General features: G+C 63.7%; 50 protein-coding genes, 1 tRNA gene and 3 pseudogenes (1 of these 54 only partly in view). 44 read left to right on the forward strand and 10 right to left on the reverse strand.

Translation table 11 applies throughout. From position 1 onward, the window contains the following. Positions 1-55 precede the first annotated feature (55 nt). Genes kduI through ACFSQT_RS25140 form a run of 3 tightly spaced genes read left to right on the forward strand, consistent with a single transcriptional unit; the run spans position 56 to position 2035 of the window. On the forward strand, positions 56-907 hold the full coding sequence (kduI, locus tag ACFSQT_RS25130) for a 5-dehydro-4-deoxy-D-glucuronate isomerase (RefSeq protein ID WP_379023213.1): 852 nt from the start codon (positions 56-58) through the stop codon (positions 905-907). Then, complete coding sequence (kduD, locus tag ACFSQT_RS25135) at positions 904-1668, forward strand: 2-dehydro-3-deoxy-D-gluconate 5-dehydrogenase KduD (RefSeq protein WP_379023215.1); 765 nt, start codon at positions 904-906, stop codon at positions 1666-1668. The genes kduI and kduD overlap by 4 nt, the downstream gene beginning before the upstream one ends. Before the next feature lie 10 nt (positions 1669-1678). Then, entirely contained in the window at positions 1679-2035 is a 357-nt protein-coding gene (locus ACFSQT_RS25140; RefSeq protein WP_379023217.1) for a cupin domain-containing protein, read from the forward strand. A 231-nt stretch (positions 2036-2266) separates the two neighbouring features. Here ACFSQT_RS25140 and ACFSQT_RS25145 read toward each other — a convergent pair whose 3' ends face one another. Continuing rightward, positions 2267-3688 carry a coniferyl aldehyde dehydrogenase gene (locus tag ACFSQT_RS25145; RefSeq protein WP_379023219.1) on the reverse strand — a complete coding sequence of 474 codons (1422 nt, stop codon included), beginning with the start codon at positions 3686-3688 and terminating at the stop codon, positions 2267-2269. A 263-nt stretch (positions 3689-3951) separates the two neighbouring features. Between ACFSQT_RS25145 and recQ the strand changes: the two genes are divergently transcribed. From recQ to ACFSQT_RS25160, 3 genes are all read left to right on the forward strand, one after another. Further along, positions 3952-5793, forward strand: a complete 1842-nt coding sequence (gene recQ, locus ACFSQT_RS25150) for a DNA helicase RecQ (protein ID WP_379023221.1) — start codon at positions 3952-3954, stop codon at positions 5791-5793. 431 nt (positions 5794-6224) lie between these two features. After that, positions 6225-7970 carry an adenylate/guanylate cyclase domain-containing protein gene (locus ACFSQT_RS25155; RefSeq protein WP_379023223.1) on the forward strand — a complete coding sequence of 582 codons (1746 nt, stop codon included), beginning with the start codon at positions 6225-6227 and terminating at the stop codon, positions 7968-7970. A 120-nt stretch (positions 7971-8090) separates the two neighbouring features. Then, a protein-coding gene (locus tag ACFSQT_RS25160) for an IS630 family transposase (RefSeq protein ID WP_379018015.1) occupies positions 8091-9034 on the forward strand; the annotation gives its coding sequence in 2 pieces (ribosomal slippage) (positions 8091-8427 and positions 8427-9034; 945 coding nt in all). A gap of 140 nt (positions 9035-9174) precedes the next feature. Here ACFSQT_RS25160 and ACFSQT_RS25165 read toward each other — a convergent pair. After that, positions 9175-9264: transfer RNA gene (locus tag ACFSQT_RS25165), tRNA-Ser, on the reverse strand. A gap of 404 nt (positions 9265-9668) precedes the next feature. Between ACFSQT_RS25165 and ACFSQT_RS25170 the strand changes: the two genes are divergently transcribed. The 4 genes from ACFSQT_RS25170 to ACFSQT_RS25185 all read left to right on the forward strand — a co-directional run bounded on the left by ACFSQT_RS25170 (position 9669) and on the right by ACFSQT_RS25185 (position 11967). Next, positions 9669-10337, forward strand: coding sequence for a 50S ribosomal protein L21 (locus ACFSQT_RS25170; RefSeq protein WP_379023225.1), 669 nt, complete (start codon positions 9669-9671; stop codon positions 10335-10337). Between the two features lie 98 nt (positions 10338-10435). Next, the gene (gene rpmA, locus ACFSQT_RS25175) at positions 10436-10705 is read left to right on the forward strand and encodes a 50S ribosomal protein L27 (RefSeq protein ID WP_013529063.1); all 270 of its coding nucleotides are present in this window, start codon (positions 10436-10438) and stop codon (positions 10703-10705) included. A 119-nt stretch (positions 10706-10824) separates the two neighbouring features. Beyond that, positions 10825-11412 carry a GNAT family N-acetyltransferase gene (locus ACFSQT_RS25180; RefSeq protein ID WP_379023228.1) on the forward strand — a complete coding sequence of 196 codons (588 nt, stop codon included), beginning with the start codon at positions 10825-10827 and terminating at the stop codon, positions 11410-11412. 3 nt (positions 11413-11415) lie between these two features. Next, positions 11416-11967, forward strand: a complete 552-nt coding sequence (locus tag ACFSQT_RS25185; protein WP_379023230.1) for a GNAT family N-acetyltransferase — start codon at positions 11416-11418, stop codon at positions 11965-11967. A gap of 7 nt (positions 11968-11974) precedes the next feature. Here the strand turns inward: ACFSQT_RS25185 and ACFSQT_RS25190 are convergent, their stop codons facing one another. Next, a complete protein-coding gene (locus tag ACFSQT_RS25190; RefSeq protein WP_379023232.1) occupies positions 11975-12844 on the reverse strand; it encodes an endonuclease/exonuclease/phosphatase family protein in 870 nt (289 codons plus the stop codon). Between the two features lie 131 nt (positions 12845-12975). On the opposite strand from ACFSQT_RS25190, the gene obgE reads away from it, so the two are divergent. The 5 genes from obgE to ACFSQT_RS25215 all read left to right on the forward strand — a co-directional run bounded on the left by obgE (position 12976) and on the right by ACFSQT_RS25215 (position 18624). Continuing rightward, entirely contained in the window at positions 12976-14007 is a 1032-nt protein-coding gene (gene obgE, locus ACFSQT_RS25195) for a GTPase ObgE (protein ID WP_379023234.1), read from the forward strand. Positions 14008-14011: 4 nt separating this feature from the next. Next, complete coding sequence (gene proB / locus ACFSQT_RS25200; RefSeq protein WP_379023236.1) at positions 14012-15205, forward strand: glutamate 5-kinase; 1194 nt, start codon at positions 14012-14014, stop codon at positions 15203-15205. 3 nt (positions 15206-15208) lie between these two features. Then, positions 15209-16495, forward strand: a complete 1287-nt coding sequence (locus ACFSQT_RS25205; RefSeq protein WP_379023238.1) for a glutamate-5-semialdehyde dehydrogenase — start codon at positions 15209-15211, stop codon at positions 16493-16495. Positions 16496-16633: 138 nt separating this feature from the next. After that, entirely contained in the window at positions 16634-17221 is a 588-nt protein-coding gene (locus tag ACFSQT_RS25210; RefSeq protein ID WP_379023451.1) for a nicotinate-nucleotide adenylyltransferase, read from the forward strand. Positions 17222-17325: 104 nt separating this feature from the next. Then, the gene (locus ACFSQT_RS25215) at positions 17326-18624 is read left to right on the forward strand and encodes an MFS transporter (RefSeq protein ID WP_379023240.1); all 1299 of its coding nucleotides are present in this window, start codon (positions 17326-17328) and stop codon (positions 18622-18624) included. Here ACFSQT_RS25215 and ACFSQT_RS25220 read toward each other — a convergent pair whose 3' ends face one another. Beyond that, complete coding sequence (locus tag ACFSQT_RS25220) at positions 18625-19476, reverse strand: mechanosensitive ion channel family protein (RefSeq protein ID WP_379023242.1); 852 nt, start codon at positions 19474-19476, stop codon at positions 18625-18627. 243 nt (positions 19477-19719) lie between these two features. Between ACFSQT_RS25220 and rsfS the strand changes: the two genes are divergently transcribed. The 5 genes from rsfS to ACFSQT_RS25245 all read left to right on the forward strand — a co-directional run bounded on the left by rsfS (position 19720) and on the right by ACFSQT_RS25245 (position 24798). Continuing rightward, positions 19720-20097 carry a ribosome silencing factor gene (gene rsfS / locus ACFSQT_RS25225; protein ID WP_379023244.1) on the forward strand — a complete coding sequence of 126 codons (378 nt, stop codon included), beginning with the start codon at positions 19720-19722 and terminating at the stop codon, positions 20095-20097. Positions 20098-20124: 27 nt separating this feature from the next. Then, complete coding sequence (gene rlmH, locus ACFSQT_RS25230) at positions 20125-20607, forward strand: 23S rRNA (pseudouridine(1915)-N(3))-methyltransferase RlmH (protein ID WP_379023246.1); 483 nt, start codon at positions 20125-20127, stop codon at positions 20605-20607. Between the two features lie 144 nt (positions 20608-20751). After that, a complete protein-coding gene (locus tag ACFSQT_RS25235) occupies positions 20752-22095 on the forward strand; it encodes a murein hydrolase activator EnvC family protein (RefSeq protein WP_379023248.1) in 1344 nt (447 codons plus the stop codon). Between the two features lies 1 nt (position 22096). After that, positions 22097-23428: a S41 family peptidase gene (locus ACFSQT_RS25240; RefSeq protein WP_167365099.1), complete on the forward strand. Its 1332-nt coding sequence runs from the start codon at positions 22097-22099 to the stop codon at positions 23426-23428. A 188-nt stretch (positions 23429-23616) separates the two neighbouring features. Then, the gene (locus tag ACFSQT_RS25245) at positions 23617-24798 is read left to right on the forward strand and encodes a divergent polysaccharide deacetylase family protein (RefSeq protein WP_379023250.1); all 1182 of its coding nucleotides are present in this window, start codon (positions 23617-23619) and stop codon (positions 24796-24798) included. Between the two features lie 66 nt (positions 24799-24864). On the opposite strand, the gene ACFSQT_RS25250 is transcribed toward ACFSQT_RS25245, so the two are convergent. Then, on the reverse strand, positions 24865-25632 hold the full coding sequence (locus tag ACFSQT_RS25250; RefSeq protein ID WP_379023252.1) for a hypothetical protein: 768 nt from the start codon (positions 25630-25632) through the stop codon (positions 24865-24867). 155 nt (positions 25633-25787) lie between these two features. On the opposite strand from ACFSQT_RS25250, the gene ACFSQT_RS25255 reads away from it, so the two are divergent. From ACFSQT_RS25255 to ACFSQT_RS25265, 3 genes are all read left to right on the forward strand, one after another. Beyond that, positions 25788-26309: an RNA pyrophosphohydrolase gene (locus ACFSQT_RS25255; protein ID WP_379023254.1), complete on the forward strand. Its 522-nt coding sequence runs from the start codon at positions 25788-25790 to the stop codon at positions 26307-26309. Between the two features lie 126 nt (positions 26310-26435). Continuing rightward, positions 26436-27575 carry an alanine racemase gene (alr, locus tag ACFSQT_RS25260; RefSeq protein ID WP_379023256.1) on the forward strand — a complete coding sequence of 380 codons (1140 nt, stop codon included), beginning with the start codon at positions 26436-26438 and terminating at the stop codon, positions 27573-27575. Between the two features lie 74 nt (positions 27576-27649). Beyond that, positions 27650-28906: a D-amino acid dehydrogenase gene (locus ACFSQT_RS25265; protein WP_379023258.1), complete on the forward strand. Its 1257-nt coding sequence runs from the start codon at positions 27650-27652 to the stop codon at positions 28904-28906. Between the two features lie 66 nt (positions 28907-28972). Here ACFSQT_RS25265 and ACFSQT_RS25270 read toward each other — a convergent pair whose 3' ends face one another. Next, positions 28973-31111 (reverse strand): phospholipase D-like domain-containing protein, encoded by a 2139-nt coding sequence (locus ACFSQT_RS25270; protein WP_379023453.1) that lies wholly within the window; start codon positions 31109-31111, stop codon positions 28973-28975. 20 nt (positions 31112-31131) lie between these two features. Further along, positions 31132-31575 carry a hypothetical protein gene (locus tag ACFSQT_RS25275; RefSeq protein WP_379023260.1) on the reverse strand — a complete coding sequence of 148 codons (444 nt, stop codon included), beginning with the start codon at positions 31573-31575 and terminating at the stop codon, positions 31132-31134. Between the two features lie 168 nt (positions 31576-31743). On the opposite strand from ACFSQT_RS25275, the gene ACFSQT_RS25280 reads away from it, so the two are divergent. Then, positions 31744-32310: a hypothetical protein gene (locus ACFSQT_RS25280; protein WP_379023262.1), complete on the forward strand. Its 567-nt coding sequence runs from the start codon at positions 31744-31746 to the stop codon at positions 32308-32310. An 8-nt stretch (positions 32311-32318) separates the two neighbouring features. Here the strand turns inward: ACFSQT_RS25280 and ACFSQT_RS25285 are convergent, their stop codons facing one another. Next, positions 32319-33200, reverse strand: coding sequence for a LysR family transcriptional regulator (locus ACFSQT_RS25285; RefSeq protein WP_379023264.1), 882 nt, complete (start codon positions 33198-33200; stop codon positions 32319-32321). Positions 33201-33579: 379 nt separating this feature from the next. Here ACFSQT_RS25285 and ACFSQT_RS25290 point away from each other — a divergent pair, with 379 nt between their 5' ends. Then, entirely contained in the window at positions 33580-35076 is a 1497-nt protein-coding gene (locus ACFSQT_RS25290) for a CoA-acylating methylmalonate-semialdehyde dehydrogenase (RefSeq protein ID WP_379023266.1), read from the forward strand. 370 nt (positions 35077-35446) lie between these two features. Next, positions 35447-35764 carry a hypothetical protein gene (locus ACFSQT_RS25295; protein ID WP_379023268.1) on the forward strand — a complete coding sequence of 106 codons (318 nt, stop codon included), beginning with the start codon at positions 35447-35449 and terminating at the stop codon, positions 35762-35764. Positions 35765-35773: 9 nt separating this feature from the next. Here the strand turns inward: ACFSQT_RS25295 and ACFSQT_RS25300 are convergent, their stop codons facing one another. After that, on the reverse strand, positions 35774-36466 hold the full coding sequence (locus ACFSQT_RS25300; RefSeq protein ID WP_379023270.1) for a GntR family transcriptional regulator: 693 nt from the start codon (positions 36464-36466) through the stop codon (positions 35774-35776). 69 nt (positions 36467-36535) lie between these two features. On the opposite strand from ACFSQT_RS25300, the gene ACFSQT_RS25305 reads away from it, so the two are divergent. The 3 genes from ACFSQT_RS25305 to ACFSQT_RS25315 all read left to right on the forward strand — a co-directional run bounded on the left by ACFSQT_RS25305 (position 36536) and on the right by ACFSQT_RS25315 (position 39791). Next, positions 36536-37429, forward strand: a complete 894-nt coding sequence (locus tag ACFSQT_RS25305) for a dihydrodipicolinate synthase family protein (protein ID WP_379023272.1) — start codon at positions 36536-36538, stop codon at positions 37427-37429. Positions 37430-37514: 85 nt separating this feature from the next. Then, entirely contained in the window at positions 37515-38765 is a 1251-nt protein-coding gene (locus ACFSQT_RS25310) for an NAD(P)/FAD-dependent oxidoreductase (protein ID WP_379023274.1), read from the forward strand. Positions 38766-38789: 24 nt separating this feature from the next. Then, the gene (locus tag ACFSQT_RS25315) at positions 38790-39791 is read left to right on the forward strand and encodes a 4-hydroxyproline epimerase (protein ID WP_379023276.1); all 1002 of its coding nucleotides are present in this window, start codon (positions 38790-38792) and stop codon (positions 39789-39791) included. A 211-nt stretch (positions 39792-40002) separates the two neighbouring features. On the opposite strand, the gene ACFSQT_RS25320 is transcribed toward ACFSQT_RS25315, so the two are convergent. Next, positions 40003-40899, reverse strand: a complete 897-nt coding sequence (locus ACFSQT_RS25320) for a LysR substrate-binding domain-containing protein (RefSeq protein WP_379023278.1) — start codon at positions 40897-40899, stop codon at positions 40003-40005. A 134-nt stretch (positions 40900-41033) separates the two neighbouring features. On the opposite strand from ACFSQT_RS25320, the gene ACFSQT_RS25325 reads away from it, so the two are divergent. The 15 genes and pseudogenes from ACFSQT_RS25325 to ACFSQT_RS25395 all read left to right on the forward strand — a co-directional run. Further along, on the forward strand, positions 41034-41420 hold the full coding sequence (locus ACFSQT_RS25325) for an ectoine synthase (RefSeq protein ID WP_379023280.1): 387 nt from the start codon (positions 41034-41036) through the stop codon (positions 41418-41420). Between the two features lie 3 nt (positions 41421-41423). After that, positions 41424-41531, forward strand: a pseudogene (locus ACFSQT_RS25330) (proline racemase family protein); the annotation flags it as partial. A 320-nt stretch (positions 41532-41851) separates the two neighbouring features. Next, positions 41852-42754, forward strand: coding sequence for a branched-chain amino acid ABC transporter permease (locus ACFSQT_RS25335; RefSeq protein WP_379023282.1), 903 nt, complete (start codon positions 41852-41854; stop codon positions 42752-42754). Positions 42755-42758: 4 nt separating this feature from the next. Next, entirely contained in the window at positions 42759-44354 is a 1596-nt protein-coding gene (livM, locus tag ACFSQT_RS25340) for a high-affinity branched-chain amino acid ABC transporter permease LivM (protein WP_379023284.1), read from the forward strand. Continuing rightward, a pseudogene (locus tag ACFSQT_RS25345) lies at positions 44354-45445 on the forward strand (ABC transporter ATP-binding protein); the annotation flags it as partial. The gene livM and the pseudogene ACFSQT_RS25345, both read left to right, overlap by 1 nt. Before the next feature lie 11 nt (positions 45446-45456). After that, the gene (locus ACFSQT_RS25350) at positions 45457-46185 is read left to right on the forward strand and encodes an ABC transporter ATP-binding protein (RefSeq protein WP_379023286.1); all 729 of its coding nucleotides are present in this window, start codon (positions 45457-45459) and stop codon (positions 46183-46185) included. Positions 46186-46297: 112 nt separating this feature from the next. After that, positions 46298-46645: a DUF6867 family protein gene (locus ACFSQT_RS25355; protein ID WP_095084215.1), complete on the forward strand. Its 348-nt coding sequence runs from the start codon at positions 46298-46300 to the stop codon at positions 46643-46645. Between the two features lie 138 nt (positions 46646-46783). After that, complete coding sequence (locus tag ACFSQT_RS25360; protein WP_379023288.1) at positions 46784-47902, forward strand: branched-chain amino acid ABC transporter substrate-binding protein; 1119 nt, start codon at positions 46784-46786, stop codon at positions 47900-47902. Positions 47903-48197: 295 nt separating this feature from the next. Then, the gene (gene pyc / locus ACFSQT_RS25365; protein ID WP_379023290.1) at positions 48198-51656 is read left to right on the forward strand and encodes a pyruvate carboxylase; all 3459 of its coding nucleotides are present in this window, start codon (positions 48198-48200) and stop codon (positions 51654-51656) included. A 273-nt stretch (positions 51657-51929) separates the two neighbouring features. Further along, positions 51930-52190, forward strand: coding sequence for a DUF2312 domain-containing protein (locus tag ACFSQT_RS25370; RefSeq protein ID WP_379023292.1), 261 nt, complete (start codon positions 51930-51932; stop codon positions 52188-52190). Positions 52191-52736: 546 nt separating this feature from the next. Further along, on the forward strand, positions 52737-53579 hold the full coding sequence (locus ACFSQT_RS25375; protein WP_379023294.1) for a formate/nitrite transporter family protein: 843 nt from the start codon (positions 52737-52739) through the stop codon (positions 53577-53579). Positions 53580-53791: 212 nt separating this feature from the next. Next, the gene (locus tag ACFSQT_RS25380) at positions 53792-54403 is read left to right on the forward strand and encodes a sigma-70 family RNA polymerase sigma factor (RefSeq protein ID WP_379023296.1); all 612 of its coding nucleotides are present in this window, start codon (positions 53792-53794) and stop codon (positions 54401-54403) included. A 273-nt stretch (positions 54404-54676) separates the two neighbouring features. Then, a complete protein-coding gene (locus tag ACFSQT_RS25385; protein WP_379023298.1) occupies positions 54677-54913 on the forward strand; it encodes a hypothetical protein in 237 nt (78 codons plus the stop codon). 350 nt (positions 54914-55263) lie between these two features. Next, positions 55264-56207, forward strand: a protein-coding gene (locus ACFSQT_RS25390; protein ID WP_379018015.1) for an IS630 family transposase whose coding sequence is annotated in 2 segments (ribosomal slippage) — positions 55264-55600 and positions 55600-56207 — 945 coding nt in all. Because the reading frame shifts where the segments join, the coding sequence is not laid out codon by codon here. 107 nt (positions 56208-56314) lie between these two features. Next, positions 56315-56778: pseudogene (locus ACFSQT_RS25395) on the forward strand (ABC-F family ATP-binding cassette domain-containing protein); it runs 1140 nt beyond the window's last position.

Raw genomic sequence — 56778 nt, forward strand, 5'->3', positions numbered from 1 at the left:
CTGCCGGCGAATGACCATCTCAAGACAGGACAGCCCATCTTAAGACAGGACAGCAATGAGCCAGAGTCAAACCAACTACACATCGCGCTTCGCCATCGACCCTGCCGCCGCCGCGGCCATGGGAACGGACGAACTGCGCCACAACTTCCATATTGAAGACCTGTTCCAGCCCGGCCGCATCAGCCTGACCTATACCCACTATGATCGCATGATCGTCGGCGGCGCCGTGCCGGTGGCGGCACCGCTTCAACTGCAGGCGATCAAGCCGACCGGGACCGGGGATTTTCTCGATCGCCGCGAGCTGATCGCCGTCAACATCGGTGGCGCAGGTGTCATCGAGGCCGGCGGTCAGTCCTTCGAATTGCAGGCGCGCGACATGCTCTATCTCGGCATGGGCACCAACGACGTCTCATTCGCCTCGGCGGACAAAGCCACGCCGGCCAAATTCTACCTGCTCAGCGCGCCGGCGCATCAGGGCTATCCCAGCCGGCTGATCCGCATCGGCGACGCCAAACGCCTCGACCTTGGCAGTCAAGCGACCTGCAACGAACGCTCGATCTTCCAGTTCATCCATGCCGACGGCGCAAAAACCTGCCAGCTGGTGGTCGGCATGACCCAGTTGGCGCCCGGCTCGGTGTGGAACACCATGCCATGCCATGTGCATGACCGGCGCATGGAGGCCTATCTCTATTTCGACTTGGCCGAGGCGGCGCGCGTCTTCCACTTCATGGGCGAGCCGGACGAAACACGCCATCTGGTGATGCGCAACGAGGAGGCGGTAGTGTCGCCGGGCTGGTCGATCCATTCTGGCGCCGGCACGTCTAACTATGCCTTCATCTGGGCGATGGCCGGCGACAACGTCGACTATACCGATGTCGACCTGGTGGCGATGGACGAATTGCGGTGAGCGATCTTTCCGCCTTCAGCCTGGCCGGCAAGCGCATCCTGGTCACCGGCGCCAACACCGGCATCGGTCAAGGCATTGCCATCTCGATCGCGCGCGCTGGCGGCGTGGTGATCGGCGTCGGCCGCTCACCGATGGACGATACGGCAAGCAAGGTCGCCGCGGTCGGCGGGCAGTTCGAGGCGGTGAGCGCCGACCTTGCCGACACGGCCGCCGCCGGCCCGATGCTGGACCGGGTCTGGGACGAGGGCGGCCCGCTCGACGGGCTGGTCAACAATGCCGGCATCATCCGGCGTGCCGATGCCGTCGATCTCACCGAGACCGATTGGGACGATGTCATGGACGTCAACCTGAAGACCGCCTTCCTGCTCTGCCAATCCTTCGCCAGGCGCGCGCTTGCCGGCGGACGCCAGGGCAAGATCGTCAACATCGCTTCGGTGCTGAGCTTCCAGGGCGGCATCCGCGTCGCGTCCTACACCGCTTCGAAGCATGGCGTGCTCGGCATCACCAGATTGCTCGCCTGCGAATGGGCGGCAAAGGGCATCAACGTCAACGCCATAGCGCCGGGCTATATCGAGACCAACAACACGCAGGCGCTGCGTGCCGATCCCGACCGCAGTGCCGCCATCCTGGCACGCATCCCGGCCGGTCGCTGGGGCGAGGCGGGCGACATTGGCGACGCCGCCGTCTTCCTGCTGGCGCCGGCGTCGAACTACATGCATGGCGCGGTGGTGCCGGTGGATGGCGGCTGGCTGGCGCGATGAGGAGATAACGATGACTGAAAAGATTTTCGCGCATGCCGGTGAGGCCGCCTGGACGGCGACGCCGGACGGCAACAGGCGGCGTGTTCTCCTGCATACCGACGAACTGATGATGGTCGAATTCGGCTTCGACAAGGGTGGCGTCGGTGCCCTGCATTCGCACCCGCATGTCCAGGCAAGCTACGTCGCTGAAGGCCGCTTCGAGGTGACCATCGACGGCCGGACGGAAATCCTCGAGCCCGGCGGCAGCTTCATCGTGCCGTCCGGCCTGGTGCACGGCGTCAAGGCACTGGAAGCGGGGCGGCTGGTCGACAGCTTTACGCCGCGCCGCGCCGACTTTCTTGTTCTAAATCAAAGAGGTAGAGCATGATGTCGTCCGAAAACCGCTTCACACTTTTCGGCATCATGCTTTAGCCGAGGACTTGCCTAGCCAAATCTGGGAGATCGAGCGGGCGAATGACCCGCGCCCCAAAAGAGGCGCGGGTTGTTGCCTGGGCGCTTGTGGCGCCGCGGTACTCAAGACATGACCGCAGGATGTGAAGCCTGCCGCATCGTGGTGAAGATAAGATTAATGCGCCGTACAACCGATGGCTGCCTTCGGTCAGGTGATGTGCCGGAGCAGGCTGAAAAGCCGCTCGAACGTCTTGCCGTAGGGCGGACGCAGCAAGCCTCCCGCGCTCAGCCGCGACTGCAGGAAAACCGGTTTCTGCTTGCTGAAGGTGCGGAAGCCCCATTCGCCGTGATAGGCGCCCATGCCGCTGGCGCCGACACCGCCAAAGGGCTGGTTCTCTTGCACCAGATGCAGCATGCAGTCGTTGATGGTGACGCCGCCGGCGATCGTCTCGCGCAGGATGCGCTGACGATTGCCGCTGTCGCGACCGAACCAGTAGAGCGCCAGCGGACGATCCGCGCGGTTCACGTGGTCGATCGCCTCGTCTATGACGGCGTATTCGACGATCGGCAGCACCGGGCCGAAAATCTCTTCGCGCATCAGCCGCAGGTTCGGGCTGGCATTGCGGACCAGGGTCGGCAGAAACTTCCGGCTGGCGGCGCCGAACGCCTCGCCGGCCGGGTTGATTTCGGCGACTTCGGCGCCCGCATCGCGGGCTTCATTGATCATCTCGCGCAGGCGCTGATAATGCCGGTCGCTGATGATCGCGGTATAGTCGGGGTTGTCGCGCAAGGTCGGGTAGAGCCGCGCTATCGCCGTCGCGAGCTTCGCGGCAACGGCGCCGGCCTGTCCCTTCGGCACCAGCAGATAGTCCGGTGCGATGCAGGTCTGCCCGGCATTCAGCAGCTTGCCATAGGCGATGCTGGCCGCCGCCGCATCGAGGTCGCAGGACGGATCGAAGATTGCCGGTGACTTGCCGCCGAGTTCGAGCGTGACAGGGGTCAGGTTGGCGGCCGCTGCGATCGCGACCTGGCGGCCGACCGCCGTCGAGCCGGTGAACAGCAGGTGATCGAAAGGCATCGACGCGAAGGCCTTTCCCAACTCGGCATCGCCGGTGATGACGCTGAGCTCATCGGGTGCGAAATGTTCGCCGGCCAGTCGCGCCAGCAAGGCGGAAAAAGCCGGCGTCAGTTCGGAAGGTTTCACAAGCACGCGATTGCCGGCGGCAAGGGCCGCCGTTACCGGCGCGACGGCGAGCTGGAAGGGGTAGTTCCAGGTCGAGACGATGCCGACGACACCGAGCGGCTGCGGGACGAGGCGATTTCTGCCCGGCAGGAACGGCATGGTGGTGGCAACGCGACGTTCGCGCATCCAGCCTTTCAGATGGGACAGCGTGTGGCGGATGCCGGCGCGGACGACAAACAGCTCCGCAAGCCGCGTTTCGTGCACCGAGCGGCCGCCGAAGTCGGCGTCGATCGCCGCACAGATGTCGGCCTCATGCCGCTCGGTCAGGGTCAGCAGGCGCTTCAGGTGGTCCTTGCGGACGCCAATGTCCGGGAAAGGTTGCGCCTCGAAGGCGGCTCGCTGCGACTGGAACCGCTCGCCGAGAACATCCTGTCTGGTCTGCAGCATCGCGCCCTCCCTGGCCTAAAGGCATGTTGCCTTGGTCGGGAGAAGCTGACATCGCAGCCTGCGAAGGAATCCAGCGCGGGTGCGGGTGTCGCAAGGGAAGGGACAAGCCTTTAGCAAGATCGGGCATTATCCGGTTCCTTGAAAGGGCGTTGTGGTTGGATGATTGCTGCGCTACTCCAAGGCGTCACGCGGAGAGTCCTTTTGATCGGTTTTCACATCCTCTCCAATCCAGCAAAAATCGCTTCCAGCCCGGTGTCCGACTGATGCAGGCACAGGCAGCGAGCATTCGGGCCGAGGATCCCAAGCGGCGCGTCCTGAAGGACGTGTTCGGCTTTGACGATTTCCGTCCCGGCCAGGCCGATGTCATGGATGCGCTGCTGGCCGGGCGTCATGTTCTGGCCGTCATGCCGACGGGTGCGGGCAAATCGCTGTGCTACCAGGTGCCGGCGCTGGTTCTGGGCGGGCTGACCATCGTCGTTTCGCCGCTGGTGGCGCTGATGCAGGATCAGGTCGCCGCCTTGCGCCTTGCTGGCGTGGCCGCCGATACGATCAATTCCTCGCTCGACCGCGAGGCCAATGTCGCCGCCTGGCGCCGCGTCGCGGCCGGCCAGACGCGCCTGCTCTATCTCGCGCCGGAACGGCTGATGACCGAGCGGATGCTCGACGCGCTGGCCAGGCTCGACGTCAGCCTGATCGCCGTCGACGAGGCGCATTGCATCTCGCAATGGGGGCCGGCGTTCCGGCGCGAATATGAAGATCTGTCGCGGCTGCGCGGCATCTTCCCCAACGTGCCGATCATCGCGCTGACGGCGACGGCGGACGAGGGCACGCGCACCGACATCGAGGCGCGGCTGTTCGCCGAGCGCGTCGAGACCCTGGTGCTGGGCTTCGACCGGCCGAACATCAAGCTTGGCATCGCGGCCAAGCAGGACAGCAAGCGGCAGTTGCTGAGCTTCGTCGAGCGTCACCCCGGCCGCAGCGGCATCGTCTATTGCCTGTCGCGCAAGAAGACGGAAGAGATGGCAGCCTTTCTCGAGAAGAACGGCATCACCGCGCTCGCCTACCATGCCGGCATGAGCAAGGACGCGCGTGAGGCGAATCAAAACGCTTTCATGACGCTCTCCGGCGTCGTCATGGTGGCGACCATCGCCTTCGGCATGGGCATCGACAAGCCCGACGTCGCCTATGTCTTCCACACCGATCTGCCGGGCAGCCTGGAGGCCTACTATCAGGAAATCGGGCGCGCCGGCCGCGACGGGCGGTCGGCCGAGGCGCATATGCTGTTCGGCCTCGGCGATATCCGCATGCGGCGTCTGTTCATCGACGACGAGGATGCGCCGGTGGAGCACAAAAGGCGTTCCCACGGCCGGCTCGATACGCTGATCGGCTATTGCGAGACGGCGCAGTGCCGCCGCCAGGTGCTGCTTGGCTATTTCGGCGAGGAAGCGCAGCCTTGCGGCAATTGCGACACCTGCCTCGACCAGGCGCCGCGTGCCGATGGCGGGGCGGAGGCGCGGATCATCCTGGCGGCGATGGCGCAGAGTGGAGAACGCTTCGGTGCTGGCCATGTCATCGACATTCTGCTCGGTCATGAAACCGAGAAGGTGCTGGCCAGGAACCACCAGAAGCTAGCCAGCTTCGGCAGCGGACTGGCGCACAAGAAGGATTTCTGGCTTTCGCTGATCCGGCAGCTTGGCGCGGGCGGTTTCCTGGCGCCGGATCCGGGCGGCCATGGCGGCCTCGCCATCGCCGAAAAGGGCCATGCGCTTGGCCGTGGCGAGATGTCGTTCCACTACCGCGTCGAGGTGCGCGACCGCGCCTTGCGCAAGATGCGTTCCGCCCAGGGCTCCGCCACCGACATGGAAGGCGTGGATGCTTCGCTGCTCGCCGCGCTCAAGGCGCTGCGGCTACGGCTGGCCAAGGAGCGCCAGGTGCCGGCCTATGTGGTGTTTTCCGATCGCACGCTGATCGACATGGCCGAGCGCCGCCCGCGCGACCTCGACGCCTTCGCCGAAGTGAACGGCGTGGGGGCGGCGAAGCTCAAGGAGTTCGGGGCGGTTTTTCTGAGCGCGATCGCGGGGCATCAGGCGGATGGGGCGGGCTGAGGGCGACACGCCTCAAGTGGACGCACTCCGGCGTCGGACGGCAGCGTTGCGCCACTTGCCGACCTCAGCACCTCAAAGCGCGAACGTCTGTTGTGATGCCTGCCCGATACAAAAGCACCGCCACGGTGGCGTCAACCGGTTACACAGGGCAGGAAAAATCTCCGACCTTCTGGGAGGAGTGGCGTTTCAACGTCCCCAGAGGCTGCGTGGGCGTGTCGTCGGTTGGCTGTTGGCGCGGCGACCGGAGCGCTCCACGCCTCGCAAGCGGGATAGCGAAATCTTGTGAAGGCAAGGTCAAACCGCGTTCTCCGTTCTGTATCGGCGACGTGCGGAGACTGGGAGAGATGGAGACCATGCACGGGAGGCGTCTGGCAGTTGGCAGGACATGGACGCGGGGCGGCCCGCGTGCAGGCGCTTGGCTGAGCGGTGAAATGACCACGCAGCGGCACCTCGCAGCGATCCTGGCTTGCGACGTGGTCGGCTATTCGCGCCTGACGGAGCGCGACGAGCGCGGCACGCTCGAGCGGCTGAAGATCTACCGCAAGGGCCTCCTCGAACCGCTGGTCTCCGAGCACCAGGGTCGGATCGTCAAGCTCACCGGCGACGGCATGCTGTGCGAGTTCGCGAGCGTCGTTAACGCGGTGACCTCGGCGATGGCGATCCAGCAGGCCCTGGCAGAACACGAGGCGGAGACGCCCGAGGAAGAGCGGATACGCTTGCGCATCGGCATCAATCTCGGCGACGTGGTCTGCGAGGAGGACGGCGACCTCTACGGCGATGGGGTCAACATCGCCGCTCGCCTCGAAAGCATCGCCGATCCCGGCACCGTGGTCGTCTCGGGCACCGCCTACGACCACCTTCAAGGCAAGCTCGACTGCGGCTTCACGCCGCTCGGCGACCTGCGCCTCAAGAACATCGAGCGGCCTGTGCGCGCTTACCGCGTCGAGACCGACGCCAGCGCCTCGGTGGCTGCACCGCCTGCCCTGCCCGAGAAACCCTCGATCGCGGTTCTGCCTTTCACCAACATGAGCGGCGACCCCGACCAGGAATACTTCGCCGACGGGCTGGTGGAGGACATCATCACGGGATTGAGCCGGGTGAACTCCTTCTTCGTGATCGCCCGCAACTCGTCCTTCACCTACAAGGGCCGGGCGGTGGACCTGCGCCAGGTCGGGCGCGAGCTGGGCGTCCGCTACGTGCTCGAAGGCAGCATCCGCAGAGCAGGATCGCGGGTACGCATCAGTGGGCAGTTGGTGGACGCGATCAGCGGTCACCATGTCTGGGCCGACCGTTTCGAGGGCGACTTGAGCGACATCTTCGACCTGCAGGATAAGGTGACCGAGAGCGTCGTCGGCGCTGTCGAGCCGAGCATCCGGCTGCAGGAGATCAAGCAGGCGCGCATGAAGCCGACCGACTACATCAGCGCCTACGACCTCTTACTACGCGCGCTGCCGCGCTTCTACAGCATGACGCGCGAAGGCTTTGCCGACGTGCGCCGGCTCACCAACGAGGCGCTCAGCATCGACCCTGGCTTCAACTTGGCAAAGGGACTCGGCGCCTATATCCGCAGCCTGTCCGTGAGCCAGTGCTGGCACGAGCCCGACGATGTCCGAGTCGCCGTGCGCATGGCGCGCGAGATCCTGGCGGAAGCGCGCGACGACCCGACAAGCCTGCGCTTCGCCGCGCAGGTGATCGCCTACAGCGCGAAGGACTACGAGATGGCGCTGGGCGCGATCGAACGATCCCTGCTGCTCAACCCCAATTCGGCCCAGGGCCATACCGGCAGCGGCTGGGTGAACGCACATTGCAGCCGCCCGCTCATCGCGATCGAGCACTTTCACAGGGCAATGCGGCTGAGCCCGGTCGACCCCGAGAAGGGCATCGCGCTCTCCGGCATCGGGATGAGCTACCTGATGCTCGAGCGCTACGAGGAAGCGCTGGCATGGGGAGAACGCGCGCTGCACGAGATGCCGAACTACGGCTCCTCGCACCGGGTGGTGATCATGGCGCTGGTCAAACTCAACCGGCTGGACGAGGCGCAGGCGGCGGCGCGGCGGCTGATGGAGGCGTTTCCGACCTACACGCTCACCCTGCAGAGACAGATCAACCCGTGGCTGGACAAGGTGTTCGCCGAGCGTTACGTCGAGGCGCTGGGCATCTCCGGCGTGCCGGAGTGATCGTCGAGCCCGCTTGTCCGAGGACTGAGCGCCTAGAGCACGTCCCGCGATCAATGAATCGATTGTGATGTGACGTCGGGCTTCGCGGGTGATTCAACATCCACTTTGATGAGGTGGATGATGGGAAGAGCACTGAGCGACGATCTTCGATCGCGGGTCTTGAAGGCTTCGGACGCGGGCATGTCTGCCCGGCAGGCGGCGGCGCGGTTCGGCGTCGGCATATCGAGTGCAATCCGGTGGATCGCACGGGCGAAGATCGGCGAGCGGACGCCGCGGCCGCAAGGCCGTCGACGCGCGTCCAGCCTCGATGCGCATAAAGCCTTCATCGTGGGGTTGATCGATGAGCGCAAGGACATCACGCTGAACGAGATGGTAGAGCGGCTGGCGGTCGAGCGATCGGCTCGGATCAGTCGCAGCGCCTTAAGCGCCTGGCTTGGCCGGCACGGCTGGACGTTCAAAAAAAGTCCGCACATGCACTGGAGCAGGATCGTCCCGACATCCTGAAGCGCCGTCGTGCGTGGTTCGACGGCCAACTCGATCTCGATCCGGCAAAGCTGGTGTTCATCGATGAAACTGGACTATCGACCAAGATGGCCCGGCTGCGGGGCCGTGCGCCATGCGGTGAGCGTTGCCGGGCGGGCGTGCCGCACGGCCATTGGAAAACCACCACCTTCACCGGCGCACTGCGGCTGACGGGCATGACCGCCCCGTTCGTCTATGACGGCGCCATGAACGGCAACGTATTCCTGGCCTATGTCGAGCAGGTGCTGGTCCCGACCCTGTCGGAGGGCGACATCGTCGTGATGGACAACCTTCCCGCCCACAAGGCCGCCGGCGTTCGCGATGCAATCGAGACGACCGGCGCGAGGCTCATGTTCCTGCCGCCCTACAGCCCCGACTTCAATCCGATCGAAAACGCCTTCTCAAAACTCAAGGCTCTTATGCGGGCCAAAGCCGAGAGGACAATCACAGCCCTGTGGACCGCCGTCGGATCGCTCGTCGACCTCTTCACCCCAGCCGAATGCCAGAACTACTTCAAGGCCGCAGGTTATGACCCAGATTAAACCGGACGTGCTCTAGAGCAGCCGTGAACAGCCGGCGATCACTCTGTTGGGTTCGCGTCGAACACTCGTGGGGCACCTCTATTTGGATGCAGCCTAGGAAGTGAAGGCTTTTCAGATGGTTAGAGGGCCTATTGCGAGACTGGCGGAGAGGGAGGGATTCGAACCCCCGATGGGCTTGCACCCATGCCGCATTTCGAGTGCGGTGCATTCGACCACTCTGCCACCTCTCCGCGGTCATGGTCGGCCGTTGCCGGCGCGGCGCACTAGATAACGGCTGAACGGGCAGGTTACAAGGCCAATCCGTGAGTTATTTGGCTTCCCGGACACGCGGCGGATTCGCCACTGGTGTTTACGGTCAGGTCCACACGGAATCCCGGCCACCCACGCATCCTTGGCTGCCGACGACGGTGACGCTATGCAGTCATGTCGACATGGCCAGATGCTTGCCGAGCTAATAACTGTCTCGGCAGCGGCTTCGCCTTGACTTGCACCCAACCTTCGGTTAGGGACAGCGCGCAATCGGCGTGGAGGGTTCTTCCGCGCCGCTTGTTTTTTGAACCCGCAGACTGACAAAAAGACGGCTGAACTGCCTCAGGCGGTTCATCAAGGCCGACCGAACAGCGAAAGGCAAAAAATGTTCGCAGTCATTAAAACGGGTGGCAAGCAGTATCGCGTTGCCGCCAACGATCTTCTGAAGATCGAAAAAGTCGAAGCCAGTGTCGGCGATATCGTCGAGATCGGCCACGTGCTCGCGCATGGCGAGGGCGAGAATGTCACGTTCGGCGCGCCGTTCGTCGATGGCGCGGTTGTCACCGCCGAAGTCGTCGAGCAGGGCAAGAACCGCACCGTCATCGCTTTCAAGAAGCGCCGCCGGCAGAATTCGCGCCGCAAGATCGGCCATCGCCAGCTTTTGACCACCGTGCGGATCTCCGAGATCCTGCTGGGTGGCGCCAAGCCGACGAAGACGGCAGCCGTCAAGGCGCCGAAGAAGGAAGCCAAGGCAGAGGCCGCCACTGAAGCGAAGGCGGAAGCCGCGCCGAAGAAGGAGCCCAAGGCAAAGGCAGCCGAGACCGCGGCAGCGCCGCTGTTCAAGGCGCCGAAGGGCGAGCCGGACGATTTGACCGTGATCAAGGGCATCGGCCCGGTCGCTGCCAAGGACCTCGCCGAACAGGGCATCATCACCTTCGCCCAGCTCGCCAAGCTGAGCGACAAGGATGTCGCCAAGATCGACGAGCACATGCCCTTCAGCGCCGACCAGATCAAGGACTGGCGCGAGCAGGCCAAGGAATTGGCGGCGAAGTAATTTTCTGGCGATCAGGTCGCCGGAATCGGACTTGAAACGGAACGCGAACGCGTTCATAAGGCCTTTTAGGCGCCTTGCGGCGCAACGGAGTTAGTTAGATGGCACACAAGAAAGCTGGCGGCTCGTCGCGCAACGGTCGCGACTCGCATTCCAAGCGTCTGGGCGTGAAGAAGTTCGGCGGCGAAGCCGTCATCCCGGGCAACATCATCATTCGTCAACGCGGCACGACCTGGCATCCGGGCGTCAATGTCGGCATGGGCACTGACCATACGCTTTTCGCGCTCGAAACCGGCGCCGTGACCTTCAACAAAAAAGCCAATGGCCGAACCTACGTATCGGTCAACCCGATTGCCAAAGCCGCGGAGTAGCCGGTTCCGCACTAGAACACCGGCACCCATCTCGGGAACCGGTGTCTGGCAAAGCCAGGAAAAGGATCAGGGGAGATGGGTTTCCATCTCCCCTTTTTCTTGGCCTGGAGGACTTGCAAATGGTTGCCGAAGCGGAAGACACCGACGACGAAAGTTACGCGATAGACTGCCCGGTCCTTGTCACCGAGCGGCTGGTGATGCGGGCGCCCGGCGAAGGCGACATCGCGCAACTGGTCGAACTCGCCGATAATCGCCATATCGCCGAAATGCTGGCCCGCATGCCGCACCCCTATGGCGAGGCCGAGGGACGCGCCTTCCTTGCCATGACCAAGTCGCGCCGTGCCGGCATCGCCTATGCCTTGACGCTGGCCGGCACCGACACCTTCGTCGGCTGCGCCGGTCTCAACACCACCGATCGCGGGCTGGAGCTCGGCTACTGGATCGGTGAGCCTTACTGGAAGAAGGGCTATGCGACGGAAGCCGCCCATGCGCTGGTCGACCTCGCCTTCCAGAAGACTTCGATCCAGGTGCTGCATGCCTCGACGCGGGTCATCAATCCGGCCTCGCGGCGCGTGATCCACAAGTGCGGCTTCCAGTATGCCGGCCAGGGCATGCTGAACTCGATCGTCGCCGGCCAGGTGCCGGTCGAGCGCTACCGGCTCGACAGGAAGACCTGGACCAGTCTCAGGAACTGGGTGCACTTTTGATGGATGGCGCCGGTCAAGCCAATGGTTGATGACAGCAGCGATATTGAAACGGTCGCGATCGCGCCGATAACGGCCGGGGATGTCGAAAGCTTTCATCGCGCGCTTGATCTCGTTGCGCGTGAGCGAAAGTACCTGTCCTTCCTCGAGGCGCCACCACTGGATCAAACCCGACGATTCGTATTGGACCGGATCGGGAAGGGCGAACCAGGCTTCGTGGCCGTTGTTCGTGGCGAGGTCGTCGGTTGGTGCGATATCTCACGCCATGACCGGCTCATACATGGTCATCGCGGCAGCCTCGGAATGGCGGTTGTTCCTTCCTATCGCGGGCGTGGCCTCGGACTGCGGCTTATCAATGCGACCTTGGCGCAAGCACGCAAGGCCGGCTTTGTCCGCGTGGAACTTTCCGTGCATTCCGACAATGCTCGCGCCATCTCTCTTTACGACAAGGTCGGGTTTGTCAGGGAGGGTGTGCAGCGCGACGCCGTCTGTATCGACGGGGAATACCTCGATACGATCGTGATGGCGATCGTCGAACGCGAAAACGCAGCCGGATGAAGAGCCATCAGCCCAGTTCGACCCACACCGGCAGGTGGTCCGAACCGACCGCTTGCCGGTCGACCCACAGACGTTTCAGGGATCTGGCAAGCGAAGCGCTGGTGAAGACATAGTCGATGCGTTTGTGGCGGCTGGCATTGGCGGGCTGCTTGGGATCGACCCAGCTGACGAGGTCGTCGCCGGCGACGTTGAGGCGCAAGGCGGCATCGACGGCAAAGTCAGCGGTCAGCGGCATGCCGAATTCATGGTCCGGCCGGCCGGCGAGTTCGACATATTCGGGCGAGCCGGCCAGCATGTTGAAATCGCCCATGCCGACAAAGGCTTCCGGATGCGGCAATTCCGGCAGGCCGATCTCGGCGACGCCGGACAAGGCGCCACCTTCGAGCGCATAGTTCAGCAGGCGTCGGCGCAGGAACTGGATCTGGCGGGCGCGCTCGACCGGGCTGCGGTGATCGAGATGGATGGAATAGAAGCGGATGAAACCAAGCGGCGTCTCGATCAGCGCCTCCAGCGCGCCGCGCTGGAAGTTCATCATCTCGAAGCTGCGGCTGCGCGGCAAAAGCAGGTTGCGCGACAGATGAATGGGGGTCTTCGACAACACCATGTTGCCGAGCTGGAAAGTCGTGGTGATGGCGCGGCCGTTCTCGATGCGCGAGCCGATATTGGCCTCGAAATTGCTGCCATAGACGGCGAAATAGTCGGGCAATGCCTCGCCGATCTCGGCGACCATGTCGCGGCCGCCATTCCGGGGATTGTTGCGGGTCACCTCCTGCAGCGCGATCACGTCGGCGCCGCGCACGGCGTCGGTGACGCGCTCGACATTGTACTGCCCGTCGAGGCCGATGCCGTACTGGACGTTGTAGGTTACAAGCTTCATTCCGCGCCCTCCGGCCGATCCCTCACGGCCATTGTCACAAAACGGCCTCGCCCTTCGCCGCGCCTTGGTTTAGAGCAAGGCCACAGATTTAGAGCAATGCCGCAAAGCCACTAGCAGAAACTGCACAAGCCATGAAATTTCTCGATCAAGCCAAGGTCTACATACGCTCCGGTGACGGCGGCGCCGGTTCGGTGTCGTTCCGGCGCGAAAAATTCATCGAGTTCGGCGGACCGGACGGCGGCGATGGCGGCCGCGGCGGCGATGTCTGGCTGGAAGCGGTCGACGGGCTGAACACGCTGATCGACTACCGCTACCAGCAGCATTTCAAGGCCAAGACCGGCGTCCACGGCATGGGCCGCAACATGACCGGTGCCAAGGGCGCCGACGTCACGCTGAAGGTGCCGGCCGGGACGCAGGTGTTCGAGGAGGACAACGAGACGCTGATCTGCGACCTGACCGTGGTCGGCCAGCGCTTTCTGCTCGCCAAGGGCGGCAATGGCGGCTTCGGCAACCAGCATTTCAAGACCTCGACCAACCAGGCGCCGCGCCGCGCCAATCCCGGCCTGCCGGGCGAGGAGCTCAACATCTGGCTGCGGCTGAAGCTAATCGCCGATGCCGGGCTGGTCGGGCTGCCCAATGCCGGCAAGTCGACATTCCTGGCCGCCGTCACCGCGGCCAAGCCGAAGATCGCCGACTATCCGTTCACGACGCTGCATCCCGGTCTTGGCGTTGCCCGCATCGATGCGCGCGAATTCGTCATCGCCGACATTCCCGGCCTGATCGAAGGCGCGCATGAGGGCGTCGGCATCGGCGACCGCTTTCTCGGCCATGTCGAACGCACGCGCGTGCTGCTGCACCTGGTGTCAGCGCAGGAGGAAAACCCGGGCAAGGCCTACAAGACCGTGCGCGCCGAACTCGACGCCTATGGCAACGGCCTGACCGAGAAGGTCGAGATCGTGGCGCTCAGCCAGGTCGACACGCTCGATGCCGATGCGCGCAAGAAGAAGGTCGCGTCGCTGAAGCGCGCCGCCGGCCACGCGCCGATGCTGTTGTCGGCCGTCACCGGCGAAGGCGTCGAGGCGGTGCTGCGGGCGCTGATGGCGGTGGTGGCCGAGGCACGCGCGCAGATCGCCGCTCCGGTCGAGACGCGCTGGGAAAAGTAAGGCCATGCAGTCGCTGAAGACATACCGGCGCATCACGGTCAAGATCGGCTCGGCATTGCTGGTCGACCGCACGGCGGGCCTGAAGCGCGACTGGCTGGCCTCGCTCGCCGACGACATTGCGGTGCTGGCCCAGGGCGGCGCTGAAATCCTGGTCGTCTCGTCCGGTGCCATCGCGCTTGGCCGCACCATCCTTGGCCTCGGCAAACGGGCCCTGAAGCTCGAGGAAAGCCAGGCTGCGGCGGCCGTCGGACAGATTGCGCTCGCCGGCGCCTGGTCGGATGCGCTCGGCAAGGGCGCCTTGAAGTCAGGGCAGATCCTGCTGACGCTCGGCGACACCGAGGAGCGCCGCCGCTATCTCAACGCGCGGGCAACGATCTCGACGCTGCTCAAGATGAAGGCGGTGCCGGTCATCAACGAGAACGACACGGTGGCGACCTCCGAAATCCGCTACGGCGACAATGACCGGCTGGCCGCCCGTGTGGCGACGATGATGGGCGCCGACCTTTTGGTGCTGCTTTCCGACATTGACGGGCTCTACACCGCGCCGCCGGCGCGGGATCCCGGCGCAAAGTTCATTCCGCTGGTCGATCGCATCACGCCGGACATCGAGGCGATGGCGGGCGCGGCCGCGTCCGAACTGTCGCGCGGCGGCATGCGGACAAAGCTGGATGCCGGCAAGATCGCCACCGCCGCCGGCACCGCGATGATCATCACGTCGGGCACGCGGCTGTCGCCGCTGATGGCCATCGAACGCGGCGAACGCGCCACCTTCTTCCGGCCGAGCAGCAATCCGGTCAAGGGCTACAAGACCTGGATCGCCGGCCAGCTCGAACCGGCCGGCCGGCTGACGGTCGATGCCGGCGCCATCGGCGCGCTGCTGTCGGGCAAGTCGCTGCTGCCGGCCGGCGTCAAGCTGGTCAGCGGCAATTTTTCGCGCGGCGACACGGTGGCGATCCTGTCGCCCGAAGGCCGCGAGATCGCGCGCGGGCTGGTTGCCTACGATGCCGCCGATGCCGTAAGGATCGCTGGCCTGAAGACGGCCGAGATCGAAACCGTGCTCGGTTATGAGGCGCGTTCGGCGATGATCCACCGCGACGACCTTGTGGTGAGTCATTCCAGTGACCAAGTACGGGCCAGTGACCAAGTACGGGCCGGTGACCAGGTACGGGCCGGTGACGAAGTATCGAGCGGAGGATGAGCCATGCTGAAGCTGCATGAAAAATCCGGGGATGACACGGTGGCGCTGATGGCCGATATCGGCCGCCGTGCCCACGCTGCCGCCCGACCGCTGGCCATCGCCACGACCGCCGCCAAGAACGCTGCACTTGTCGCCATGGCCGAGGCGATCGTCGCCCGCGAACGGGATATTCTCGACGCCAACGCCATCGATGTCTCGAATGGCGAGGAGTCGGGGCTTTCGGCTTCGTTCATGGACCGGCTGAAGCTCGATCCGGCGCGCATCCGCGCCATGGCCGAAGGTATCCGCGAGATCGCCGAATTGCGCGATCCAGTCGGCGACGTCATCGCCGAATGGGATCGGCCGAACGGCCTGCATATCGAGCGCGTGCGCACGCCGCTCGGCGTCGTCGGCGTCATCTACGAGAGCCGGCCGAACGTCACGGCGGATGCCGGCGCGCTCTGCCTCAAGGCCGGCAATCCGGTGATCCTGCGCGGCGGTTCGGATTCGCTCAATTCGTCGGCCGCCATCCATGCCTGTCTGGTCGAGGGATTGAAGGCCGCCGGCCTGCCGCAAGACGCCATCCAGCTGGTGCCGACCACCGATCGGGCCGCCGTCGGCGAGATGCTCAAAGGCCTTGACGGTACGCTCGACGTTATCATTCCGCGCGGCGGAAAAAGCCTTGTCGGGCGGGTGCAGGCCGAGGCGCGGGTGCCGGTCTTCGCCCATCTCGAAGGTATCTGCCATCTCTACATCGACCGCTCGGCAAAGCTCGACATGGCGGTGCGGATCGCCGTCAACGCCAAGATGCGGCGCACCGGCGTCTGCGGTGCCGCTGAGACGCTGCTCGTCGATCGCGCCGTTGCCGCCACCCATCTGGTGCCGATCCTCGACTCACTGCGCGCCGCCGGCTGCGAGATCCATGCCGATGCCGATGTGCTGAAGGCATTTTCCGACGCGAAGCCCGCCACTGATCTCGACTGGGTGACCGAGTACCTCGATGCCATCATCGCGGTGAAGCTGGTCGACGGTGTCGCCGGCGCGATCGAGCATATCGAGACGTTCTCCTCGCATCACACCGAAGCGATCGTCGCCGAGGACGCGCAGGCGGTCGAGCGGTTCTTCAATGAGATCGATTCGGCGATCCTGCTGCACAACGCCTCGACGCAGTTCGCCGATGGCGGCGAGTTCGGCATGGGCGCCGAGATCGGCATCGCCACCGGCAAGATGCATGCGCGCGGGCCAGTCGGCGTCGAGCAATTGACCTCCTTCAAATACCGCGTGCGCGGATCGGGACAGGTGAGGCCTTGAAGCTTTTCGTCGTTAGAGCCTGAGGCCCCTTGCGCCCAGCCACCCCCCTCTGTCCTGCCGGGCATCTCCCCCTCAAGAGGGGCGATTAGCGCCATGCTGTCATCGCCCCAGCCCATTGTTTCCTCCCGCTATCTGAAAATGCCGCATGCCGGCAGGGGCGTGGCCGTCGGCCTGTTCGGCGGCTCGTTCAATCCGCCGCATGCCGGTCACGCGCTGGTGGCCGAGATTGCGCTCAGACGCCTGGCGCTCGACCAGTTGTGGTGGATGGTGACGCCCGGCAATCCGCTGAAGAGCACGCGCGAACTGGCGCCGCTAGCCGAGCGGTTGCAACTCTCGGAGCAGATCGCCAAGAACCCGAAGATCAAGGTCACCGCCTTCGAGGCGGCGCATCACGTCCGCTACACCGCCGATACGCTGGCGCTGGTCAAGGCGCGCAATCCCGGCGTCGACTTCGTCTGGATCATGGGCGCCGACAGCTTGCGCGACTTCCATCACTGGCAGCGCTGGCGCGAGATCGTCATGACCTTCCCGATCGCGGTCATCGACCGTCCGGGCGCGACACTGTCGTTCCTGTCGTCGGTCGTCGCCAAGACCTTCGACTATGCCCGCGTCGACGAGGGCGACGCGCCAAGGCTCGCCCGCATGAAGGCGCCGGCCTGGACCTTCATCCACGGCCCGCGCTCGTCGCTGTCGTCGAGCGCGATCCGCCAGCTGGCGAAGGGATAGGATTTGCACCGACTTCCCCTTCCCCCACAAGGGGGGGAAGGCAAGACCGCTGATGTCGCTTTTGCAGCGGCTTTTCGCCATAGGCTGGGCGATGCTGCGCGAGTATGGCCACTCTCGCAAATACCCACACTGAGATCGATCCTGACCGCAACAGCCCGCCCACGCCGCTGATCGCGATTGCCAGCGTCATCGCGTCGATGGCGCTGATCGCCGTCGGCAATGGGCTGATGTTTGCCTATATCCCGGTCCGGCTCGGCGCCGAGGGCTTCGATCCGACCTGGGCCGGGCTGATCATCACCGGACTTTCGGCCGGTGGCCTTGCCGGCTGCATCCTGACCGGACCGCTGGTGCGAAGGGTCGGCCATGCCCGTGCCTTCATGGTGCTGTCGGCGCTGATCGCGCTGGCCAACGCCGCCGTCGGCGCCGGCCCGCATCCGTTGCTGTGGATCGCCGCCCGCGCGCTCTACGGCTTCGCCATCTGCGGCCTGTTCATCGTCGCGCAGAGCTGGCTCAACGATGCCGTCGCCAATGCCATCCGCGGCAGGGTGATGGCGTTCTTCTACGTTGCCTATGTCGCCGGGCTCGGCGTCGGCTATGCGACGCTGGCTCTCGTCGACATCAGGACCGCGGACGCGCCGCTGATCGGCATCGCCTTCACGGCGCTGTCGATCCTGCCGGTGGGGCTGACCAGGCTCGCCCAGCCGCCGGCGCCGCACGCCGCCTCCGTGGCGCTTCGCCGGGCGTGGCGGATTTCGCCGGTCGGCGTTGCAGGCATGCTTGCGGTCGGCGGCCTGTCGATGTCGATCTCTGGCTTCGCGCCGATCCATGCCACGGCCAAGGGCTACAGCCAGGCCGACGTCGCGCTGCTGCTTTCGGCGATGCCGCTCGGCACGCTGATCCTGCAGGTCCCGCTCGGCTGGATCTCCGACCGCACCGACCGCCGCTATGTGCTGATCGTGGCATCCGCGCTCGCCATGGTCGCCGGCCTGTGCGCGCTCGGGTTCGATGGCGGCGCGCTGGCGGCGCTGGTGGTGATCTATATCGTTTGGGATGGCGCCTCGGAATCGATCTATTCGCTGGCCAGCGCGCATGCGGCCGACCGCGCCGGCAAGGACGACATGGTGGCGCTGTCCAGCTCGCTGTTGTTTGCCTGGTCGCTTTCAGGCTTCATCGTGCCAGGCATCGTGACAGCGTTGTCGGCCGTCTTCGGGACGCAGGCCTTCATCTATGTGGCTGTTGTCATCGCCTGCGCCTTCTGCCTGTTCGTGCTTTGGCGCGTGGTGACGACGCAGGCTGTCCCCGCCGCCGAGACCGGCAGTTTCGCGCCGATGACGGCGCAGGCGCCCTTGCCGGTGGAACTGGCCTTCGCGCCGGACGAGCAGGATCGGCACAGAGGCGACTGATTACTGCCGGCGGGCTTCCGGTGCTGGCGCTTCGGGCGGCGGCAGCGGGATCGATATGCCTTCTGCGTCGAATTCCTGCTTGGCACGCTTGGTGAGATCGGTCTGCGTGGCAAAGAAATCCGCGGCCGATGTCCAGTAGCGCAAGGCGATGGAGACCGTGCTTTCACCCAACGTCGCGACGAAAGCGATCGGCGCCGGGTCGCGCTTGACCCGGCGCTCGGCGCCGGCAATGGCAAGCAGCGTCTTCTGGGCGCGGTCGATGTCGTTCCAGGAGCCGATCGAGAGCGTGATGTCGCTGCGGCGCACGCCGTTGCGTGAGAAGTTGCGCACCGGCTGGTTCCACAGCGTCGAATTGGGGGCCAGGATGTAGACGCCGTCGGCGGTCATGAGCTTCGTCGCGAACAGGCCGATCTCCTCGATCGAGCCGGCAATCGAGCCGACCTCGATGGATTCGCCGATGCGGAACGGCCGCAGCGCCAGAAGCATGATGCCGGCGGCAATGTTCTGCAGCGTGCCCTGCAGCGCCAGGCCGATGGCCAGACCGATGGCGCCGATGGCGGCAATGATCGACGCCGTCTGCACGCCAAACTGGCCGAGCACCATGATCGCGACGAGGATCAGGATGGCATAGCGGGCGATCTTGGAGAAGAAATGCCGCAATGTCGCGTCGAAACCATGGATGTGGCCGAGGCCGGCGGAGATGGAACGTTCGGCGAGGCCGGCGACGATGTAGCCGACAACTAGAAGGATCACGGCACCGATGGCCGAGAAGGAGTAGGAAACGATCAGCGTGCTGAGCTGCGCGAGGCCGGTCTGGACGGTGGCAAGGGTGTTCTGCGGGTCGATCGGCATTGGGGGAAATCCGGTTGGTCGGTGCGCCGATAACCCATGCGGACGCCATGGGTTCCGATCTTTTTCGGCATGCGGTGGAACCGCGGGACCGACAATACGTTCGTGCGCGACAGGTCGCCGTCTTGAAACTGCAACGGAACTCTGCCTATCTAAGAGGCGTCACCTGCTTTTGGGGGTGATTTGGTTGTTCTTGCTGCGAAAGGAAATACACTGAGAACAGCACTGCGGAAGAAGGCCGATATCATGCCTTCGCCGGCCGGGATCAGCGTAAACGACGCCGTGTCCCGCGCCATCAAGACAGTCCTTGCCAGTCTGGAAGACTCCAAGGCCGAAAACATCGTCTCAATCGACATTCAGGGGAAATCGAGCCTCGGCGACTACATGGTCGTCGCGTCGGGCCGATCGCACCGTCATGTCTCGGCTGTCGCCGATCACCTGCTCAAGACGCTCAAGGATGCCGGCCTCGGCACCGCGCGCGTCGAGGGGCTGGCAGGCGCCGACTGGGTCCTGATCGATTCGGGCGACATCATCGTCCATGTCTTCCGTCCAGAAGTCCGCGAATTCTACAATCTCGAAAAGATGTGGCAGGCGCCGGATCTCGAGGAAGAAACCCTCCACTAAGTCGTTCACGCGGCTTATAGGGCGAGGATGAAGATATCAGTTCATGCCGTGGGCCGGATGAAAGCCGGCCCCGAGAAGCAGCTCGCCGACCGCTATTTCGAGCGCTTTGCCAAGAGCGGCCCGGCGGTGGGGCTCGAATTTGCCGGCGTGGCGGAAATCGCCGAAGGGCGCGCCCAGACCGCCAACGAGCGCCGGCGCGAGGAAGGCCAGAAGCTGCAGGGGCAGCTGCAGCCGGGCACGGCGCTGATCCTGCTCGACGAACGCGGCAAAAGCTTTTCCTCCGAAGACTTCGCCGGACGAATCGGCCTGCTGCGCGATGGCGGCCGCAAGGCGCTGGTCATTGCCATCGGCGGCGCCGACGGTCACGACCAGTCGCTGCGCGATCAAGCGGACCTGGTGATGTCATTCGGATTGCTGACCTGGCCGCACCAACTGGTGCGCGTGATGCTGGGGGAGCAGCTGTACCGGGCCGCGACCATCCTGTCCGGCCATCCCTATCATCGTTCTTAAACCGGTGAATGGCGCGTCCCGCACGGATTTCCGCCCCAATGCGTCGCCAGACTGCGCCAATTGGGGCTCTCGAACATGGTTTAGGGGGGCTTTCGAACATGGTTGATTGTTCGTTAACGAAGCCACGCATAGAGTCTGGCTTCAATGTCTGAAGACTGGAAATCAGGGACGAGCTCATGGCGCACGCGCTGCGGCATCGCGGCGGCGGTGGTCGTGCTGTCGCTGCATGCGGCGCGTGCCGAAAACACGCTCGACCTTGCTCCCGATCCCGACCAGAGCCGCGCCGAATACGAACAGGTCTCGAAGGAGATCACGCTGTCGTCCGAGCGCCTGGCCAAGCTCGCCGCCGACATAGCGACGATCAAGAAAGACCATGCCTCGATCACCGCCGCGCTGATCCAGTCGGCGATGACCGAGCAGAAGCTCGGCCAGGACATCGAGGACATCGGCGCCAGGCTGGAAGGGTTGAAAAGCCGGGAAGAGAAGATCCGCGCCTCGCTGGCGGCACGGCGCGACGTGCTGGCCGAAGTGCTGGGCGCGCTGCAGCGCATGGGGCTCAACCCGCCGCCGGCGATCCTGGTCAAGCCGGAGGACGCGCTGTCGTCGGTGCGCAGCGCCATCCTGCTCGGCGCCGTGGTGCCGGAACTGCGTCAGCAGACCGATAGCCTGCTGGCCGATCTCAAGGAGCAGTCCCGGGTCACGGCCTCGATCGAGGCCGAAAGAGCACGGCTGACGGCGGCGGTCGGCGACCAGACGGCGGAAAAGAAGCGGCTCGGCATGCTGTTGGAGGCCAAGCAGAAGCTGGAAGCCGATACGCAAACGCAAATGGCCGCTGAAAAGCAGCGGTCCGAGGCGCTGGCCGCCAAGGCCGGCAGCCTGAAGGAATTGATCGCGTCGCTCGAAGCCGACAAGAGCCGCAAGGCAGCCGATGCGGCCAAGGCCGCCGAGCAAAAGACGGCGGACAGCGACAAGACATCGACGCCGGCGGAGGCGCCGACAGAACTGGCGTCCCTACCCGTGCCGGAAGGCAATCGACTTGCCGCAGCGGCACCCTTTTCAGCACTGCAGGGGCAGATCGCACTGCCGGTGACCGGCCGCATCAAACGGCGATTCGGCGCCGATGACGGTAACGGCGCAGTGATGCTTGGCGACATGGTTGCGACACAATCGGGAGCCATCGTCACGGCGCCGGCGGATGGGAATGTGCTTTATGCGGGGCCGTTTCGCTCTTATGGTCAACTCTTGATCCTGAACGCAGGCGACGGGTATCATGTCGTTTTGGCGGGGATGAGCAGAATCAGCGTCGTGACCGGCCAGTCAGTGCTCGCAGGAGAGCCGGTCGGCGCGATGGGAGAGGCCCGGGTGGCGAGCACCTCGGTTTCGAAGAATGGAAATGCCACACCGGAACTCTATGTCGAGTTTCGCAAGGATGGAAAACCCGTCGATCCGGCCCCATGGTGGGCGGACCGTTTTTCTGGAAGGACGTGAAATGATGCGGAAACTGTCGCTTCTGTTTGCCGGTGCGCTGATGGGCGCGTCCGCCATGAGTCTTGTTTATGGCACACCCGGCTCGGCGGCGAACGCTGCAGGGTCGGAGACCTACAAGCAACTGGCCATTTTCGGCGATATCTTCGAGCGGGTGCGGGCACAATATGTGACGCCGCCCGACGACAAGTCGCTGGTCGAGAACGCCATCAACGGCATGCTTGCCTCGCTTGACCCGCACTCCTCCTACATGAACGCCGAGCAGGCGCAGGACATGCGCGTGCAGACCAAGGGCGAGTTCGGCGGCCTCGGCATCGAGGTCACCATGGAGAACGACCTGGTCAAGGTGATCACGCCGATCGACGACACGCCGGCCGCCAAGGCAGGCGTGCTTGCCGGTGACTATATCGCCAAGATCGACGGCGAGGAGGTTCGCGGCCTGACCCTCAACGACGCCGTCGAGAAGATGCGCGGCCTGGTCAACACCCCGATCAAGCTCACCATCCTGCGCCAGGGCGCCGACAAGCCGATCGAACTGACGGTCGTGCGCGACATCATCAAGGTCAAGGCGGTCAAGTTCCGGGTCGAGAACGACATCGGCTACATGAAGATCACCTCCTTCACCGAAAAGACCTATGACGACCTCGAGAACGCTATCGACACCATCAAGAAGCAGGTGCCGAACGACAAGCTGAAGGGCTATGTGCTCGATCTGCGCCTCAATCCGGGCGGTCTGCTCGACCAGGCGGTGAGCGTGTCCGACGCCTTCCTCAACCGCGGCGAGATCGTCTCGACGCGCGGCCGCGACCCGAAGGACGTCACCCGCTTCGATGCCAAGCCCAAGCAGGTCGACGACATCAACGGCAAGCCGATGATCGTGCTGGTCAACGGCGGCTCGGCCAGTGCGTCGGAAATCGTCGCCGGCGCGCTGCAGGATCTGCGCCGTGTCACGGTGGTCGGCACGCAGTCCTTCGGCAAGGGTTCGGTGCAGACCATCATCCCGCTCGGAGAGAATGGCGCGCTCCGGCTGACGACGGCGCTCTATTACACGCCGTCCGGCAAGTCGATCCAGGGCAAGGGCATCACGCCCGACATCAAGGTCGACCAGCCGCTGCCTCCGGAACTGCAGGGCAGGGACCTGACGCGCGGCGAATCCGACCTCAAGGGCCATATCAAGGGCGCCGACGAGAGCTCGACCGGTTCGGGCTCGGCGGCCTATGTGCCGCCGGATCCGAAGGACGATCTGCAGCTCATCTATGCCGAGCAGCTGCTGCGCGGCCAGAAGACCGATCCGGCTTTCCCGCCCAATCCGGAAAAGGCCGTTCTCAACCAGTAGGGTTGGGCCGACAACAGGTCTGGCCGCCTGATGGAAGCAATGCGATGCTGCCGGGACCGAAAGGTTCCGGCAGTTTGATTCGGGGGACGCGGCGCGTCGCGCTACAGCAGGGCGCCAACGTTGATGAATGTGCGCCTGTCTTTTTCGAAAGACCCCGTTTTCGAAAACCATGCGCCCGGGGATGCGGCTTGGCTGACATAGGCAAGGATATCGAACGCCCGCTCGGACAAACCGTCCGGTCGCCGCGCGCCGCTGGCAAGGTCAGCGCCAGTACGGTCGCGGCGCTGCTTGTCGTGATGGCGGTTGTCGGCGTCTCAGGTGCGATCGCGCTAAGGGAAAAGCCGTTCCGCAAGCCGCAAGAGGTCGCCGTGTCGACGCCGAAAGTGACGGCGGCGGCCGAGCCGGCCGCTGCGCCGGCCGCATTGGCCCCGGCCGCCGCACCCAAGCGGGAGGCGCCAGCCAAGGCGGGCGGACCGCAGATCATCCATGTGCAAACGGAAGAGGGCGATGGCCCGCCCAAGGCGGCGATCGTCATTCGCGACCCGTCGACCATGGGCCAGAATTTGAAGATCGCGCATATCCCCGACAAAGCGCTGATCGAAGCCAGCGAGACCGGGCCCTTGCCGGTCCGCGCCGCCGATGGCCGGCGGCCGTTCGATGTCTATGCGCGGCCCTGGTCGGGCGCGCGCGGCGCACGGGTGGCGATCGTCATCGGCGGGCTTGCGGTTTCGCAGACAGGTACCCAGGCGGCGATCGCCAAGCTGCCGGCGGAAGTGACGCTGGGCTTCGCGCCGCAAGGCAACAGCATCGGCCGCTGGATGCAGGCGGCGCGGCAGAGCGGCCACGAGATCGTCATGCAGGTGCCGCTCGAACCGTTCGACTATCCGAACATCAACCCCGGCCGCAACACGCTGACGGTGGCGGCCGGCGCTGATGAGAATCTGAAGAACCTGCACTGGGCCCTGTCGCGGACGACGAACTATACCGGCGTCATGAATTACATGGGCGCGCGCTTTTCCGCCGACGCGGCGGCGATGGAACCGTTCATGGCCGAGCTCGGCAGACGTGGGCTGGCCTACATCGATGACGGCTCGTCGGCGCGCAGCCTGGCACCGGACCTGGCGTTGAAGGACGGCGTGCCCTTTGTCTCGGGCGACACGGCGATCGATGCCGAGCAGGATCGTGGCGCCATCCTGAAGAAGCTCGACGGGCTGGAAGCCACCGCGCGCGCCAAAGGCTTTGCCGTCGGCATCGGCTCGGCCTTCGACCTGACGGTCGACACCGTGTCGTCCTGGGTGGTCGAGGCCAAGAAGCGCGGCATCGAGATCGTGCCGATTTCAGCAGTGGCGATCGATCCGCAAAAAGGGTAACGGGCAACTGACCGGATAGCGAATATTTCCATATCGCCTATCCAACAAAAAATAATGATTGGGTGCCTATTCCGGAATCAAAGTCACGGCGGGCAAGGCCTCCGAAGCAGGCGCCACCGCTTTTTTGCCCTCAACAGCTTTCGCTTTTGCGCCTGCGGAAGAATCTTTGTTCGTATCTGCGGAAGATCCTTTGCTCTCGCCGAGTGCTTCGTCAATTTTAGCTTCAATCGTTGGAGGCATACATAGCTGCAGATAGCCTCTAATGCGTTGGTATGACTCCGGCTCGGTATTGATGAGAGCTTTGTCAGCGATCGTCTGCCTTCGATATGCCTGCTGTAACTCTGACACTACATGAAGAACCGTTGATGAATGTCCAGAATACAAATAACTGTTCGTGAATGTGTCGGCATACTGACTGGTGAGGCCAAAGGCCTGCGCCACGATAGCCATCGCGACCTTTGCCGTAGGCGTGGCGGCCAAAATGGCGTTTACTACCAGACCAGTGCCTGAAATAGCGGACTTCAAACGGTCTCGTTCGTGATCTAGGGCGTATAGTTCTCTTAGATAAGCATCGCACTGCTCGTCTATAAAGTTAAATCCAACAATAGTCGTATCGTACCACGTATAGTCTGCATTTTTTCTTGAAGCTGTCGTCGCAAACGCATCCATTATGTCCTGTTCATTGATCAACGACGTATGAACAGTTTGGTACGGCATCAACGGGTCTGGGCCGTAGCGATATTTCCAACCATTCGCGCCTTCCAGGCCGGAACAACCTTGTAGAAATGATAACATTCCAATTGAAACGACGAGTTTTGTCAGCTTGATACGCATTTTTATCACCCCCCTTCGTGAAGGATGCCGCAAACATACAAGCAAGTCGAGTCTTGTTTCGACACTACTGTTCGGAACGACGTTCGACTAGGATTTTTGCGAACACTCGTTTAACGTGACGGCCACTTCTTGAAGCGGTCTTGCCAGTTGGAAGCATGTCGAAGAAAAAGCCTGTAGACCGCGAAACGCTGCCCTATCGTCCCTGTGTCGGGCTGATGATCCTCAACGCCGCGGGCCTGGTCTGGGTCGGGCATCGCATTGCCGAGCCGGACAGCGAATTTGCCGGCACGACCCAGCTCTGGCAGATGCCGCAAGGCGGCATCGACAAGGGCGAGGAGCCGCTGCAGGCGGCCGAGCGTGAGCTCTATGAAGAGACCGGCATGCGCAGCGTCTCGCTGCTGGCCGAAGCGCCGGACTGGATCAACTATGATTTGCCGGACCACCTCGTCGGCGTTGCCTTCAAGGGGCGGTATCGCGGCCAGACGCAGAAATGGTTCGCCTACCGCTTCCACGGCGATGTCGGCGAGATCCAGATCAATCCGCCGCCGGGCGGCCATAGCGCCGAATTCGACAAATGGGCATGGCGGCCGATGCAGGATCTCCCGGGCCTGATCGTGCCGTTCAAGCGCCATGTTTATGAGGACGTGGTGGCGGCGTTCCGGCATCTGGTGGAGTAGGGAGTAGGGAGTAGGGAGTAGGGATTGAATGTTCTGCTGCAATATGTGCCAATTCCTACTGCCTACTGCCTACTGCCTACTGCCTACTGCCTACTGCCTAACTCATCCGCTGCAAGAAGGGTCGCCATGAACGACAGCTCCAGGAGGTCGCTGCCCGAAGACATCGCCGCCACGAGCGAAGCGGTGGCTGGCGCCATCCTCACCATCGACCTTGGCGCGATCCGTGAAAACTATCGGCGGCTGAAAGCGCAACTGGGCGGTGTTGGCTGTGCCGGCGTGGTCAAGGCCGATGGCTACGGCCTCGGCGCGAGCCAGGTGGCGACGGCGCTGCTGCGCGAAGGCTGCGATATCTTCTTCGTCGCGCTTCTGGGCGAAGGCATCGCCTTGCGCCGCTCGCTTGGTCCGGGGTCCGCCATTTTCGTGCTGAACGGCATTCCGCCCGGTGCCGAGCCGGACGCCGTGGCGGCAAATCTTTGTGCCGTCGTCAACAGCCCGGAACAACTGGCAGCCTGGCGTGCGGCGGCCCGCCGCGCCGGCCGAAAACTGCCGGCGGCAATCCAGGTCGACAGCGGCATGTCGCGGCTTGGCATGGCGCCCCAGGATGTCGAGCGCATCGCCGCCGATCCCGGCGCCTTCGACGGTATCGACGTCCGTTTCGCGATGAGCCATCTGGCCTGCGCCGACGAGCCGGACCATCCGGCCAATGAGCGGCAGCGGCTGGCGTTCGAGCGGCTGCGCGCACTGTTGCCGAAGGCGCCGGCCTCGCTCACCAATTCGTCCGGCATCTTTCTTGGGCAGCGCTTTCACTATGATCTCGCCCGGCCCGGTGCCGCGCTTTACGGTATCAATCCGACACCGGCCAGGCCAAACCCGGTGCTGCCGGTGGTGCGGCTGCAGGCCAAGGTCGTCCAGACACGCATGCTGGAAGCCGGAGTTGGTGTCGGCTATGGCCACACGGTCCGCACCACGTCTCCTCTCACGGCTGCGACGATTTCGCTCGGCTATGCCGATGGCTGGCATCGCCGCGCGGCGTCCGCGGCCTGGTTCGAGGGCGTGCGGTTGCCCTTCCTTGGGCGGGTGTCGATGGATTCGATCATTCTCGACATTTCCGCTTTGCCACCCGGCAGCCTGGGTGAGGGCGATCTCGTCGAGCTGCTCGGCCCCTCGCAAAGCGTCGACGACGCTGCAGGCCATGCCGGCACCATCGGCTACGAGATCCTGACCAGCCTCGGCCATCGCTTTCATCGGCGATACGTCAATGGCTAGCCCCTTGGCGGGCGCTTCAAAATCCGGCAGACAGAAGCAGGCCCGGTTTGGGCGACGCCGTGGAGTGGTGGGCAATGAAAATCATGGTGCTGGGCAGTGGCGTCATCGGGGTGACCACGGCGTATTATCTCGCCGAAGCCGGCCACGAGGTGACGGTGCTCGACCGCCAGAAAGGCCCGGCGCTGGAAACCAGCTTCGCCAATGCCGGCGAGATTTCGCCCGGCTATGCCTCGCCCTGGGCTGGGCCCGGCATTCCGCTGAAAGCGATCAAATGGCTGCTGATGAAGCATGGCCCGCTGGTCGTGCGGCCGGCCTTCGACCCGCATATGTGGACATGGCTGATCAAGATGCTGCGCAATTGCACGGCCGAGCGCTATGCGATCAACAAGGCGCGCATGGTGCCGCTGGCCGAGTACAGCCGTGACACGCTGAAGGCGCTGCGCGAAGCGACCGGCATCGCCTATGACGAGCGCACCCAAGGCACGCTGCAGCTGTTCCGCACGCAAAAGCAGCTCGACGGCACCGGCGGCGATGTCGAGGTGTTGAAGAAATATGATGTGCCCTACGAGATCCTCGATCAGGACGGCTGCATCACGGCGGAGCCGGGCCTGGCTGGCGTGCGCGAAAAGTTCGTCGGCGGCCTCAGGCTGCCGCGCGACGAGACCGGCGACTGCAAGATGTTCACCGACAGGCTGGCCGAGCTGTGCGTGGCCCGTGGCGTCAAATTCGAATACGACGTGACGATCTGGCGTGTCCTGCGCAGCCGCAACCGCATCGCCAATCTCAGCACCAGCAAGGGCTGGAAGGCGGCAGAGGCCTATGTCATGGCGATGGGCAGCTATTCGGCGGCGTTCATGCGCCGGGTGAAGCGGCCGATCCCGGTTTATCCGGTCAAGGGCTACTCGATCACCGTGCCGATCCAGGATGCCGCCGTGGCGCCGGTGTCGACGGTGATGGACGAAACCTACAAGGTGGCGATCACCCGGCTCGGGAACCGCATCCGGGTCGGCGGCACGGCCGAGATTTCCGGCTTCGACCTCAGGCTGCACGAATCGCGGCGCCGCACGCTGGAACACTCGGTCGGCGATCTCTTTCCGGGCGCCGGCGCCATGCGGGACGCGACGTTCTGGTGCGGATTGCGGCCGATGACGCCGGACGGTCCACCGCTGATCGGCCGTACCGAGCTTTCCAATCTCTATCTCAACACCGGGCACGGCACGCTGGGCTGGACCATGGCCTGCGGCTCGGCCAAGGTGCTGGCCGACATCATCTCCAGCCGGGTGCCGGACATCGATGTCCGCGCCCTCGCGCAGGAGCGCTATCTGCGATAGGGCCGCTTTCGGGCGACACGCAGGTGGTTGACATTCAAGCTCAAGCCGGCGGAATACCAACACACCTCAGAACGCCTGCCTGACCCAATCCTCGTCGAACAGCAGCCGATAGGCCCACGGGATCGTCACATTGGAGGCGACCGGGTTGGAGTGGGCGAGATAGTCGTCATAAATCGCCTTCATCCTGGTGTAGAAGGCCGGGTCCAGCACCATCATACCGTTCTCCGAGTCATGGAAGAAACTGCGGTTGTTGAGATTGACCGACGAGATGGCGACCAGCCTTTCATCGATCATCATGATCTTGGAATGCAGCACGACATCGGGCGCCTTGAACTCGCGGATGTCGATGCGGTCGCCATATTTCTCGACGAACAGCTTGTTGAGCGCGGTGAGGAACCTGCCGCCAATATCGCCCTTGAGATCGATGCGGCCGACAATGTCGATCCTGACGCCGCGGGCGAGCGCCCGGTCGAAGGCCTGGGCGAGCTTCGGCGTCAGGTTGAGGTAGGGATTGACGATCTGGATATGATGCTGGGCGGCGTCGACCAGCTCGACGAAATAGTCCTCCAGCGCATGGCCATCCGCGTAGGGCACGGAGATGAAGTGCCGCGCCGTGCCTGTCGGGCGCCGCCCGTCGGAGCGGACCGGGATGGAGAACGGCCGCGCCAAATTGGTGTCGGCGTCGCGCAACCACACGGTCGATAGATGCGCGGCGAGCGTCTCGACCGTGGCCGGGTCGGCGAACTCGATGTCGAAGTCGCTCCAGTTCGAATAGTAGTTCAGCGAGAAGCCGTCGGTCTTGCCGTATTGTTCCAGATCCGGATAGCGCGACAGATCGATCGGCTGGTGGAACAGGAAGCCGTCATGGATGTTGCGGCCGCCGATGATGACGCGCGAGCGCCCGGGATCCTCAGCCAGCGTCGCCAGCATCTTGATGTGGTGGGTCTTGTGCAATTGTGAGATCTGCTCGTCGATCGGCGCGCCCCGATCGGCTCGCCAGCGATATTCCTGCAGCTCGATATTGGGGAATTCGGCCGCCAGCCGGTGCAGCAGCACATCGTCCTTGTCGCGCTCCAGCACGTCGGTGACCATGATGCGCACCTTGGTGCCGAGCGCGGCATGGTGGCGGATCAGTCGTTCGATGATGCGGCCGGAAAAATCCGCCTTGAACTCGAGCGACGACAGATAGATCAGCTTCAGCCTTGGCGCCCTCGAGAAGTCGAGCGGCAGCTCCGGGTCGCCCTTGTCGATGGCGCTGTCGGACAACGGCGCTCCCATCAGCGCCTCGACCTTGGCGTTGAAGCCGTCGCGTGATTTGCGCAGCAGGCGCGGCTTTCCGATCGGCAAGGCGCAGGTCTGCGACAGCCAGCGGCTGGCGTAGAAGGCGCGGCTGAGCGGGTCGAGGCTGGTGGGGTCGGGCGTCGGGCAACGCTGGTAGTGGCTGTCGACCGCCACGAGCGCCGGGTCGGCGGTCTCCTCGCGCCGGATGGTGAGCGGCGCGCCGGCCGGGACAAGGCTGGAGCGGATTCTTGCACTGCAGCGGTTCAGGCTGTCACTCGGGAACAGGCTGACCGTGTCGTCCTCGCCCGACAGGCGAAAGCGGAATGCCGTCCCCGCGGCGATGGTGCGTGAACCGCCGCCGTCGCGGAGCGCCAACGCGCCGTCGCATGAGCCCTCGATGTCGGCCGGCTGCTTGCCCGCCTGGCGCAGCACGATCTCGATGCTGCGCGCCTGCAGGCCGGAAAAGTCGAATGTCTTGGGCGCCGAAGGCCGCGCCGCCGCATCGATGTAGAGCGTTTGCCGCGACACCCGCCAGCGTCCCTCGAAATGGCCATCGCCGCTGCCGGCGCCGGCCGGCGGCAGATGGGTTTCGGCAACCGGCCCGGCCAGTTGCCGCAACGTCCGGTAGGTCGCCTGGAAATCGCTGTTGCGGATTTCATAGCGGTCATGACCGAAAGGGCCGGTGCCGTTGGCCCGGTCGATGGCGCCGAGCTGCTGGTGGGCGAGCAGCGCCAGGAACCGCTTTTCGTAGTCGCCTGTGCCGGCGTCGCCAAAAAATTGCGCGGCGGCGACGTGCGGCCCAGGCGTGCCGGCTGACAGCGAGGGCCGAGCGCAGGCCTCTTGACCCTGCAAGAGGTCGCAGGCATTGCCAAGCGAGCCGGCGCAGCCGGCAAGGACAATGAGCGTCAGCCCGAACAGGGCCATGATGACGGATGCGCGGCCTTTCACCCGGTCGCCCCGGCCTTCAGGACGCTCAGTTGTGCCGGGTCGCGCGGCGGCATGAAGCCCTGCGGGAACACCTTGCAGACCGGGATGGCGAAAGTGGCGATCAGCAGCTCCGCCTTGCCGCGCATTTTGCGGGGTGCTGTCTTGTCGTCGCGTATCGCCTTCGCCGAGGCGATGAGGGCGCCATCGCAGTCGCAATGATTATGCCGGGCGATGTAGCAGGCGTCATGCGTCCGGCAGGCCGCGTCGAGGCGGTCGACCGGCCGCGCCGACAGATCGCCGGTGCGGGTGCCGGGGCCGCAATAATTGCCGAAGACGAAAGGCGAAGGACGCGCCATGGCGTAGCGTATCGGCTTGGGCAGTTCAGCCTCCGGCACCTTGGTCCACGGATTGGCGCATGCGGAAAGGAAGAGCAGCGGCAGGATGGCAAGAACGGCTCGCATGTCTATCCGCGCCAGCTTTCTGAACGATTTCCCACCCGGCGACCTGCCCATGGTCGGCGCTGCACGCCTGATGACACACTCGCCGGTTTTGTGGCAAGGAAAAGGCGGCGTGGCTGATCCGCCTGAGTTATTGCCGTGTCGGCACAACCTGCCTGGAAGGCACCAGCGATGCGCATGTGCCTTCTCATCATGACTGTTGGATTTGTGTCCTGCGTCTCGGCGGCCGACGCCGCCGACAAGACGATCCATGACCAGGACAACGGGTTTTCGCTGAGCTTTCCCCAGGAATGGATCAACGAGCCGGCTTCCGGCGAGGGGCTGCGGCTGGCCATAAAATCCGGCAGCCTTACCTGCATGGTATCGACCTCGCTCTACAACCCATTCGCACCGGGCTCACCGTCCGATCCGCGAGAGTTCATCGAGGACTGGTCTATGGACAACTGGAAGGCAATGATAGGCACCTCATTCAGCACCGCCGATTTCAGCAACGACAAGCTTGCAAGGTTTCCCGACGGCTACCCTGTCCGCCTTGCCGATGTGGATTTCACGGTTCGCGACAACAATGTCAGCCTGCACGGCCATTCCAGGTTTGCGTTTTCACTGCGAGGCGCTCGCTACGGCTATGTCAACTGCTCGGTGATGGGCGAGAGCATCGAACAGGTGGCACAGATGTGGGCGCCGCTGGCGGACAAGGCTGAGCGTATGGTGAATTCGTTCGTTCTCGATGGGTTTTGACAGGACATCTACAGGAAGAGGCTTCTCTCCCGCTCCACCGCCTTGGTGATGAAGCCGGCGACGATCTGGACGCGGCGCAGTGGCCGGACCGATTCGTGATAGACCAGCCAGTAGGCGCGGCGGATGGGCGCCACCACATCGACCGGCACCAGTTCCGGCATCGAGCGGGCGACGAAGGTGTGCAGGATGCCGATGCCGGCGCCAGAGCGTACCGCTTCGGCCTGACCGAGCGCCGAGGAGATGGCGAAGCTGGTGCGCCAGTCCGGGCTGAATTCGGCCGCGTAGTCGAGCGAGGGGCTGACGATGAGGTCCGGCACATAGCCGATCAGGGTGTGCTGGCCGAGCTCGGCGGCGGTCTGGGGCAAGCCATGCGCTTGCACATAGGCGCGCGAGGCAAACAGGCCGAGCGAATAGTCGACCAGCTTTCCCGCCACCAGTCGGCCTTCGGTCGGCCGCTCGACGGTGATGGCGATGTCCGCCTCGCGGCGCGACAAGGAGAACGAGCGCGGCACCGGCACCAGCTGGATCGTCAATTCGCGGTGCAGCGCCGTCAGTGCGCCGAGACGCTTGGCCAGGAAGGCGACGCCAAACCCGTCCGGCGCGCCGATGCGCACCGTGCCGGAGACGTCGTCGCCCTCGCCGGCAACGGTCGAACGCGCGGCGATCATGTCGCCCTCCATACGCTCGGCAATGTCGAGAAAGCGCTCGCCGGCCGGCGTCAGTTCGCTGCCGGTGGTCAGCCGGCGAAACAGCTTCGTGCGCAGTGCATCCTCGAGTGCGGCGATGCGGCGCGAGACCGTGGCATGGTTGAGCTCCAGCCGCCTGGCCGCGCCAAGGATCTGGCCGGCCCGCGCCACGGCCAGGAAAATGCGGACGTCATCCCAGTTCATGGGGGTGGCCCATAGGTTTAGCGTTAGGCGCCGTGTTCCCGCCCACCCCCCCCTGTCCTGCCGGACATCTCCCCCGCACGGGGGGAGATGTCCAGCTCTGCCGCCGGCGCCCCCCTTGCGGCGCTGAAGATTTGCGACGATCGCGGCGACATCTGATCTCCCCCCCTGCGGGGGAGATGGCCGGCAGGCCAGAGGGGGGTGGGAAGGAATGCAATCTTTCAATCCTTGGGACGATCGAAGTACCCGGATATTTGCGGCAATTAATGCACAGTCGGCTTCCGCTGTCTATTTTCCGCACAACGGTTGCGTTCTCACTCGCGTTGCCATCCGCCGGCCAAAGGCGGACAATGCGCCATCAACAAACCCAGGGAGAGAAATTATGATCGACTACGGTCATTTCATCGGCGGCAAGCGTGTCGCCGGGACCAGCGGCCGCAAGCAGGATGTCATGCAGCCGATGGACGGTTCCGTGCGCGGCACGGTGGCGCTGGCTTCGCAGGCGGAACTGCGCGCGGCTGTCGAGAATGCCAAGGCGGCACAGCCCAAATGGGCGGCAACCAATCCGCAGCGCCGCGTGCGCGTGCTGATGAAGTTCCTCGAACTCGTCGCCCGCGACTATGACGAGCTGGCCGATATCCTGGCGCGCGAGCACGGCAAGACGATCGCCGACGCCAAGGGCGACATCCAGCGCGGCCTTGAGGTGGTCGAGGTCTGCATCGGCGCGCCGCATATGATGAAGGGCGAATTCACCGACGGCGCCGGCCCCGGCATCGACGTCTATTCAATGCGCCAGCCGCTCGGCGTCGTTGCCGGCATCACGCCGTTCAACTTCCCGGCGATGATCCCGCTGTGGAAGATCGCCCCGGCCATCGCCTGCGGCAACGCCTTCATCCTGAAGCCGTCGGAGCGTGATCCGGGCGTGCCGATGCGCATCGCCGAACTGTTCATCGAAGCCGGCCTGCCTGCCGGCATCCTCAACGTCGTCAATGGCGACAAGGATGTGGTCGATGCCATCCTCGACGATCCCGACATCAAGGCCATCGGCTTTGTCGGCTCGACGCCGATCGCCCATTACATCTATTCGCGCGGCACCGCCGCTGGCAAGCGGGTGCAGTGCTTCGGCGGCGCCAAGAACCACATGATCATCATGCCCGATGCCGACATGGACCAGACCGTCGACGCGCTGATCGGCGCCGGCTACGGCTCGGCCGGCGAGCGCTGCATGGCGATCTCGGTGGCCGTCCCGGTCGGCAACGACACCGCCAACCGGCTGATGGAAAAGCTGATCCCGCGCGTCGAGAGCCTGAAGGTCGGCCCGTCGACGGATTCCTCCGCCGATTTCGGTCCGCTGGTGACGGCGCAGGCGCTGGAGCGGGTCAAGGGCTATGTCGACACCGGCGTCAAGGAAGGCGCCAAGCTGGTCGTCGACGGCCGCGGCTTTTCCATGCAGGGCTACGAGGACGGCTACTACATGGGTGGCTGCCTGTTCGACAACGTCACCGCGGACATGCGCATCTACAAGGAAGAGATCTTCGGGCCGGTGCTCTCGGTGGTGCGGGCACCGACCTATGAGAGCGCGATCAAGCTCGCCAACGACCACGAGATGGGCAATGGCGTCGCCATCTTCACCCGTGACGGTGACGCGGCGCGCGACTTCGCCTCGCGGGTCCAGGTCGGCATGGTCGGCGTCAATGTGCCGATCCCGGTGCCGATCGCCTACTACACCTTCGGCGGCTGGAAGGCGTCCTCCTTCGGCGACCTCAACCAGCATGGCCCGGATGCGTTCCGCTTCTACACCAAGACCAAGACGGTCACCTCGCGCTGGCCGTCCGGCATCAAGGACGGCGCCGAGTTCGTCATCCCGACGATGAACTAGCCGGACGGTTCCTTGTTTTGCGCGTCCTCGCCTTGGGCTGCGGGCGCGCGGGCAGGCATCAAGGACGGCGCGGAGTTCGTCATCCCGACGATGAACTAGCCGAACAATCGGAAACAAAGAACGGGCGCCCACGAGCGCCCGTTTGCATTCGGTGCCACTGGTGATGCCGAGGCCGTGGATGCTGCTTGTTTTCGGATCGGGACCTCACCATATCGAATCCAGGGAACGCGATAAAAGTTCCCAGACGACAGACCGGAAACCAGAAGGAGTGACGTGATGAAGACGTCGGACCCGGCCTGGAACGCTCCGGTGTATTGAGGCTGCCCCGTGTGCCTCCCTTGCTGGAACGTGAAGGCGAAGGAGGTGCCATATGGCACACAAATTTTCGTTTCGATGGATCAGGATAGCTGCGATCGGCGCCGCGCTGGCGCTGTCGACGCTGTCGGCACAGGCGCAAATCATCTGCGGCGGCCACAGCGATATTGTCGCGGGACTGGCACAGGCCTTCCAACAAAAGCAGATCGGCTACGGCGTGGTCGGGCAAGCTGCCATTGTCGAGGTCTATGTCTCGGCAAGTGGGACATGGACCATGCTGGTAACCGACGTGCAGGGCCGAAGCTGCATCTTCGCGACCGGTGACGGATGGGAGAATACCGTTCCCGTCACCGCAACGGCGCAAGGGATCTGAGCGGCCCGATCAGCGGGTAGCGGCCACCTCGGCGTGGCCACGCAGCAGCGCCATCAGCCGCTTGGCATCCTTGGCCGCGGCCTCCTCGTCGCCGTCCAGGATCGAGCGGATCAGCGCGACATGGTGCTCGGCCGATTCCGCAAGTCCAGTGTCGGCCTTGTAGCGGAACCAGAAGCGGCGGCTGTGGGTCTGCAGAGGGGCTGCCAGCCGAGCGGCGAACGGATTGTCGGCGGCCAGCGCCAGCGCTTCGTCGAGCGCCTTGTCGGCCTGGATGAAGGCAAGCACATTGCCCGCGATCACCGCCTTCTGCATGGCAAGGGCTGCTTCGTGAAACATGTCGGCGGCCTCGCGGGTAACGAAGCGGGCGGCCGAGCGGGCCAGCACCACCTCGACGCCGCGGCGTGCGTCCAGCACGCGCAGCCAGTCGCCGGGGTGCAGGGGCGCGATCGCGATGCCGGCGCGCGGCCGCACATCGAGCAGCCCCTCCCAGGCCAGCCGCTGGATCGCCTCGCGCACCGGCGTGCGGCCAAGCGCCAGCCTTTCGATCAGGGCGCCCTCGGTGACGAAGCTTGCCGGCGCCAGCTCGAGTGTGACGATCTTGTGCTCGAGCACGCGGTAGGCTTTTGCCGCGGCCGGTTCGGATGCGATGCCTGCTTCCATGGATATCAAAGGCGATCTCCTGATATATTTTAGATATATCATAGCGGAATCCGCATTGACAGCGATTTTGATCTCAAATATATCACTGATATATCAGATGGAGAGACCGCTATGTGGACCGGAGTTTTCCCCGCCGTTACGACCAAATTCACCACGGACGACCGCCTCGACCATGCCGAGATGGAGCGCTGCTTTGGCCTGCAGATGGAGGCCGGCTGCGACGGCATCATCGTCTGTGGATCGCTCGGCGAAGGACCGATGCTGTCGCCGGATGAAAAGATCGAGGTGCTGAAGACCGCGCAGAAGGTCGCCGGCAAGAAGCCGGTGCTGCTGACGGTCAACGAAGCCGGCACCCGCGAGGCCGCCAGCATTGCACGCCGCGCCGCCAAGGAAGGCGCCGACGGGCTGATGGTGGTGCCGAGCCCGATCTATCACACCAATGCGGAAGAGACGGTCGCGGCGCTGCGCGCCGTCGCAGAGGCCGGCGACCTGCCGGTCATGATCTACTCCAACCGGCTTGCCTACCGCGTCGACGTCACCGTCGACCAGATGGAGGAGTTGGCGTCGGACAAGCGCTTTGTCGCCATCAAGGAATCCTCCGACGACATCCGCCGCTCGACCGAGATCATCAATCGCCTCGGCAACCGCTATGACCTGTTCACCGGCGTCGACAATCTCGCCTTCGAGGCGCTGTCGGTCGGCGCCATCGGCTGGGTCGCCGGACTGGTCACCGCGTTTCCGCGCGAGACCGTCGCCATCTACCAGCTGATGAAGCAGGGCCGCCGCGAAGAGGCGCTCGCCATCTACCGCTGGTTCCGGCCGCTGCTCGATCTCGACGTCTCGACCTATCTGGTGCAGAACATCAAGCTTGCCGAGGTTTTTGCGATCAACACCAACGACCGCGTGCGCATGCCGCGCCAGCCGCTGTCGGGCGAGCGCCGCAAGGCGGTTGAAAAGATCGTCAAGGACGCGCTCGCGGTGCGGCCGGCATTGCCGCAGTTCTAAAGGGTGGCAATGTCGAGGGGGCTGGCTGCGAGCCAGGCGAAGGCCGGACATGCAACGCGGCGCGCAGCAATGAAATGGCACGGCCATGAATAGCGATGCTGCAATGGACATCGCCATCGTCGGTGGCGGCATCATCGGCATCTGCGCCGCCGCCTGTCTTGCCGAGGCGGGGCGCAACGTCACGGTCTTCGATCGCACCGGCATTTGCGAGGAAACGAGTTCCGGCAATGCCGCCGCCTTTGCCTTTTCCGACGTGCTGCCGATGGCGCACAAGGGCATGATCCGGCAGCTGCCGAAATGGCTGGCCGACCCGCTCGGCCCGCTCAGCATTCCACCCGCCTATCTGCCGAAGCTTCTGCCCTGGCTGATCCGCTTCTGGCGCGCCGGCGCGCCGGAAAAATACGAAGCGGGCCTCGTCGCCCAGGCCGGCATGATGAAGCTCGCCGAAGCCGAATGGATGGCGCTGCTCGATCATTCCGGCACGAGGGGCATGCTGCGCGAGGACGGTTCGCTCGAACTCTATGAGAGCGAGGCCGAGTTCCGCGCCTCGCTGCCCGGCTGGGCGGCGCGCCAGCGTTTCGGCATCGGCTTTCGCCATGTCGAGGGCGAGGAACTGGCGCGTTTGCAGCCGGGCCTGTCACCGCGCTTCGTCAAGGGCACCTTCGTGCCGGGGTGGAAGACGGTCGCCGATCCGAAACTGCTCGGCAAGGCGGTGTGGATCTACGCGCAGACCAAGGGGGCACGCTTTGAAAGGGCCCGGATCGAGCGCGTCGCGGCGGATCAGGATGGCGCGACATTGACGCTGGCCGACGGCACGACCAGGCAAGCCCGACACCTTGTCGTTGCCGCCGGCGCCTGGTCGCATCTCCTGGCGAGGCAGCTCGGCGATCGGATTCCGCTGGAGGCCGAGCGCGGCTACAATACGACGCTGCCGAAGGCTGCCTTCGACGTGAAGCGGCAGCTGGTCTTCTCCGGTCATGGCTTCGTCATCACGCCGCTCGAAACGGGCCTGCGCGTCGGCGGCGCCGTCGAACTCGGCGGCATCGAGCGGCCGCCCAACTATGCGCGATCGAAGGCACTGCTGCAGAAGGCACAAAAATTCCTGCCGGGGCTCGATGCGGCCGGCGGGCGCGAATGGATGGGGTTTCGTCCCTCGCTGCCGGATTCACTGCCCGTCATAGGCCGCGCGCCAGGAAGCCGGGCGGTGGTCTATGCCTTCGGCCATGGCCATCTCGGCCTGACCCAGGCGGCAGCCACCGGACGGTTGATCAGGGACCTCGTCCTGGGGCAGACTCCGCCGATCGATCTGGCCCCGTTCAGTCCGCAACGGTTTTGATTTTCGGGTTTTTCGAGGAGCGTCATGGCCAAGAAATCCTTCTTCTGCATAGACGGCCACACCTGCGGCAATCCGGTGCGGCTGGTCGCCGGCGGCGGCCCGCTGCTGCAGGGGTCGACGATGATGGAGCGGCGCGCGCACTTCCTCGCCGAATATGACTGGATCCGCACCGGGCTGATGTTCGAGCCGCGCGGCCATGATGTGATGTCCGGTTCGATCCTCTATCCGCCCACGCGCGAGGATTGCGACATCGCTATCCTGTTCATCGAAACCTCCGGCTGCCTGCCGATGTGCGGCCATGGCACCATCGGCACGGTGACGATGGCGATCGAGCACGGGCTGATCAAGCCGAAGACGCCGGGCGTGCTCAGGCTCGACACGCCGGCCGGCCTGGTCATCGCCGAGTACAAACAGGTCGGCGACTATGTCGAAGAGGTGCGCATCACCAACGTGCCGTCCTTCCTCCATGCCGAGGGCTTGACGGTCGAATGCCCGCAGCTCGGCGAGATCACCGTCGATGTCGCCTATGGCGGCAATTTCTACGCCATCGTCGAGCCACAGAAGAACTATCGCGACATGGCCGACCATTCGGCCGGCGACTTCATCGCCTGGAGCCCGGTGGTGCGGCAGCGTCTCAACGAAAAGTATTCCTTCGTGCATCCGGAGAACCCGGGCATCAACCGGCTGTCGCACATGCTGTGGACCGGCAAGCCGACGGTGGAAGGCGCGGATGCCCGCAACGCCGTCTTCTATGGCGACAAGGCGATCGACCGCTCACCGTGCGGCACCGGCACCTCGGCGCGCATGGCGCAGCTTCATGCCAAGGGCAAACTCAAGGCCGGCGACAGCTTCGTCCATGAATCGATCATCGGTTCGCTGTTCAAGGGCAAGGTCGAAAAGGACGTCACCGTCGCCGGCAAACCGGCCATCATTCCCTCGGTCGGCGGCTGGGCGCGGATGACCGGATTGAACACCATCTTCATCGACGACCGCGATCCGTTCGCGCATGGCTTTGTCGTCAAGTGATACCAACAGGCTTAGGGGTGTGTTGAGATTCAGGTCAGGCCGTGTCGAAAACGGTGGGTTCCGAGAACCGGAGCGGAGCGTACTTTGCGTACGCGAGCACCGGAAGCGCAGGAAGCTTCCGTTTGCAGGCCGGCATCACCTGAATGTCAACATACCCTAATGCGTGTCGCCCAGAAGTGGCCGCGGTTTTGGGAGACCGACATGCAAGGGCCTAAAGCCGATCATCCGCCCCGGCTTCGACCGAGACCTCCCGGCGAAACCAGTCGGCGAAGGTAAGCGCGGCGGCCGAGGCATCCACCGACATCGTCAGGAAGTAGCCTTTGTCGCGGTTGGTTGCGAGCTGTGACAACACAATCAGATCGCCCCGCCTCAGTTCGTCGCGAAAAACGTCGACGGGACAAAGCGCGACGCCGTGGCCGGCGATGACCGCCGTCGCAAGAATGTTGAAATCAGCGAAGACGGGTCCGTTGCCGACGTCGACGTCGGGCAGTCCGGCCTCGGAGAACCACTCGCGCCATCCGTGACGGTTCTCGTCATGCAGCAGGTCCGCGCCAGCGATTCCGGCGGCTGTTCGCAGATGGTCCTTGCCGGCGAAGTAATGGGGGCTGCACACCGGCCGGTTCAGGCGTGAAAACAGCTTGAGACTGGTGACGCCGGGAGAGGGATCCGCCCCAAGCGTGATCAGCACATCGTTGTCACCATCGCCGAGCCTTTCTTCGGCCCGGGCATAAGCCACACGCATGCCGATATCGGGGTGGCTGGCGGTGAAGTCCGGCATGCGGGGCACCAGCCAACGGCTGGCTATGGACGGTATGCAGCCGACGGATACGGTCGCCACGGCCGCATTGCGCCTGATACGCCGGCACGTGGCGCCGAGTTCGCCAAGTGCTCCGCTCGCCGAGGCCTGGAGGACAAGCCCGGCATCCGTCAGCCGTACCTTGCGCGCATCCCGGTGGAAGAGCGGCACGCCCAACCACTCCTCCAGTCGCCTTATCTGGTGACTGATGGCCGGGTGAGTGACGTGCAGCTCCTCGCCGGCAGCGGAGAAACTGAGATGACGCGCAGCGGCCTCGAAAGCACGGACAGCGTTCAGCGGGATATGGTCCATATGTAAAATTTACTAACATATGAGGTGAGAATCAATCATTTGAAGGCGTGCATGTCTTGCGGCATTTCTGCAGTCCAACTTCGGGACTTCATCTGAAGACTCCGGGGTTTTGACGATACGCAGGGAAAACGATCATGTTCACCAGACAATTGGCTGATGTAGAAAAATCTGACTTCTTCGTGGATTGGGGCAATGGCACCAGCCACCGCCTGCTGACACAAAAGGACGGCATGGGGTTCACCGTCTGCCATACCGTTGTGCGTGCAGGCAGTGCATCACGCCTCCACTATCGGCGGCATTTCGAGGCCTGCTACTGCATCGCCGGCGCCGGCGAGGTCGAAGACATGTCCGGTGAAGTGCATCGCATCGAGCCGGGCACGATCTATGTGCTCGATGAACATGACGATCATTATCTGCGTGCCGATGCCGCCGGCGACATGATCCTGGTCAGCGTCTTCAATCCTCCCCTTGACGGCACCGAGCGGCATGTCCTGACCGAGAATGGCGGATCTGCCTACTGAGCCCGAGGAGCCATCATTGCCTCGATTGCCGGCCGGGCGCGGATGACCGGTTTGAACACGATCTTCATCGACGACCGCGATCCGTTCGCGCATGGTTTTGTCGTCAAGTAACGGAATCCTGACCCTACGGAAAAAACGGACCGTGTCAGCAGCGCAACGATTCTTCCAATCACCTAATTTTGACGGCGATTTCTTCGAAACGGGGCGCATGATGAGGTGGAATCGTCAAAGACATTGCGTTATGCCAATGGTAGGGTCCGCGATAGTCCAGGGGCCGGATGGGAAAAAACGGGCAATCGGACGGCGTGCCGGCAAAACACGCATGGCGATTGAAAAATGACGTTGCAATCCGGGCTCGAAACTTTACGACTAGGGGAAATACGAAAAGGAATGCGTCTGCATGGGCGACATTCCAGGGGAGCCACGTACACATGCAGTACTTTGTCCAGCAGCTTATCAACGGGCTGACGCTGGGATCGATCTATGGGCTGATCGCGATCGGCTACACGATGGTCTACGGCATCATCGGCATGATCAACTTCGCCCATGGCGACATCTTCATGGTGGGCGCCTTCACGGCGCTGATCGTCTTCCTCGCACTCGGTGCGCTGTTCTATTCGGTGCCGGTGGTGGTGGCGCTGCTGGTCATGATGATCGTGGCGATGCTGCTCACCAGCCTTTACAACTGGACGATCGAGAAGGTCGCCTACCGGCCGCTGCGCGGTTCGTTCCGGCTGGCGCCGCTGATCACCGCCATCGGCATGTCGATTGCGCTGTCGAACTTCGTCCAGGTGACGCAAGGACCGCGCAACAAGCCGATCCCGCCGATGGTCAGCCAGGTCTACAACATCGGCGGCATCAGCGTGTCGCTGAAGCAGATCATCATCGTCGTCGTCACCGCGTTGCTCCTGGCGCTGTTCTGGTATCTGGTCAACAGGACATCGCTCGGTCGAGCGCAACGAGCGTGCGAGCAGGACCGCAAGATGGCAGCGCTGCTCGGCATCGATGTCGACCGTACCATCTCGATCACCTTCATCATGGGTGCGGCGCTGGCCGCCGTCGCCGGCACGCTGTTCCTGATGTATTACGGTGTCATCGCCTTCTCGGACGGCTTCACGCCGGGTGTGAAAGCGTTCACCGCGGCGGTGCTTGGCGGCATCGGTTCGCTGCCGGGCGCGGTGCTCGGCGGGCTGATGATCGGCTTCATCGAGAGCATGTGGTCGGCGTATTTCTCGATCGACTACAAGGACGTCGCGGCGTTCTCGATCCTGGCGATCGTGCTGATCTTCCTGCCTTCCGGCATATTGGGCCGGCCAGAAGTCGAAAAGGTCTGAGACCATGGCCGTCACCGTATCTCCGGAGCGCGACGTCGTCGCCACCCCCATCCAACGCGCCCTCAAGGAAGCGTTCTATGCCGGCGCCATTGCGCTTGGCCTGTTCGTGCTGTTCATCGGGCTGAAGACCGGTCAGAACATTTCCAATGAACTGGTCCTGACTCAGCGCTGGGCCCTGCTCGCCGCCGTGGTGATCGCCACGGCCGTCGGACGCTTCCTCTATGTCGCCTATGGCCAGCCCTTCATGGCCAACCAGAAGATCGCCGACGTCGCCACCGGCCTGTTGCCGGGCAGCGTGGCGTCGCGCTTCTTCCAGCTGCCGGCGTTTATCGCAGCAGCCGTCGCGGCGGTGCTGCTGTTCGTGTTGAACAGCTCTCTCGCCGGATGGATCGGAGCAGAACCGGCCGGCTATTTGCAATTCCTGCGCGCACTGGCCGTCATCTATGTGCTGGCCTGCGTGATCTACTACTTTCGAGCCTTCATCCATGCCAACTTCACCAAACTCGGCGTTGCCGCGCTCGTGCTGTACCCGATCCTCGTGGTCGCGGTGCTGTCGCTGAACGCCTGGTCGATTGCCGGAGGGCTGCAGGGTTCGCTGAAATGGGTCGATAATTTCGGCATCCAGATCCTGATCTATGTGATGCTGGCCTGGGGCCTGAACATCGTTGTCGGCCTCGCCGGCCTGCTCGACCTCGGCTACGTCGCCTTTTATGCACTTGGCGCCTATGCGTATGCGCTTCTCGCCACGAGTTTCGGCCTGTCTTTCTGGATCCTGCTGCCCGCCGCGGGCGCCATGGCCGCCCTCTGGGGGGTGTTGCTCGGCTTCCCCGTGCTGCGCCTGCGCGGCGACTACCTGGCTATCGTGACACTGGCTTTCGGCGAGATCATCCGGTTGGTGCTGATCAACTGGCGCGAGGTCACCAACGGGTCGGCCGGCATTTCCGGCATTCCCAAGGTCAGCTTCTTCGGCCTGATGTCGTTCAACGTGTCAGACCCGAACTACATCGCCAAGGTGCTGGGCATCGCCCAGTCGGGCGCGTATTACAAGATTTTCCTCTATTATCTGATCCTTGGCCTGTGTCTGCTCACCGCCTTCGTCACCATCAGGCTGCGCCGTCTGCCGGTCGGCCGCGCATGGGAAGCGCTGCGCGAGGACGAGATCGCCTGCCGGTCTCTGGGCATCAACACCACGACAACCAAGCTCACGGCCTTTGCCACAGGCGCCATGTTCGGCGGCTTCGCCGGCTCTTTCTTTGCCGCGCGGCAAGGCTTCGTCAGCCCCGAATCCTTTGTCTTCCTGGAATCGGCCATCATCCTGGCGATCGTCGTTCTTGGCGGCATGGGCTCGCTGGTCGGCATTGCGGTTGCCGCCATGGTGATGATCGGCGGCACCGAGGCGCTGCGCGAACTCGACTTCCTCAAGCAGATCTTCGGGCCGGACTTCACCCCCGAACTCTACCGCATGCTTCTGTTCGGCATGGCCATGGTCATCGTCATGCTGTGGAAGCCGCGCGGCTTCGTCGGCAGTCGCGAACCGACCGCCTTTCTCAAGGAGCGAAGGGCTGTCTCAGGCGCCTTCACCAAGGAAGGGCACGGCTGATGAATGCGAGCACACCCATGAACGAGGCCATCCTGCGGGTCGAGCATCTGTCGATGAAGTTCGGCGGCCTGGTCGCCATCGGCGACCTGTCCTTCACCGCCAAGCGCGGCGAGATCACCGCGCTGATCGGACCCAACGGTGCCGGCAAGACCACCGTGTTCAACTGCATCACCGGCTTCTACAAGCCGTCGGAAGGCATGATCACGCTCAACCGGAACGACGGCTCGAGCTATTTGCTCGAACGCCTGCCCAACCATGAGATCCCGGCACGCGCCAAGGTGGCGCGCACCTTCCAGAACATCCGCCTGTTCTCGGGCATGACGCTGTTGGAGAACCTTCTGGTTGCCCAGCACAACAAGCTGATGAAGGCCTCGGGCTATACGGTGCTCGGCCTGTTCGGCTTCCCGAGCTATCGCAAGGCCTCGGCCGAATCGATCGACCTCGCCAGGCACTGGCTGGAGAAGGCCAATCTCGTCGACCGTGCCGACGATCCGGCCGGCGACCTGCCCTACGGCGCGCAGCGGCGCCTCGAGATCGCCCGCGCCATGTGCACGGGTCCGGAGCTTCTGTGCCTTGACGAGCCGGCGGCCGGCCTCAATCCAAAGGAATCGGCGTCGCTCAACGAACTGCTGATCGACATCAAGAACACCACGGGCACCTCGATCCTGTTGATCGAGCATGACATGTCGGTGGTCATGCAGATATCCGACCATGTCGTGGTGCTGGAATATGGCCGCAAGATCTCGGACGGCAATCCGCAATCGGTGCGTACCGATCCGCGCGTCATCGCCGCCTATCTCGGCGTCGACGACGAGGAAGTCGAGACCGTGCTGACCGAGGTCGGCGACGAGGACGTCATCGAGCAACTCGACATTGGGCCAGATGCCGCGCATGGCCCGGGAACATCGTCGTCATACCTGGCCGGACCTGTGAGCGACACCGTCGGACACAGCGATGGCGAGCGCGTCACCGTATCGAAGGGCGCCTCGAAAGCGGCGCAGGTCGATGCAAAGGCAAACTTGCCAAGAAAGCCGTCCGAGCGGGTCACGGCCAAGCCGACCGGAAAATCCTCGACAGCCAAGCCGCGTGGGGGGCGTAAATAATGGCCGGGACAACGCTGCTCGATATCAAGGGCGTGCAGACCTACTACGGCAACATCCGGGCGCTGAACGGCGTCGATGTCACCGTCAACCAGGGTGAGATCGTGGCGCTGATCGGCGCCAACGGCGCCGGCAAGTCGACGCTGATGATGACCATCTTCGGCGCGCCTCGCGCCCGCGCCGGGACCATCACCTTTGCCGGCACCGACATCACCCAGATGCCGACGCATGAGATCGCCCGCATGCGCATCGCCCAATCACCCGAAGGCCGGCGCATCTTTCCGCGCATGACGGTGATGGAAAACCTGCAAATGGGCGCCAGCCTCGACAACCTCAAACACTATGACGAGGACGTCGAGAAGGTGTTCACGCTGTTCCCGCGGCTCAAGGAGCGCGTCGCCCAGCGCGGCGGCACGCTGTCGGGTGGCGAGCAGCAGATGCTGTCGATCGGACGTGCGCTGATGGCGCGGCCAAAGCTGCTTTTGCTCGACGAACCGTCGCTGGGTCTGGCGCCGCTGATCGTCAAGCAGATCTTCGACGCCATCCGCGAGCTGAACCGCACCCAGGGGCTGACCGTGTTCCTGGTCGAGCAGAACGCCTTCGGCGCGCTCAAGCTCGCCACGCGCGGCTACGTCATGGTCAACGGCAATGTGACGATGAGCGGCACCGGCAAGGAACTGCTCGCCAATCCGGAAGTGCGCGCCGCCTATCTCGAAGGCGGTCACCACTGAGCTTGGAGCGGAACGTGTGCATCCGATATTCCGCTCCAAGTTGTTTGTTTGTCGCATGATCCTTGTCCGAAAAGTCTGCAACTTTTCGGGATCATGCTAGGGAGACTTCACCATGCAGGGCATTCTCTACGAGGAGCCGTCGATCTGGCAGTTCTTCTTCGTCACCTGTCTGCTCGGCGGCTGGGCGGCCTGGATGACGGGCAAGGCGAGCGCCCAGACATGGCGCAGCTTCATCCATCTGTTCGTCTATATGCTAGGGCTCGGCATAGGCATCCGCTTCATCCATCACGCGCTGTTCGGCGGCACGATGTTCTCGCTGCACTACTACATCGTCGACACCATCGTGCTGATGATCCTCGGCTTCGTCGGCTATCAATACACGCGTACCAACCAGATGGTGACGCAGTATAATTGGCTCTATGAAAGAGCTTCAATCTTGAGCTGGAAACCGAAGGGTTGACGTTCATCATTAGCGCCGCTTCGGGGATGAATCGGCGTGACAAGTGCCTGAAAATCGGCAAACTATGCTTTCTGCGATAAGGGTGGGCATCGCATGAAAAGCTTCATCCACGCCCACTCCGTAAATGGGAGCGTTTAAATGAAAAAGTCACTTTTGTCCGCCGTCGCCCTGACCGCGCTGGTCGCGTTCGGCGGCAACGCGTGGGCTGACGTCCTGTTCGGCGTCGCCGGCCCGATCACCGGTCCGAACGCAGCCTTCGGCGCACAGCTTCAGAAGGGTGCGGAAGCGGCTGTCGCCGACATCAACGCGGCGGGCGGCATCAACGGCGAGCAGATCAAGCTCGAGGTCGGCGACGACGTTTCCGATCCGAAGCAAGGCATCTCGGTTGCCAACAAGTTCGTCGGCGACGGCGTAAAGTTCGTGGTCGGTCACTTCAACTCCGGCGTCTCGATCCCGGCATCGGAAGTCTATGCCGAAAACAACATCGTCGAGATCACCCCGGCCGCGACCAACCCGAAGCTTACCGAGCGCGGCCTGTGGAACGTGTTCCGCACCTGCGGACGCGATGACCAGCAGGGTAGCATTGCCGGCGCTTATCTCGCCGCGAACTTCAAGGACGCCAAGATCGCCGTCGTGCACGACAAGACCACCTACGGTCAGGGCCTTGCCGACGAAACCAAGAAGGCGATGAACGCCAAGGGCGTGACGGAAGTCATGTATGAAGGCATCAACGTCGGCGACAAGGACTTCTCGGCGCTGATCGCCAAGATGAAGGAAGCCGGCGTAACCATCATCTACTGGGGCGGCCTGCACACCGAAGCCGGCCTGATCATCCGCCAGGCGGCCGACCAGGGCCTCAAGGCGACGCTGATTTCCGGTGACGGCATCGTGTCGAACGAGCTGGCGTCGATCGCGGGCGACGCGGTTGCGGGCACGCTCAACACCTTCGGCCCGGATCCGCGCCTGATCCCCGCCAACAAGGAACTCGTCGAGAAGTTCCGTGCGCAGGGCTTCGAGCCGGAAGCCTACACGCTCTACGCTTACGCTGCCGTGCAGGCGCTTTCGGAAGCAGCGGCGGCCGCCAAGTCGAACGACCCGCAGGCAGTTGCCAAGGCGCTGCATGAAAGCGGCCCGTTCAAGACCGTGCTCGGCGACCTGTCCTATGACGCCAAGGGCGATCCGACGCTGCCCGGCTACGTCATGTACGAATGGAAGAAGGGCGACGACGGCAAGTACACCTACGTCCAGAAGATGTAAGCCTGTCGATCCTTGATCTTTGGATGCCCGGCGCCTAGCGCCGGGCATTTTTCTTTTGAGCCGCTCCCTTTCAGACGAGACCGGCGAGCGCTGCAGCCGGCCTTTAGCCGGAAAAGGATCGTGCCCCGAACGGCGGCGCCGGGCGCTTTCTTAAGCGTTCGACCGAATGCGACCGACTTTGCCGCAAAGATTCCACTTCAATCGATTTAATTCAGCGTCAATTTTGTTTGCGCTGCAGCATTTTCGCGCTAATCATGAGGCCAGCTTCCTCCCCGACATTGTCCGGAGTTCGTCCTTGGCCATCACGAAGATCCTCGTCGCCAACCGATCCGAAATCGCCATTCGCGTTTTTCGCGCGGCCAATGAACTTGGTCTCAAAACCGTGGCGATCTGGGCCGAAGAGGACAAGTATTCGCTGCATCGCTTCAAGGCCGACGAGAGCTACCAGGTCGGACGCGGGCCGCACCTGAACCGCGACATGGGTCCGATCGAAAGCTACCTGTCGATCGAGGAGGTGATCCGCGTCGCCAGGCTTTCGGGCGCCGATGCCATCCATCCAGGCTACGGGCTTTTGTCGGAGAGCCCCGAATTCGCTGAAGCCTGTGCCGTCGCCGGCATCACCTTCATCGGGCCGAAGCCGGACACGATGCGCCGGCTCGGCAACAAGGTTGCCGCGCGCAATCTGGCGATCGAGGTCGGCGTGCCGGTGATCCCCGCCACCGATCCGTTGCCCGACGACATGGAGGCGGTCAAGAAACTGGCCAAGGAGATCGGCTATCCGGTGATGCTGAAGGCATCGTGGGGCGGCGGCGGGCGCGGCATGCGCGCCATCCGCTCCGAGGCCGATCTCGCCCGCGAGGTCATGGAAGGCAAGCGCGAGGCGAAAGCCGCCTTCGGCAAGGATGAGGTCTATCTCGAAAAGCTGATCGAGCGCGCCCGCCATGTCGAGGTGCAGGTGCTGGGCGACACGCATGGCAATGCGGTGCATCTGTTCGAACGCGACTGCTCGATCCAGCGCCGCAACCAGAAGGTCGTCGAGCGGGCGCCGGCGCCCTATCTCGAAATGCCGCAGCGCGAGGAGCTTTGCGCCTACGCGCTGAAGATCGCGCGCGAGACCAGCTATATCGGTGCCGGCACGGTCGAGTTCCTGCAGGACGCCGACACGGCCAAGTTCTATTTCATCGAGGTCAATCCGCGCATCCAGGTCGAGCACACCGTCACCGAGCAGGTGACCGGCATCGACATCGTCAAGGCGCAGATCCACATCCTCGACGGCTTCGCCATCGGCACGCCGGGATCGGGCGTGCCGGCGCAGGGGGACATCAAGCTGAACGGCCATGCCTTGCAGTGCCGCATCACCACGGAAGACCCCGAGCACAATTTCATCCCGGACTACGGCCGCATCACCGCCTATCGCGGCGCCACCGGTTTCGGCATCCGCCTCGACGGCGGCACCGCCTATTCCGGCGCGGTCATCACCCGCTTCTACGATCCGCTGCTGGAGAAGGTGACGGCCTGGGCGCCGACGCCGGCCGAGACCATCGCCCGCATGAACCGGGCATTGCGCGAGTTCCGCATCCGCGGCGTCGCCACCAACCTGACTTTCCTCGAAGCGATCATCAACCACCCGAGCTTCGCCGACAATTCCTACACGACCAAGTTCATCGATACGACGCCGGAACTGTTCCAGCAGGTGAAGCGCCAGGATCGCGCGACCAAGCTCATCAACTATCTTGCCGACGTGTCGGTCAACGGCCATCCCGAGGCGCGCGGCCGGCCGCAGCCGAAGGCCGACGCGGCCGCACCCATCGTCCCCTACCTTAATGGCAATGTGCCGGGCGGCAGCAAGCAGAAGCTTGACGTGCTGGGGCCGGAGAAATTCGCCGCCTGGATGCGTGAGCGCAAGGAGGTGCTGGTCACCGACACGACGATGCGCGACGGCCATCAGTCGCTGCTGGCGACGCGTGTGCGCACCCACGACATCGCCGGCATCGCCGGCACCTATGCGCGCGCCCTGCCGCAGCTTCTGTCGCTCGAATGCTGGGGCGGCGCCACCTTCGACGTGGCCATGCGCTTCCTCACCGAGGATCCATGGGAGCGGCTGTCGCTGGTGCGCGAGGCGGCGCCCAATCTGTTGCTGCAGATGCTTCTGCGCGGCGCCAACGGCGTCGGCTACACCAATTATCCCGATAATGTCGTGCAGCATTTCGTCAAGCAGGCAGCCGCTGGCGGCATCGACCTGTTCCGCGTGTTCGACTGCCTGAACTGGGTCGAGAACATGCGCGTCGCCATGGACGCGGTCGGCGCCGAAGGCAAGCTGATCGAAGCGGCGATGTGTTACACCGGCGACATTCTCGACCCGGCGCGAGCCAAGTACGACCTCAAATACTATGTCGGCCTGGCCGGTGAACTGCAGGCGGCCGGCGCCCACATCATCGCCGTCAAGGACATGGCCGGTCTGCTCAAGCCGAGTGCTGCCCGGGCGCTGTTCAAGGCGCTGCGCGAGGCGACCGACCTGCCGATCCATTTCCACACCCACGACACGTCGGGCCTGTCGGCGGCGACGGTGCTGGCGGCGGTGGAGAGCGGCGTCGATGCCATCGACGCGGCGATGGATGCCTTCTCCGGCAACACATCGCAGCCCTGTCTTGGCTCGATCGTCGAGGCGTTGAAGGGCACCGAGCGCGACCCGGGCCTCGACCCGCAATGGATCCGCAAGATCTCCTTCTACTGGGAAGCGGTGCGCAACCAGTACGCCGCCTTCGAAAGCGACCTCAAGGGACCGGCGTCGGAAGTCTATCTGCACGAAATGCCGGGCGGACAGTTCACCAATCTCAAGGAACAGGCGCGCTCGCTTGGGCTTGAGACACGCTGGCACGAGGTGGCGCAGACCTATCACGACGTCAACCTGATGTTCGGCGATATCGTCAAGGTGACGCCGTCGTCCAAGGTCGTCGGCGACATGGCATTGATGATGGTCAGCCAGGATCTGACCGTCGCCGACGTCGAAAATCCAGCCAGGGATATCGCCTTTCCGGATTCGGTCGTCTCGATGCTGCGCGGCGATCTCGGCCAGTCGCCCGGCGGTTGGCCGGCAGCGCTGCAGAAGAAGGCGCTGAAGGGCGACAAGCCGATCAAGGCGCGGCCTGGTTCGCTGCTCAAGCCGGCCGATCTCAAGGCCAGCCGCAAGGAGGTCGAGGAGAAGCTCGAGCGCAAACTCTCGGAGTTCGAATTCGCCTCCTGGCTGATGTATCCGAAAGTGTTTTCCGACTTCGTCGGCGCGCAGGAGACCTACGGCCCGGTCAGCGTCCTGCCGACGCCGACCTATTTCTACGGCATGAAGCCGGAAGACGAGATCTTCGTCGACATCGAGAAGGGCAAGACACTGGTGGTGCGCTGTCTGGCCATCGGCGATGTCGACGAGAAGGGCATGGTCACCGTGTTCTTCGAGCTCAACGGCCAGCCGCGCCGCGTCAAGGTGCCCGACAGGGCGCATGGCGCGTCCGCCGCCAAGGCTCGCCGCAAGGCCGAGCCTGGCAACGAGGCGCATGTCGGCGCGCCGATGCCGGGTGTGGTCTCGGCGCTTGCGGTTTCCGCCGGTCAGGCCGTGAAGGCCGGTGACGTGCTGCTTTCCATCGAGGCGATGAAGATGGAGACGGCGCTGCATGCCGAGCGCGACGGCACGGTCGCCGAGGTGCTGGTCAAGGCCGGCGATCAGATCGATGCCAAGGATCTGCTGATCGCGTTCAATTGAGGTGTATTGATATTCAGGTGATGCCGGCCTGCAAACGCTGGCTTCCTGCGCTTCCGGTGCTCACGTACTTTAAGTACGCTCCGCTCCGGTTCTCGGAAGCCACCGTTTTCGGCTCGGCCTGACCTGAATCTCAACACACCTCGGGGCGTGCGCAACCCTTCATCCGTATCGATATTATCTTGACCCGCCGCGCTTGGTCGGGCATCGAACCCGCTCAAATCCGTCACGGTCCGTTTCCGAGTCGTGACGCATAAAAGACGCGGAGAAGAAAACATGGCCGACGATATCACCGAGACCAGCCAGACTGTTGCCGCCGGCCAGCTGCGTGCCTTCATCGAGCGCATAGAGCGGCTCGAGGAAGAGAAGAAGACCATTTCCGACGACATCAAGGAAGTGTTCGCCGAGGCCAAGGGCACCGGCTTCGACACCAAGGCGATGCGCACCATCATCCGGCTGCGCAAGAAGGACCAGGCCGAGCGGCAGGAGGAGGAAACCATCCTCGACCTGTACAAGGCCGCGCTCGGAATGGAATGAGTTCTGTGCTGGCGGGGTCGCCGCCCACGAGAAGACTACGTGGCGATGACCCCGGCATCAGGTTGCCGCCGTGCTGCTTTTGCGCAGTCCCGGCGGCAGACCATGGCGCTCGAGCGGCACTGCTGCCAACGAGGCAATCGCTTCCATCTCCTCGGCGCTAATCAGGGTTCTGGCTGGCGAGAAGCACATCTTAAGTTGTCCATTGGCATATTGTTCAGATATGCGGCAGCTACGCCGGCGATTTTGCCTGCGCTGACGGATTCTGGCGCCGTGCAGGCCGCGATACAGCGGATAGAAGCGGCCAGGATGGCCGCCGCAGCATGCGCCACGTCGATCGATCGACCCGTTCCAGCGGACGGCGCCAACATGTTCCGGACCGCCTCACCGACCTGATCGCGGCCGACAAGGCATACCAAGGAATGTCTGGACCTAAATCAAGCGCTTAGTCCGGTTGCCCTGCGTAGAATGTCGCCGCGAAATGCCGTCGGCTATCCAGTCCTGGTTGGCGACGCACGGAGACGTGCCTGACTCGGAAGGACAGCGATCATGAACGACAGCTTCTCGCCGCCCGAAATCGTGCGGGCAATGGTGGATCTCGGTGCCGCCAAAGCCTCTCACAGCGTTCCTGATCTTTTGATCCGCGGCATGCTTTCCGGCGCGCTCCTCGCCTTCGCGACGAGTCTGGCCCTGCAGGGTGCGCTTCAGACAAATGTCGCGCTTGTCGGCGCTCTCATCTTCCCGGTGGGATTTGCCATCATCATCATCCTTGGCCTCGAGCTCCTGACCGGGAATTTTGGTCTGGTGCCACTGGCCGTCCTGGCTCACCGCACGACGGTTGGCCGGATGTTGGCCAACTGGTTCTGGGTCTTTGTCGGCAACATGCTCGGCTCGCTCGCCTTTGCCGGGCTGTTCTATGTCGTCCTAACCGATGTCGGCAATGTCGGGGCGGGCGCGCTCGGAGATCATCTGCGCGCGCTCGCCGAAGCAAAGACGATCGCCTATGAGCCGTATGGATACGATGGGCTGGTGACCGGTTTCGTCAAGGCCATGCTCTGCAACTGGATGGTTTGCCTCGGCGTCGTCATGGGAATGAGTTCGAAGTCCACCCTCGGCAGGATCGTCGGATGCTGGTTGCCCATATTCGCCTTCTTCGCGCTCGGATTCGAGCACTGCGTCGTCAACATGTTCGTCATTCCCATGGGGATGATGCTCGGGGCCAAGATCAGCTTCGCAGACTGGTGGTATTGGAACCAGATACCCGTGACCTTGGGCAACATTGCCGGCGGGTTCCTCTTCACCGGACTTCCTCTCTATTGGACCTACCTGAAAGGCGGCGCAGAAGACGTGCCCGTCCCTGCGGCGAGGATGTCACTCGGCCCAGCCGAGTGATGGGCCAGCATTCCGGCGAACACATCTTCCTCCCCAGCATTGAGCCGACCACATTCCATCGCGAAAGAATGTAGTCGTTTCGAAAAGAAGGCCTCAGTCGGGTCCGCCATGGTAGCGCCGACGGCACCCCAGCCGCACAGCTTCGATTGGAACGCAGCTAGAGCCAGGAAAGGCATCGGCAAGTTGCAATCGCCGCCATTGCGCATCGCCTGATGACCATGAACATGACGCAACTCGAACTTCCGCCCGATGTTTCGCCGCAGCCGAGTTTTCGCTCGGCTGACGCTTCTTCGTCGACAGGCGTCGCGGCGGCCGAAATCGCTGACGAACGCAGGCGAGCGATCGTCGCGGAGATTCCACGGCTGCGCGGCTATGCGCGCGCGCTGCTGCGGGACCGCGATGCCGCCGACGACCTTGTGCAGGACAGCCTCGAACGGGCGCTGTCGAGGATGGCGAACTGGACGGCTGGCGATACGCCGCGCCGCTGGCTGCTCACGATCATGCACAATCTGTTCGTCGACCAGTTGCGGCGCGCCAAACGCCATGCCCAGGCGGTGACCACGATCTCAGAAACGATAGATGCGATCGCGACGTCGCCACAGATCGACAGGCTCATATCGGTGGACGTGTTCTCGGCGCTTCAGCAGATCAATCCTGAACGGCGTGCAGCACTCGTGCTTGTCGCGGTCGAAGGCCTCTCCTATGCCGATGCCACGAAAGCGCTGGGTATTCCGGCAGGCACGCTGACGTCGCGGATCGCCAGGGGCAGAGAGGAGCTGCGATCGATCCTCGAAGGTGTCTCGCGGCCAGGACGACCAGGTTGAGCGAAGAATGGGCTCAGGTTGGCAGACTAGCATCAGCACGGCGCAAGGTCTGGCGGGCCTGCCTGGGTCACAAATAACCACATCATACTACTTTATACATCAATTAACGCCTTGGTATACTATTTATTACTTCTGATCACCGCTAAGTAAGCAATGCAAGCCGAGACCGGCGGCGACGAGATGAACATCGCGTCCCGAAGGTTCCCGAGTGTCTGTAGCCGGAATGCGCGGTGGACAAATAGCCGCCTTCCATATCGAAAAGGATATCTAATCATGCGTTCCATCCCTCTGAGGGCGGCGCTTGCCGCGATGATCGTCATCGTTCCACTCACCGGGGCCTTTGCCGCCTCGTCGCACGGCGAGGGCCATCATGGCGGTCGCGACCGTGGCGAACACGGCAGCAGCGAATACGGCGACTTCTCGCAGAAAGGGTGGTTTGACGGCATAAACTCGTTCAAGGCCCATCCGGCTGCGAGCAAGGACCTCCTCCAGCAATACATGGGTAAATAAGAAGGCTCCGCCGTCTCGCCGCAGCACCGCCGTCTCTCAGGAGCGGCGGGGGCTGCTGTGTGAGGCCTATGAACATATTGGGGGCTCGACATCGTGAGCCCGCCGAAGAGCATCAAGACCGGATACGCTCCATTCCTCGACCATCCAAACGCCGGCGCTGCTTCGCGCCCGCACCAACCAGTTGTTCGACTGGATCGCCAGCGGCGACCTCAAGGGATCAGGAATCCTCTGTTCGCAGTCTTGATTGCAACGTTTCGCGAGACTAGAGCACGTCCCGCGATCAATGAATCGATTGTGATGTGACGTCGGGCTTCGCGGGTGATTCAACATCCACTTTGATGAGGTGGATGATGGGAAGAGCACTGAGCGACGATCTTCGATCGCGGGTCTTGAAGGCTTCGGACGCGGGCATGTCTGCCCGGCAGGCGGCGGCGCGGTTCGGCGTCGGCATATCGAGTGCAATCCGGTGGATCGCACGGGCGAAGATCGGCGAGCGGACGCCGCGGCCGCAAGGCCGTCGACGCGCGTCCAGCCTCGATGCGCATAAAGCCTTCATCGTGGGGTTGATCGATGAGCGCAAGGACATCACGCTGAACGAGATGGTAGAGCGGCTGGCGGTCGAGCGATCGGCTCGGATCAGTCGCAGCGCCTTAAGCGCCTGGCTTGGCCGGCACGGCTGGACGTTCAAAAAAAGTCCGCACATGCACTGGAGCAGGATCGTCCCGACATCCTGAAGCGCCGTCGTGCGTGGTTCGACGGCCAACTCGATCTCGATCCGGCAAAGCTGGTGTTCATCGATGAAACTGGACTATCGACCAAGATGGCCCGGCTGCGGGGCCGTGCGCCATGCGGTGAGCGTTGCCGGGCGGGCGTGCCGCACGGCCATTGGAAAACCACCACCTTCACCGGCGCACTGCGGCTGACGGGCATGACCGCCCCGTTCGTCTATGACGGCGCCATGAACGGCAACGTATTCCTGGCCTATGTCGAGCAGGTGCTGGTCCCGACCCTGTCGGAGGGCGACATCGTCGTGATGGACAACCTTCCCGCCCACAAGGCCGCCGGCGTTCGCGATGCAATCGAGACGACCGGCGCGAGGCTCATGTTCCTGCCGCCCTACAGCCCCGACTTCAATCCGATCGAAAACGCCTTCTCAAAACTCAAGGCTCTTATGCGGGCCAAAGCCGAGAGGACAATCACAGCCCTGTGGACCGCCGTCGGATCGCTCGTCGACCTCTTCACCCCAGCCGAATGCCAGAACTACTTCAAGGCCGCAGGTTATGACCCAGATTAAACCGGACGTGCTCTAGATGCACGGCAATCGTCGGCCTCAACAGGATGTGTGCAGCAATGGATTTCCGCCCGACCGCAACGCCAGCTCGCCTTGCCATCGGGAATTCCATCCATGCTTCGATCGTTCTGTCCAATCTTACCTTTTCCGCGCCTGACGGCCGCACCCTTCTTTCCAACATCGACCTGAGCTTCGGGCCGGAACGCTCAGGCCTCGTCGGCCGCAACGGCATCGGCAAGACAACGCTTTTCAGGCTGATCTCCGGCGAGCTTACGCCTCAGTCCGCCACGATTTCCGTCGGTGGGTCTCTTGGTGTCCTGCACCAGACCGCGCAGGGGAGGCGGGACAAGACGGTGGCGGACCTGTTTGGCCGAAGACAGGCACTGGCGCTTCTGCGCCGCGCCGAGGCGGGCCAAGCCACCGCCGAGGAGCTTGCCGATGCCGACCGGACGCTCGAGGCAGGCATGGCCTCCGCGCTTGGCCAGGTTGGGCTCAGTGCGCAGCCGGAAACAATTCTGGCTGCTTTGTCCGGCGGACAGCGCACGCGGGCCGCCTTGCCGCGCTAATCTTCGAG

It is taken from the genome of Mesorhizobium calcicola (assembly GCF_042682105.1).
Taxonomy (GTDB): domain Bacteria; phylum Pseudomonadota; class Alphaproteobacteria; order Rhizobiales; family Rhizobiaceae; genus Mesorhizobium; species Mesorhizobium calcicola.

Excerpts from the sequence above, each read along its gene's own strand:
- ACFSQT_RS25385 (WP_379023298.1), top strand. The coding sequence starts at position 54,677 with ATGCGTTCCATCCCTCTGAGGGCGGCGCTTGCCGCGATGATCGTCATC.
- ACFSQT_RS25320 (WP_379023278.1), bottom strand. The coding sequence starts at position 40,899 with ATGGACCATATCCCGCTGAACGCTGTCCGTGCTTTCGAGGCCGCTGCG.
- ACFSQT_RS25235 (WP_379023248.1), top strand. The coding sequence starts at position 20,752 with ATGTCTGAAGACTGGAAATCAGGGACGAGCTCATGGCGCACGCGCTGC.
- ACFSQT_RS25370 (WP_379023292.1), top strand. The coding sequence starts at position 51,930 with ATGGCCGACGATATCACCGAGACCAGCCAGACTGTTGCCGCCGGCCAG.
- ACFSQT_RS25285 (WP_379023264.1), bottom strand. The coding sequence starts at position 33,200 with ATGAACTGGGATGACGTCCGCATTTTCCTGGCCGTGGCGCGGGCCGGC.
- ACFSQT_RS25300 (WP_379023270.1), bottom strand. The coding sequence starts at position 36,466 with ATGATATATCTAAAATATATCAGGAGATCGCCTTTGATATCCATGGAA.
- proB (WP_379023236.1), top strand. The coding sequence starts at position 14,012 with ATGCAGTCGCTGAAGACATACCGGCGCATCACGGTCAAGATCGGCTCG.
- ACFSQT_RS25375 (WP_379023294.1), top strand. The coding sequence starts at position 52,737 with ATGAACGACAGCTTCTCGCCGCCCGAAATCGTGCGGGCAATGGTGGAT.
- ACFSQT_RS25190 (WP_379023232.1), bottom strand. The coding sequence starts at position 12,844 with ATGAAGCTTGTAACCTACAACGTCCAGTACGGCATCGGCCTCGACGGG.
- ACFSQT_RS25185 (WP_379023230.1), top strand. The coding sequence starts at position 11,416 with ATGGCGCCGGTCAAGCCAATGGTTGATGACAGCAGCGATATTGAAACG.
- ACFSQT_RS25325 (WP_379023280.1), top strand. The coding sequence starts at position 41,034 with ATGTTCACCAGACAATTGGCTGATGTAGAAAAATCTGACTTCTTCGTG.
- ACFSQT_RS25180 (WP_379023228.1), top strand. The coding sequence starts at position 10,825 with ATGGTTGCCGAAGCGGAAGACACCGACGACGAAAGTTACGCGATAGAC.
- ACFSQT_RS25155 (WP_379023223.1), top strand. The coding sequence starts at position 6,225 with ATGACCACGCAGCGGCACCTCGCAGCGATCCTGGCTTGCGACGTGGTC.
- ACFSQT_RS25310 (WP_379023274.1), top strand. The coding sequence starts at position 37,515 with ATGAATAGCGATGCTGCAATGGACATCGCCATCGTCGGTGGCGGCATC.
- ACFSQT_RS25335 (WP_379023282.1), top strand. The coding sequence starts at position 41,852 with ATGCAGTACTTTGTCCAGCAGCTTATCAACGGGCTGACGCTGGGATCG.
- obgE (WP_379023234.1), top strand. The coding sequence starts at position 12,976 with ATGAAATTTCTCGATCAAGCCAAGGTCTACATACGCTCCGGTGACGGC.
- ACFSQT_RS25170 (WP_379023225.1), top strand. The coding sequence starts at position 9,669 with ATGTTCGCAGTCATTAAAACGGGTGGCAAGCAGTATCGCGTTGCCGCC.
- kduI (WP_379023213.1), top strand. The coding sequence starts at position 56 with ATGAGCCAGAGTCAAACCAACTACACATCGCGCTTCGCCATCGACCCT.
- ACFSQT_RS25360 (WP_379023288.1), top strand. The coding sequence starts at position 46,784 with ATGAAAAAGTCACTTTTGTCCGCCGTCGCCCTGACCGCGCTGGTCGCG.
- livM (WP_379023284.1), top strand. The coding sequence starts at position 42,759 with ATGGCCGTCACCGTATCTCCGGAGCGCGACGTCGTCGCCACCCCCATC.
- ACFSQT_RS25355 (WP_095084215.1), top strand. The coding sequence starts at position 46,298 with ATGCAGGGCATTCTCTACGAGGAGCCGTCGATCTGGCAGTTCTTCTTC.
- ACFSQT_RS25240 (WP_167365099.1), top strand. The coding sequence starts at position 22,097 with ATGATGCGGAAACTGTCGCTTCTGTTTGCCGGTGCGCTGATGGGCGCG.
- ACFSQT_RS25270 (WP_379023453.1), bottom strand. The coding sequence starts at position 31,111 with ATGGCCCTGTTCGGGCTGACGCTCATTGTCCTTGCCGGCTGCGCCGGC.
- ACFSQT_RS25255 (WP_379023254.1), top strand. The coding sequence starts at position 25,788 with ATGTCGAAGAAAAAGCCTGTAGACCGCGAAACGCTGCCCTATCGTCCC.
- ACFSQT_RS25215 (WP_379023240.1), top strand. The coding sequence starts at position 17,326 with ATGGCCACTCTCGCAAATACCCACACTGAGATCGATCCTGACCGCAAC.
- ACFSQT_RS25140 (WP_379023217.1), top strand. The coding sequence starts at position 1,679 with ATGACTGAAAAGATTTTCGCGCATGCCGGTGAGGCCGCCTGGACGGCG.
- ACFSQT_RS25295 (WP_379023268.1), top strand. The coding sequence starts at position 35,447 with ATGGCACACAAATTTTCGTTTCGATGGATCAGGATAGCTGCGATCGGC.
- ACFSQT_RS25145 (WP_379023219.1), bottom strand. The coding sequence starts at position 3,688 with ATGCTGCAGACCAGACAGGATGTTCTCGGCGAGCGGTTCCAGTCGCAG.
- ACFSQT_RS25220 (WP_379023242.1), bottom strand. The coding sequence starts at position 19,476 with ATGCCGATCGACCCGCAGAACACCCTTGCCACCGTCCAGACCGGCCTC.
- ACFSQT_RS25265 (WP_379023258.1), top strand. The coding sequence starts at position 27,650 with ATGAAAATCATGGTGCTGGGCAGTGGCGTCATCGGGGTGACCACGGCG.
- ACFSQT_RS25380 (WP_379023296.1), top strand. The coding sequence starts at position 53,792 with ATGACCATGAACATGACGCAACTCGAACTTCCGCCCGATGTTTCGCCG.
- ACFSQT_RS25250 (WP_379023252.1), bottom strand. The coding sequence starts at position 25,632 with ATGCGTATCAAGCTGACAAAACTCGTCGTTTCAATTGGAATGTTATCA.
- rpmA (WP_013529063.1), top strand. The coding sequence starts at position 10,436 with ATGGCACACAAGAAAGCTGGCGGCTCGTCGCGCAACGGTCGCGACTCG.
- ACFSQT_RS25280 (WP_379023262.1), top strand. The coding sequence starts at position 31,744 with ATGCGCATGTGCCTTCTCATCATGACTGTTGGATTTGTGTCCTGCGTC.
- alr (WP_379023256.1), top strand. The coding sequence starts at position 26,436 with ATGAACGACAGCTCCAGGAGGTCGCTGCCCGAAGACATCGCCGCCACG.
- rsfS (WP_379023244.1), top strand. The coding sequence starts at position 19,720 with ATGCCTTCGCCGGCCGGGATCAGCGTAAACGACGCCGTGTCCCGCGCC.
- ACFSQT_RS25210 (WP_379023451.1), top strand. The coding sequence starts at position 16,634 with ATGCCGCATGCCGGCAGGGGCGTGGCCGTCGGCCTGTTCGGCGGCTCG.
- recQ (WP_379023221.1), top strand. The coding sequence starts at position 3,952 with ATGCAGGCACAGGCAGCGAGCATTCGGGCCGAGGATCCCAAGCGGCGC.
- ACFSQT_RS25205 (WP_379023238.1), top strand. The coding sequence starts at position 15,209 with ATGCTGAAGCTGCATGAAAAATCCGGGGATGACACGGTGGCGCTGATG.
- ACFSQT_RS25315 (WP_379023276.1), top strand. The coding sequence starts at position 38,790 with ATGGCCAAGAAATCCTTCTTCTGCATAGACGGCCACACCTGCGGCAAT.
- ACFSQT_RS25275 (WP_379023260.1), bottom strand. The coding sequence starts at position 31,575 with ATGCGAGCCGTTCTTGCCATCCTGCCGCTGCTCTTCCTTTCCGCATGC.
- rlmH (WP_379023246.1), top strand. The coding sequence starts at position 20,125 with ATGAAGATATCAGTTCATGCCGTGGGCCGGATGAAAGCCGGCCCCGAG.
- ACFSQT_RS25350 (WP_379023286.1), top strand. The coding sequence starts at position 45,457 with ATGGCCGGGACAACGCTGCTCGATATCAAGGGCGTGCAGACCTACTAC.
- ACFSQT_RS25305 (WP_379023272.1), top strand. The coding sequence starts at position 36,536 with ATGTGGACCGGAGTTTTCCCCGCCGTTACGACCAAATTCACCACGGAC.
- ACFSQT_RS25290 (WP_379023266.1), top strand. The coding sequence starts at position 33,580 with ATGATCGACTACGGTCATTTCATCGGCGGCAAGCGTGTCGCCGGGACC.